The 57,671-nt window shown below is 54.6% G+C and carries 53 protein-coding genes (2 of these 53 running past the window's edge); 28 read left to right on the forward strand and 25 right to left on the reverse strand.

What is annotated here, in order from left to right:
- A protein-coding gene (gene hpt, locus ACMGG5_RS09640; RefSeq protein ID WP_008501948.1) for a hypoxanthine phosphoribosyltransferase crosses the window boundary here: on the forward strand, positions 1-118 show its 3' portion. Its footprint begins 419 nt before the window's first position; 118 of the gene's 537 nt are visible here — the last part of the coding sequence; the start codon falls outside the window, past its left edge; its stop codon occupies positions 116-118.
- 61 nt (positions 119-179) lie between these two features.
- Here hpt and can read toward each other — a convergent pair whose 3' ends face one another.
- Entirely contained in the window at positions 180-842 is a 663-nt protein-coding gene (can, locus tag ACMGG5_RS09645) for a carbonate dehydratase (RefSeq protein WP_008501947.1), read from the reverse strand.
- Between the two features lie 107 nt (positions 843-949).
- On the opposite strand from can, the gene ACMGG5_RS09650 reads away from it, so the two are divergent.
- From ACMGG5_RS09650 to ACMGG5_RS09665, 4 genes are all read left to right on the forward strand, one after another.
- A complete protein-coding gene (locus ACMGG5_RS09650) occupies positions 950-1,876 on the forward strand; it encodes an ABC transporter ATP-binding protein (RefSeq protein WP_008501946.1) in 927 nt (308 codons plus the stop codon).
- Complete coding sequence (locus ACMGG5_RS09655; protein ID WP_023334536.1) at positions 1,873-2,643, forward strand: ABC transporter permease; 771 nt, start codon at positions 1,873-1,875, stop codon at positions 2,641-2,643. Before ACMGG5_RS09650 ends, ACMGG5_RS09655 begins: the two co-directional genes overlap by 4 nt.
- Before the next feature lie 104 nt (positions 2,644-2,747).
- Positions 2,748-3,188, forward strand: a complete 441-nt coding sequence (locus ACMGG5_RS09660) for a PTS sugar transporter subunit IIA (protein WP_024907487.1) — start codon at positions 2,748-2,750, stop codon at positions 3,186-3,188.
- 65 nt (positions 3,189-3,253) lie between these two features.
- Positions 3,254-4,501 (forward strand): polysaccharide deacetylase family protein, encoded by a 1,248-nt coding sequence (locus ACMGG5_RS09665; protein ID WP_061715956.1) that lies wholly within the window; start codon positions 3,254-3,256, stop codon positions 4,499-4,501.
- A gap of 1 nt (position 4,502) precedes the next feature.
- Here the strand turns inward: ACMGG5_RS09665 and ACMGG5_RS09670 are convergent, their stop codons facing one another.
- From ACMGG5_RS09670 to thpR, 16 genes are all read right to left on the reverse strand, one after another.
- Positions 4,503-5,579, reverse strand: coding sequence for a fimbrial protein StkG (locus ACMGG5_RS09670; RefSeq protein WP_248272723.1), 1,077 nt, complete (start codon positions 5,577-5,579; stop codon positions 4,503-4,505).
- A gap of 8 nt (positions 5,580-5,587) precedes the next feature.
- Positions 5,588-6,196 (reverse strand): fimbrial-like protein, encoded by a 609-nt coding sequence (locus ACMGG5_RS09675; RefSeq protein WP_157188611.1) that lies wholly within the window; start codon positions 6,194-6,196, stop codon positions 5,588-5,590.
- Positions 6,197-6,210: 14 nt separating this feature from the next.
- The gene (locus tag ACMGG5_RS09680; RefSeq protein ID WP_157188612.1) at positions 6,211-6,774 is read right to left on the reverse strand and encodes a fimbrial protein; all 564 of its coding nucleotides are present in this window, start codon (positions 6,772-6,774) and stop codon (positions 6,211-6,213) included.
- A 26-nt stretch (positions 6,775-6,800) separates the two neighbouring features.
- Complete coding sequence (locus tag ACMGG5_RS09685; protein WP_157188613.1) at positions 6,801-7,370, reverse strand: fimbrial protein; 570 nt, start codon at positions 7,368-7,370, stop codon at positions 6,801-6,803.
- Positions 7,371-7,398: 28 nt separating this feature from the next.
- Entirely contained in the window at positions 7,399-9,990 is a 2,592-nt protein-coding gene (locus ACMGG5_RS09690; RefSeq protein ID WP_420277796.1) for an outer membrane usher protein, read from the reverse strand.
- Between the two features lie 83 nt (positions 9,991-10,073).
- The gene (locus ACMGG5_RS09695) at positions 10,074-10,817 is read right to left on the reverse strand and encodes a fimbrial chaperone (protein WP_420277797.1); all 744 of its coding nucleotides are present in this window, start codon (positions 10,815-10,817) and stop codon (positions 10,074-10,076) included.
- Positions 10,818-10,899: 82 nt separating this feature from the next.
- Positions 10,900-11,505 carry a fimbrial protein gene (locus ACMGG5_RS09700; RefSeq protein ID WP_232473037.1) on the reverse strand — a complete coding sequence of 202 codons (606 nt, stop codon included), beginning with the start codon at positions 11,503-11,505 and terminating at the stop codon, positions 10,900-10,902.
- 311 nt (positions 11,506-11,816) lie between these two features.
- Entirely contained in the window at positions 11,817-12,197 is a 381-nt protein-coding gene (panD, locus tag ACMGG5_RS09705; protein WP_003856284.1) for an aspartate 1-decarboxylase, read from the reverse strand.
- Between the two features lie 31 nt (positions 12,198-12,228).
- Positions 12,229-13,080, reverse strand: coding sequence for a pantoate--beta-alanine ligase (gene panC, locus ACMGG5_RS09710; protein ID WP_024907496.1), 852 nt, complete (start codon positions 13,078-13,080; stop codon positions 12,229-12,231).
- An 11-nt stretch (positions 13,081-13,091) separates the two neighbouring features.
- Positions 13,092-13,883 (reverse strand): 3-methyl-2-oxobutanoate hydroxymethyltransferase, encoded by a 792-nt coding sequence (gene panB, locus ACMGG5_RS09715; protein WP_008501941.1) that lies wholly within the window; start codon positions 13,881-13,883, stop codon positions 13,092-13,094.
- 123 nt (positions 13,884-14,006) lie between these two features.
- A complete protein-coding gene (gene folK, locus ACMGG5_RS09720) occupies positions 14,007-14,486 on the reverse strand; it encodes a 2-amino-4-hydroxy-6-hydroxymethyldihydropteridine diphosphokinase (RefSeq protein ID WP_420277798.1) in 480 nt (159 codons plus the stop codon).
- Entirely contained in the window at positions 14,483-15,880 is a 1,398-nt protein-coding gene (pcnB, locus tag ACMGG5_RS09725; protein WP_420278614.1) for a polynucleotide adenylyltransferase PcnB, read from the reverse strand. Before pcnB ends, folK begins: the two co-directional genes overlap by 4 nt.
- A 42-nt stretch (positions 15,881-15,922) precedes the next feature.
- Positions 15,923-16,813, reverse strand: a complete 891-nt coding sequence (gene gluQRS / locus ACMGG5_RS09730) for a tRNA glutamyl-Q(34) synthetase GluQRS (protein WP_370884236.1) — start codon at positions 16,811-16,813, stop codon at positions 15,923-15,925.
- Positions 16,814-16,872: 59 nt separating this feature from the next.
- Positions 16,873-17,328, reverse strand: coding sequence for an RNA polymerase-binding protein DksA (dksA, locus tag ACMGG5_RS09735; RefSeq protein ID WP_001155232.1), 456 nt, complete (start codon positions 17,326-17,328; stop codon positions 16,873-16,875).
- A gap of 176 nt (positions 17,329-17,504) precedes the next feature.
- Positions 17,505-18,209 (reverse strand): DNA/RNA nuclease SfsA, encoded by a 705-nt coding sequence (gene sfsA / locus ACMGG5_RS09740; RefSeq protein WP_157188619.1) that lies wholly within the window; start codon positions 18,207-18,209, stop codon positions 17,505-17,507.
- Complete coding sequence (thpR, locus tag ACMGG5_RS09745; RefSeq protein WP_032649754.1) at positions 18,199-18,753, reverse strand: RNA 2',3'-cyclic phosphodiesterase; 555 nt, start codon at positions 18,751-18,753, stop codon at positions 18,199-18,201. Before thpR ends, sfsA begins: the two co-directional genes overlap by 11 nt.
- A 73-nt stretch (positions 18,754-18,826) precedes the next feature.
- Between thpR and hrpB the strand changes: the two genes are divergently transcribed.
- The 10 genes from hrpB (at position 18,827) to fhuB (ending at position 35,249) form a co-directional block, all read left to right on the forward strand.
- Entirely contained in the window at positions 18,827-21,256 is a 2,430-nt protein-coding gene (gene hrpB, locus ACMGG5_RS09750; RefSeq protein ID WP_420277799.1) for an ATP-dependent helicase HrpB, read from the forward strand.
- Between the two features lie 144 nt (positions 21,257-21,400).
- A complete protein-coding gene (mrcB, locus tag ACMGG5_RS09755) occupies positions 21,401-23,926 on the forward strand; it encodes a bifunctional glycosyl transferase/transpeptidase (protein WP_248272715.1) in 2,526 nt (841 codons plus the stop codon).
- Positions 23,927-24,272: 346 nt separating this feature from the next.
- Positions 24,273-24,845 carry a fimbrial protein gene (locus ACMGG5_RS09760; protein WP_175557801.1) on the forward strand — a complete coding sequence of 191 codons (573 nt, stop codon included), beginning with the start codon at positions 24,273-24,275 and terminating at the stop codon, positions 24,843-24,845.
- Between the two features lie 42 nt (positions 24,846-24,887).
- Positions 24,888-25,601 (forward strand): molecular chaperone, encoded by a 714-nt coding sequence (locus ACMGG5_RS09765; RefSeq protein ID WP_048990247.1) that lies wholly within the window; start codon positions 24,888-24,890, stop codon positions 25,599-25,601.
- Between the two features lie 20 nt (positions 25,602-25,621).
- Entirely contained in the window at positions 25,622-28,099 is a 2,478-nt protein-coding gene (locus ACMGG5_RS09770; protein ID WP_420277800.1) for a fimbria/pilus outer membrane usher protein, read from the forward strand.
- Between the two features lie 12 nt (positions 28,100-28,111).
- Positions 28,112-29,116 (forward strand): fimbrial protein, encoded by a 1,005-nt coding sequence (locus ACMGG5_RS09775; RefSeq protein ID WP_420277801.1) that lies wholly within the window; start codon positions 28,112-28,114, stop codon positions 29,114-29,116.
- Between the two features lie 205 nt (positions 29,117-29,321).
- The gene (gene fhuA, locus ACMGG5_RS09780) at positions 29,322-31,532 is read left to right on the forward strand and encodes a ferrichrome porin FhuA (RefSeq protein WP_048990251.1); all 2,211 of its coding nucleotides are present in this window, start codon (positions 29,322-29,324) and stop codon (positions 31,530-31,532) included.
- Positions 31,533-31,582: 50 nt separating this feature from the next.
- On the forward strand, positions 31,583-32,380 hold the full coding sequence (gene fhuC / locus ACMGG5_RS09785; protein WP_024907509.1) for a Fe3+-hydroxamate ABC transporter ATP-binding protein FhuC: 798 nt from the start codon (positions 31,583-31,585) through the stop codon (positions 32,378-32,380).
- Positions 32,380-33,270 (forward strand): Fe(3+)-hydroxamate ABC transporter substrate-binding protein FhuD, encoded by an 891-nt coding sequence (gene fhuD / locus ACMGG5_RS09790; RefSeq protein ID WP_157188625.1) that lies wholly within the window; start codon positions 32,380-32,382, stop codon positions 33,268-33,270. The genes fhuC and fhuD overlap by 1 nt, the downstream gene beginning before the upstream one ends.
- Complete coding sequence (gene fhuB, locus ACMGG5_RS09795; protein ID WP_420277802.1) at positions 33,267-35,249, forward strand: Fe(3+)-hydroxamate ABC transporter permease FhuB; 1,983 nt, start codon at positions 33,267-33,269, stop codon at positions 35,247-35,249. Before fhuD ends, fhuB begins: the two co-directional genes overlap by 4 nt.
- Before the next feature lie 96 nt (positions 35,250-35,345).
- On the opposite strand, the gene hemL is transcribed toward fhuB, so the two are convergent.
- Complete coding sequence (gene hemL, locus ACMGG5_RS09800) at positions 35,346-36,626, reverse strand: glutamate-1-semialdehyde 2,1-aminomutase (protein ID WP_157188627.1); 1,281 nt, start codon at positions 36,624-36,626, stop codon at positions 35,346-35,348.
- Positions 36,627-36,803: 177 nt separating this feature from the next.
- On the opposite strand from hemL, the gene clcA reads away from it, so the two are divergent.
- Together clcA and erpA are read left to right on the forward strand one after the other, a co-directional pair.
- A complete protein-coding gene (gene clcA / locus ACMGG5_RS09805; protein WP_267217238.1) occupies positions 36,804-38,204 on the forward strand; it encodes a H(+)/Cl(-) exchange transporter ClcA in 1,401 nt (466 codons plus the stop codon).
- An 85-nt stretch (positions 38,205-38,289) separates the two neighbouring features.
- Entirely contained in the window at positions 38,290-38,634 is a 345-nt protein-coding gene (gene erpA, locus ACMGG5_RS09810) for an iron-sulfur cluster insertion protein ErpA (RefSeq protein WP_013095643.1), read from the forward strand.
- Between the two features lie 93 nt (positions 38,635-38,727).
- Here the strand turns inward: erpA and ACMGG5_RS09815 are convergent, their stop codons facing one another.
- The 3 genes from ACMGG5_RS09815 to mtnN are packed head-to-tail and all read right to left on the reverse strand — an operon-like array spanning position 38,728 to position 40,864.
- Complete coding sequence (locus ACMGG5_RS09815) at positions 38,728-39,345, reverse strand: TRIC cation channel family protein (protein WP_024907514.1); 618 nt, start codon at positions 39,343-39,345, stop codon at positions 38,728-38,730.
- A 27-nt stretch (positions 39,346-39,372) separates the two neighbouring features.
- Entirely contained in the window at positions 39,373-40,173 is an 801-nt protein-coding gene (gene btuF / locus ACMGG5_RS09820; protein WP_024907515.1) for a vitamin B12 ABC transporter substrate-binding protein BtuF, read from the reverse strand.
- The gene (mtnN, locus tag ACMGG5_RS09825) at positions 40,166-40,864 is read right to left on the reverse strand and encodes a 5'-methylthioadenosine/S-adenosylhomocysteine nucleosidase (protein ID WP_024907516.1); all 699 of its coding nucleotides are present in this window, start codon (positions 40,862-40,864) and stop codon (positions 40,166-40,168) included. Before mtnN ends, btuF begins: the two co-directional genes overlap by 8 nt.
- An 82-nt stretch (positions 40,865-40,946) precedes the next feature.
- Between mtnN and dgt the strand changes: the two genes are divergently transcribed.
- From dgt to cdaR, 3 genes are all read left to right on the forward strand, one after another.
- Entirely contained in the window at positions 40,947-42,461 is a 1,515-nt protein-coding gene (gene dgt, locus ACMGG5_RS09830; protein WP_420277803.1) for a dGTPase, read from the forward strand.
- A 131-nt stretch (positions 42,462-42,592) separates the two neighbouring features.
- Positions 42,593-44,029 (forward strand): serine endoprotease DegP, encoded by a 1,437-nt coding sequence (gene degP, locus ACMGG5_RS09835; protein ID WP_024907518.1) that lies wholly within the window; start codon positions 42,593-42,595, stop codon positions 44,027-44,029.
- A gap of 146 nt (positions 44,030-44,175) precedes the next feature.
- The gene (gene cdaR, locus ACMGG5_RS09840) at positions 44,176-45,333 is read left to right on the forward strand and encodes a DNA-binding transcriptional regulator CdaR (RefSeq protein WP_023334570.1); all 1,158 of its coding nucleotides are present in this window, start codon (positions 44,176-44,178) and stop codon (positions 45,331-45,333) included.
- A 59-nt stretch (positions 45,334-45,392) separates the two neighbouring features.
- Here cdaR and ACMGG5_RS09845 read toward each other — a convergent pair whose 3' ends face one another.
- The 4 genes from ACMGG5_RS09845 to map all read right to left on the reverse strand — a co-directional run bounded on the left by ACMGG5_RS09845 (position 45,393) and on the right by map (position 50,284).
- Positions 45,393-45,782: a DUF3461 family protein gene (locus ACMGG5_RS09845; RefSeq protein WP_008501916.1), complete on the reverse strand. Its 390-nt coding sequence runs from the start codon at positions 45,780-45,782 to the stop codon at positions 45,393-45,395.
- 111 nt (positions 45,783-45,893) lie between these two features.
- Positions 45,894-46,718: a 2,3,4,5-tetrahydropyridine-2,6-dicarboxylate N-succinyltransferase gene (dapD, locus tag ACMGG5_RS09850; protein WP_008501915.1), complete on the reverse strand. Its 825-nt coding sequence runs from the start codon at positions 46,716-46,718 to the stop codon at positions 45,894-45,896.
- Between the two features lie 32 nt (positions 46,719-46,750).
- Positions 46,751-49,426: a bifunctional uridylyltransferase/uridylyl-removing protein GlnD gene (gene glnD / locus ACMGG5_RS09855; protein WP_024907520.1), complete on the reverse strand. Its 2,676-nt coding sequence runs from the start codon at positions 49,424-49,426 to the stop codon at positions 46,751-46,753.
- A 63-nt stretch (positions 49,427-49,489) separates the two neighbouring features.
- Positions 49,490-50,284: a type I methionyl aminopeptidase gene (gene map, locus ACMGG5_RS09860; RefSeq protein WP_023310454.1), complete on the reverse strand. Its 795-nt coding sequence runs from the start codon at positions 50,282-50,284 to the stop codon at positions 49,490-49,492.
- 320 nt (positions 50,285-50,604) lie between these two features.
- On the opposite strand from map, the gene rpsB reads away from it, so the two are divergent.
- The 8 genes from rpsB to rseP all read left to right on the forward strand — a co-directional run.
- Complete coding sequence (rpsB, locus tag ACMGG5_RS09865; RefSeq protein ID WP_003856207.1) at positions 50,605-51,330, forward strand: 30S ribosomal protein S2; 726 nt, start codon at positions 50,605-50,607, stop codon at positions 51,328-51,330.
- Between the two features lie 117 nt (positions 51,331-51,447).
- Positions 51,448-52,299: a translation elongation factor Ts gene (tsf, locus tag ACMGG5_RS09870; RefSeq protein ID WP_014830708.1), complete on the forward strand. Its 852-nt coding sequence runs from the start codon at positions 51,448-51,450 to the stop codon at positions 52,297-52,299.
- A gap of 150 nt (positions 52,300-52,449) precedes the next feature.
- On the forward strand, positions 52,450-53,175 hold the full coding sequence (pyrH, locus tag ACMGG5_RS09875) for a UMP kinase (protein WP_008501910.1): 726 nt from the start codon (positions 52,450-52,452) through the stop codon (positions 53,173-53,175).
- Positions 53,176-53,342: 167 nt separating this feature from the next.
- The gene (frr, locus tag ACMGG5_RS09880; RefSeq protein ID WP_014882629.1) at positions 53,343-53,900 is read left to right on the forward strand and encodes a ribosome recycling factor; all 558 of its coding nucleotides are present in this window, start codon (positions 53,343-53,345) and stop codon (positions 53,898-53,900) included.
- A gap of 95 nt (positions 53,901-53,995) precedes the next feature.
- A complete protein-coding gene (gene ispC, locus ACMGG5_RS09885; protein WP_048990262.1) occupies positions 53,996-55,195 on the forward strand; it encodes a 1-deoxy-D-xylulose-5-phosphate reductoisomerase in 1,200 nt (399 codons plus the stop codon).
- A gap of 186 nt (positions 55,196-55,381) precedes the next feature.
- Positions 55,382-56,140, forward strand: coding sequence for a (2E,6E)-farnesyl-diphosphate-specific ditrans,polycis-undecaprenyl-diphosphate synthase (ispU, locus tag ACMGG5_RS09890; RefSeq protein ID WP_024907522.1), 759 nt, complete (start codon positions 55,382-55,384; stop codon positions 56,138-56,140).
- Between the two features lie 12 nt (positions 56,141-56,152).
- Entirely contained in the window at positions 56,153-57,010 is an 858-nt protein-coding gene (cdsA, locus tag ACMGG5_RS09895) for a phosphatidate cytidylyltransferase (RefSeq protein WP_420277804.1), read from the forward strand.
- 11 nt (positions 57,011-57,021) lie between these two features.
- On the forward strand, positions 57,022-57,671 hold the beginning of the coding sequence (gene rseP / locus ACMGG5_RS09900; protein ID WP_024907524.1) for a sigma E protease regulator RseP. The gene runs 703 nt beyond the window's last position; only the first 650 of its 1,353 coding nucleotides appear in the window; the start codon lies at positions 57,022-57,024; its stop codon lies off the right edge, out of view.

Below are 57,671 nucleotides of genomic sequence, written 5' to 3' on the forward strand. Positions count from 1 at the left end.
GGTAGAGTTTGTCGGTTTCTCTATCCCGGACGAGTTCGTCGTCGGTTACGGTATTGACTACGCGCAGCGCTATCGCCATCTGCCGTATGTTGGGAAAGTGGTATTGCTGGACGAGTAATTGCGGGCTGATGCCCTCACCCCGGCCCTCTCCCACAGGGAGAGGGAGAAAATCCCCGGCTTTATTTATGGTTCACATGCTTAAGCTGAAGGTTGGCAATTCCCGAACGGTAACGTTGCTCCAGCGTTTCCCGGTTGGTGGCAGTCACTTCCAGATTGCGCAGCAGACCGTCGTGAATGCCGTACGCCCAGCCGTGGATCGAGACCTTCTGCCCGCGTTTCCACGCCGATTGCATGATCGTTGAGTGGCCCAGGTTATACACCTGCTCCATCACGTTGAGTTCGCACAGGGTATCCATGCGACGCTCCTGCGGCATTTCGCCCAGCAGTGAGCTATGTTTGAACCAGATGTCGCGGATGTGCAGCAGCCAGTTATCAATGAGCCCCAGTTCCGTGTTTTCAACCGCCGCCTGCACGCCGCCGCAGCCGTAGTGGCCGCAAATGATGATGTGCTCGACTTGCAGAACATCCACGGCATACTGAACAACAGAAAGACAGTTGAGATCGGTGTGAATCACCAGGTTAGCCACGTTGCGGTGAACAAACAGTTCGCCGGGCTCGAGGCCGGTCAGGCGCTCCGCCGGTACGCGGCTGTCGGAGCATCCAATCCAGAGAAAGCGTGGGTTTTGCGCCTGCGCGAGTTTTCCAAAAAATCCGGGGTCTTCCTCCACCAGCATTTTTGACCATAGTGCATTGTTGCTGATGAGTGTATCTATGTTGTTCATGGAGGTTAGCGACCTGTAACCGAGTAATTGCGTTGCGCTACTATAGGGTAACCCGACTTTTAATGAAACCACACAACGTGTGTCAGAACGGAAGGTAAGTTAATTTCATGGCAATTGCACTGGAGCTTGAGCAGCTTAAAAAAACCTATCCGGGCGGCGTTCAGGCGCTGCGCGGAATAGATCTAAAAGTAGAGGCCGGTGATTTTTATGCGCTTCTGGGGCCGAACGGGGCGGGGAAATCGACCACCATTGGGATCATCAGTTCGCTGGTCAATAAAACCTCCGGCCGGGTGAGCGTCTTTGGTTATGACCTGCAAAAAGATGTGGTGAACGCCAAGCGCCAGCTGGGTCTGGTGCCGCAGGAGTTCAACTTCAATCCGTTTGAAACGGTGCAGCAGATCGTCGTTAACCAGGCGGGTTATTACGGCGTCGAGCGTAAAGAGGCTCTGGAGCGGAGCGAAAAATACCTTAAGCAGCTCGATCTGTGGGAAAAGCGTAACGAACGCGCGCGGATGTTGTCCGGCGGGATGAAGCGCCGCCTGATGATTGCCCGCGCGCTGATGCACGAGCCAAAGCTGCTGATCCTCGATGAGCCGACGGCGGGCGTCGATATTGAACTTCGTCGTTCCATGTGGGGCTTCCTGAAAGATCTCAACGACAAGGGAACCACCATTATTTTGACCACCCACTACCTTGAAGAGGCTGAAATGCTGTGCCGCAACATCGGCATCATTCAGCACGGCGAGCTGGTGGAAAACACCTCGATGAAAAACCTGCTCTCCAAGCTGAAATCAGAAACCTTCATTCTCGATCTGGCGGCAAAAAGTCCACTGCCGAAGCTGGAAGGGTATCAGTATCGTCTTGTCGATACCTCGACGCTGGAAGTGGAAGTGCTGCGCGAGCAGGGCATCAACAGCGTGTTCTCACAGCTGAGCGCGCAGGGTATTCAGGTCTTAAGTATGCGTAACAAAGCGAACCGACTGGAAGAGCTGTTTGTCTCTCTGGTGCAGGATAAACAAGGAGACAAGGCATGACGCATCTTTACTGGGTCGCGCTGAAAAGCATCTGGGCGAAAGAGATTAACCGCTTTATGCGCATCTGGGTGCAAACCCTGGTGCCGCCAGTCATTACGATGACTCTGTACTTCATTATTTTCGGTAACCTGATAGGTTCCCGGATTGGTGAGATGCACGGCTTTACCTATATGCAGTTTATCGTGCCGGGCCTGATTATGATGGCGGTGATCACCAACGCCTATGCCAACGTGGCGTCGTCATTCTTCAGCGCCAAGTTCCAGCGCAACATCGAAGAGCTGCTGGTCGCGCCGGTACCGACGCACGTTATTATCGCCGGCTATGTCGGCGGCGGCGTGGCGCGCGGGCTGTGCGTGGGGATCCTGGTCACGGCGATTTCGCTGTTCTTCGTGCCGTTCCAGGTGCACTCGTGGCTGTTTGTGGCTCTGACGCTGCTCCTGACGGCGATCCTGTTCTCGCTGGCCGGTCTGCTGAACGCCGTGTTCGCCAAAACGTTTGACGACATCAGCCTGATCCCGACCTTCGTGCTGACGCCGTTGACTTATCTTGGCGGGGTGTTCTACTCCCTGACGCTGCTGCCACCGTTCTGGCAGGCGCTGTCGCACCTGAATCCGATTGTCTACATGATCAGCGGCTTCCGTTTTGGCTTCCTCGGTATCACTGACGTGCCGCTGTTTACCACGGTGGCGGTGCTGGTGGTGTTCATCATCGCCTTCTACCTGCTGTGCTGGTATCTGATCCAGCGCGGGCGCGGTCTGCGCAGCTAATCTTTTGCCCGGCGACATTCTGTTTGCCGGGCACTTTCTTTGACAGTTATCACCGAAAGCTAACCTTCACTCCGCTAAACTACTTGCCTGCTAAGGAGAGAGTTATGCTGGGATGGGTTATCACCTGCCACGATGAACGGGCGCAGGACATGCTGGACAAGCTTGAAGCCAGATTTGGCCCGCTGGCGCAATGCCGGGCGGTAAATTACTGGCGCGGGTTGAGCACTAACATGCTGAGCCGCATGATGTGCGATGCCCTGCATGAAACGGACACCGGTGATGGCGTGATTTTTTTGACCGATAAATCGGGCGCGGCGCCTTACCGCGCAGCCGCTTTGCTGAGCCATAAGCATGATTGCTGTGAGGTGATCTCGGGCATCAGCCTTCCATTACTTGAAGCGATGTATCCGCAGCGTGAAACGTTAACCAGCGCCGGGTTCCGAAACGCTATCGTCGCGCAGGGTACACCGGACGTCAGCAGCTTGTGGCATCAGCAGCAAAAAAATCCTCCTTTCGTCCTGCTCCATGATCTGTATAAGAATTAAACGTTGGTATTGATGTCGCTTTTGCTACAATGGCATAAGTATTTCCGCTTCGAATAAGACCCCTCATGTTCACGCGTATTGTTTTTCTGTTGTTGATGTTCGTGTCCGGCACTTCTTCTGCCAGTTTATTAAGTCAGCAAAGAATGCCTGCTCAATATATGCAAACCACCGAAGATGCGGCGATTTGGGCGCAGGTCGGCAACAGCGTCATTAACGTCGGCAATGTGCGGGCAGGGCAGATCCTTGCGGTGGTACCTGCGGCGGCGGACTACTATGAATTCCGCTTCGGATTTGGCACGGGATTTATCGACAAGGGACACCTGGAGCCGGTGCAGGGTAAACAGCGCGTCGAGGATGGGCTGGGAGATCTAAATAAACCGCTGAGCAATCAAAACCTGATAACGTGGAAAGACACGCCCGTTTATAATGCCCCGAACAACGGTAGCGCACCCTTCGGCACCCTGAGCAGCAATCTGCGCTATCCGATCCTGAACAAGCTTAAAGACCGGCTGAATCAGACCTGGTTCCAGATCCGCATCGGCAACCGCCTGGCGTGGATCAGCAGCCTGGACGCGCAGGAAGATAATGGTATTCCGGTCATTACCTATCACCATATTTTGCGCGACGAGGAGAACACCCGTTTCCGCCATACCTCCACGACCACCAGCGTGCGGGCATTCAGCAACCAGATGACCTGGCTGCGCGATCAGGGCTATACCACACTGACGATGTACCAGCTGGAAGGGTATGTGCGTAACAAAATGAACCTGCCGGCGAAATCGGTGGTAATTACCTTCGACGACGGCCTGAAGTCCGTTAACCGCTATGCTTACCCGATCCTCAAAGCGTATGGCTTTAAGGCGACGGCGTTTATTATCTCCTCGCGCATCAAGCGCCATCCGCAAAAATGGGCGCCGAAATCCCTGCAGTTTATGAGCGTGTCGGAACTGGAGCAGATGCATGACGTTTTCGACTATCAGTCCCACACGCACTTCCTGCACCGCGTTGACGACAACCATCAGCCCATTCTACTGAGCCGCAGCTACCACAATATTTTATTTGATTTTAAGCGCTCGCGACGGGATCTGGCGCAGTTTAACCCGCACGTGCTTTACCTCTCGTATCCGTTCGGCGGCTACGACGATAAGGCGATTAAAGCCGCGAATGACGCCGGGTTTCATCTGGCGGTGACGACGGTACGCGGGAAGGTCAAACCGGGGGATAATCCGTTCTTACTGAAGCGACTGTATATCTTAAGAACGGATTCGCTGGAGACGATGTCGCGGCTGATCAGCAATCAGCCGCAGGGGTAGTTTACTCGTAGGTTATCTGGAAGGTAACAGAGGTACCGAAAGTCCCGACGGTCACAGGTTCGCTGCCGATTTTAACCAGTTGAGCCCAAAGGGTTCTGTCTACAAAATTCACAGGGTCCACTCCAATCACTTCGCCCACAGCAAGGGTTCGCGCATAGCTATCAGCTGGAACAGGATAGTTATCACCCTGATTATCGAGAATCCTGACGCCGACGCCTCCTGCCGCGGTTACTCCACTATTACCTTCAACGGCGTTAGTAAAATACTTTTTATCTGAGGTGGTATGAGTGGATGATAATGTATATTCAACCTTCACTGTATTTATACATGTCCCCGTAATCTGAAACCCGACTTTGGTGGTATTACCGTTTTCGACTTCTGCAGGATACCAGTCCCCCAGATTCACCGTTGTCGGGGCGCGTAATGCACACGTTGGACGGTTTAAGGGAATACTGAATGACATCTGGGACATATTCACCAGTGGACGTGGATGGTCATCTTTTGTTGTCCCATTAGGGTTACCAATAATAATTTGACCGATAGGGCCACTGCTCGCGGTCAGGAAATTCTCATCTGCGGGTACACCTGTGAACCCATTTGTCTGCCAAATTTCCATACGAACGTGCCAGTTTTTCTCATCAAGAAGCCCATAGTCATACCCGATGATACCTGTCCTATAAAATTCGTTCGCGTTTGGGGGGAACCATGCCGTTACGCCATTACCATCCGGGAAAAACGCCAGCGTGTAGTAAATCCCTGGGATGTTTGTACGAAAAGCGGCTTTGCCATCAATGCTCGTCTCCTCCATCGCATTATCGGTTAACTGATAAACATCTCCGCCGTCATCGCCGCCTGCGCAGTGCGATCTTAACGTCGGTGTTGTCTCCATAATGATCGTGGAGCTGATCTGCGTTGGGGCGGTTACCATGCCCACGGGCAGGGGGGTAATCACCGGTTGTGTACCCGGGGACATAATTAACACATCGTCATGCCCGTAAAACTTACATTCGTATGCATGCGTCGCGCCTGAAATCCCGAGCGTGATAAACGCTAATATAGTGAGTAGCTTCTTCATCATAAATCCCTTTATTCGTAGCTCACATTCACCAGCACGCTGCTCATCACTGCGCCGCTGGTGACGGTTCCCACATTCTGATAGCGTGCGTAAAATCCATAATCCTTTATATAGCTCTCACTGCTTCCAGCAGCGTCGTAAATAACGTTAGACGTACCGTCACTTTTCAAAACGTTCTTTTTGTATTTTTCAGAGAAAATAACGATACCCACATTTTCAGCTGCGCCGGCTATCACATCGTTTTTAAACACCTGGTTTTGGTTACTCCAGAAACCATTCTGCGGTGAAAAACTAAATTTCAATTGGTTAATATCTGCACCCTCTCCACCGCTCGCGTAGCAGTTATCTACGTGAATAGTAAAGGGTGTGCCTGCTTCATCATCGGTCGGCGTTAAACGGTCGCTCTTATCGCTGTTATAAAACCAGTCTCGCGCAACGGTAGGCAAATAGATCTCCCCGCCGTTTTCGACGCTGAGCTGGCATGTATTGTTAACAATATTTGCCGTCAGGTTGACATCAATACCTGAACCTGCCTGGCTTACGCCAGGCAGAGTGCTACCAGCCAGACCGATAAGCAACATCAGACCGGGCTGGTGTAAAGTAAACGGTGATTGTTGCATAGTGGTTCCTGGAATTATTGATAGGCGATGGTGAACGTGACCGGTGCAGTAACGGCACCTGTGCCAACATCAGCAATGGTTTGACCCTGGCCTACTACGATGCGGGAATTCATTGGAAATTCACCGATGCCATTAGAAATGGTGACTTCTTGTGCTGCCGGAGGGGTGTTGCAGCTCATGAGTAGCCCAGTATCGACAACGCCTGACCAGATTTCAAAGCCAGTTGCTAAGCCACCTGAGTAGGAGTCACCGTTCTTACCTGTGCCACTGCACTCTCCACCAGCGCCTTTTGCGGCTGCTACTGTTGCCTTCGTGACACCAGAACAGTTGGTGAAGGCAATCTTGAGTGGTTCAACGCGAGTTTTGTTAACCAGGTCAGATTTGAAAACATCACCAAAGCTGATTTCTGTCGTCTCAGTGCCAGCATTGTTAACTAATTTTGCTGTGCAGGTACCTGATGTAACGGTTGTCACAAAGGTCATTTCGACGCTGCCGGTTCCAGTAATTGCCGCGTTTGCCATTCCAGAGAAAAAAATGGCAGAAACGGACAGGGCGATAAAAGCTGAGTTAAATTTCATAATATTGCTCCGTTTTTCTGCGCAGATCATTCGTAAGTAAATTCAAAGGTACCAACGGTCTGGAATGCACCGATTGTCATCTCACCAGTGCTGGTTTCGCGCATTGTGGCGACAAGCTGCACTTCGCTGCTCGCTATTTCTTCTGGCGTCCAGACGAGGCGTTTTGCATCATCTGTTGAGTTGATCAGGAACGGTGCCTCTGGTGCAATTGCTCGTGCAATTTCTACACCTGACCAATTTGACCCCCCGCTAGGGATTAATTGGTTTGTAAGCGCAGTCTTTAACTTGGACGCCGGAGCGCCTTTAATTGTTGTTTTTAACGAACGTAAGGATGATGGACATTCAACAATAACAATTTTGAATTGGGCATTAGCAGTGCCAGCCCTGACATCGTCAAGACGCACCTGGCCATTTTTACCAATGGTCAGGGTTTGCTGTGTATCAGAACCCGTACCGCCAACCAGTTTCATATCACAAGTGGTTTCGCGAATATTGGCGGTGAAGTTCACATCCAGATTGGTGCCGTCGGCAAGCGCTGAACCTGATAACGCCAGCATCGTCATGGCAACGACCGACAGCTTAAGATTTTTTTTCATACTCACTCTCATCTATTTTCCTGAATAATTACATTTGGCACTGTTGGTTATTAAGTACCGTTGTAAGTCCTACTTTTTGAGCATTTTGTAAAACCTGATAACGGACGTCACATTTACTGTCCTTATCATTTCCCCAGACCACGTGCAGTACGCCTTGATCCTCTACGCCGCGGACAAAAGCCTGACCCGCCTGACCGACGGTGCCGACAGATTCATTTTTCTCATTTAATACATCGGCACCCAGAGGAATAAACCCTTTATCAGTTCGCTGGAGCTCTAATATCAGTGAACGACCTTCGTTCGTTTCAAAATTAACCAGCACCACAGAACCGCTACGAGGAACAGTAATTTCACTGGTGTTTGTTATTTCAACGTCGTTTTCCAGGGTGCTGATATCCAGATAAACACGGTTTTCACGATAAGCCGACATATAAGGTAAAATGCCGTAACCAGAATCACCAATTTCACTACTGCCGAAGCCAATACCTGCTCCTTTCGCCCCGCTGGCTTTTACCAGCGCCAGTGCATCGCTATCACCAATACTTCCCGGTGCGAATGCAATGCCTCCGGAATGCAATACCATGCCCCCGCTATAGGATGCGGAATATTGCTTGCTGTTGTCATCGCCGAATGAAGCCGATAACCCAAGAGGGCCGTATGCGCTATTTAATGAACCATAGCCGCTTATTTGATTCAGATTACCGTAATTACCGCTGTTAGAGGCGGCGCTGACGGAATAGCTGATCTTATTATCTTGCGTGTTGCCACCCGCAGAAGTGTTAACGCTCGTGCCACCTTTAAGATCGGAACGCAACCCCATATTAATGTTAGAGAAACCACCTGAACGCGAACCGTCATGTGAAAACACGTTTAGTGGAATACTCAGACTCAAATAAACGCTGTCATCTTTTTTCCCATACTGGTCATAGGTTCGTTGTAATGACAGACTGTAACTGCCATAGGTGAAGCTATTGTTATATCCAATGTTATAGTTGGACGTTGACCCGGTGGCATTCCAGTAATCCTGCCACGTACCGCTGACGTACAGAGAACCAAAGCTATTTTCACCCGAACTCAGGGGCTGATTAAGACTGATTTGCACCTGATTTTTGGTTCGCTGATAGTCGGCGTATAGCGCGTTGTTTGAGGCATAGCTGCGGTTAGAATATTTCTGTCGCTTGATACTGTCCTGGAGCTGTGCCGCATCGTTAAGACTGAGGTAATCCTCTGTCGAGAAACGATAGGCCGCCACGTTGAAGGACGTATCTGTCGCCTCAATCATTTTACTGAAGGTCAGGCGATAACTTTGACCGCTAAGCGTATTAAGGCCTTCAATATTCGCATGGGACTGGGTGGCATCAAGTGCGAACGCACCAATTGAGGTGTTCATCGCGAGGCCCAGAATACCCGAGTAAAAATCCATGTCGCTGTATTGCGCGCCAATATAGCCCGTGAAGGTATTATTCAGGCCATAGTAAAGTGTGCCATAACCGACTTTAGGTGCGTCAATCAGGGAATCGTCGTTTAATTCACCAAGACCCACGTCCCAGCGCGTCGCCCCCGGGCGAAGCATTTGGGTAACGGATGAAAAAGGTACGGTAAAGGAGCGTTTGCTGCCATCCGCCTCTTCAATAGTGACCAGTAAATCATTACCATAGCCCGTTGTGCTAAGGTCATTAATTTCAAATGCCCCTGGTGGCACAGAGGTTTCATAGATCTTATTTCCGCTCTGCGTGACGCTTACCTTCGCGTTACTGTTTGCTGTCCCGCGGATCACCGGCGCATAGCCTGTAGAGCCCATCGGCAGCATGCGGTCATCGCTGTATATTCGGGTACCGCGTAGGCTTATTGAGTCAAACGCGTCACCGCGAGTATAGGAGTCACCTACGACGAATTGCGCGCTGAGTGGCGTAATATCCCGCTGTAAATAGATGTCCTGGCTGGAATACTTGGTGCCGTTATCTTTGTCCCAGTTAAGATTACCGCGAGAACGTAATCGCCACGGGCCCATATTAAGCCCGTAGCGTAAACCCATATAGGCACTTTCTGATGTACTGCCATTGCTCTCGCTATGCCATGCGTTCATATCATAAGAGAGCAGGGCGGCAGGAATACCGTTTTCCCAAAGAGACGGATCGACATAACCTGCCGGGCGTTTCAGGACATAGACCTGCGGGAAATTAAGATCCAGCGCCTGTTTACCGCTGTCATAACTTACCGTTGCGCCGGGGAAGGACTTTTTAATATCTATGCATGACGCATCATCTTCCTGTACTTTATCCAGCGTCTTGGTATCTATACCTGATTGTGTCAACAGCAGTTTCGTCAGGCATGGCGTCGCGCGCGGAGTTCCGTTATCTTTAAACGTTACATCCACTGTAGATTTTAATTTACCGTTAAGGTTAATCTTTGTGCGATAAGTACCCGGTAATACCGGGTTGCCATGTGCAAAACGGTTAATATCAATATTTGAGCTGCCATTTAAAAGAAACTGATCGTTAAATTCAATCGCTTCTTCATCATCAGGCTGCGTATCTGCTGATGCGATATTTTCTGCACAAGCATAAAAGGGTAATGCTGCGCTTATAGCAAGGCATAAAAGAGAACGTTTAAATAACATGGCAGACCCGCTTGATCAGTGCAGAGAGCGACTGCTCTGCAGAACTAATGCTATCAATTATTCTATGAATTAGAACTTTCTATTTATTTAAGCCCGATTTCGTAATGGTCTGTTCCACCATAGTCATTAATGGCGTCATACTCTACGCTGCCATTTGTCACGGAAGCTAAACCCTTTATCGCCATCACAGCATCGCTGAAAGGTGCCACTGCCTGATGAATGACCTCATACGTTTTTGGCCCGGTTTTAAAGGTCACCGTTGAAACAGAGATGTTGTATGGTGAGCTATTGTGTGCGACGAGTTTAATTGCATTTCCTTCTTTCTTCTGCGTCCAGGTTAAACCTTTAGCAGCATCACCTGGAGTGCCTTTTAATCCATCTGGACGGAAGAAGAATTTAATACGCGTTCTGAATGCCAGCTGAAGCTGGTTAAGGTTTTCTTTATCCACATTTTTGGATTTTGGCGGAATTTCCAGAACGTTGAACCAGAACAGCGATTCACGATCCTGAGGTAACGGTGTACCCGTGTAGGTAATTCGCACGGACTGCCCTTTTTTCGGATCAATACGTGATACTGGCGGGGTAATGATAAATGGGAGCTTAAGCTCTTGCGGGTTTACACCATCGCGACCATCGTCAAGCCAGGTCTGAACCAGAAGGGGTTTAGTGCCATGGTTATCGAGATTTACCACGACATCTTTGGAGGACTGCGTGTATACAATACGCGTGCCGGATATAACGATATCCGCCTTGGCATTTGATGCGCACAAAAAAGCGGTTGCGAGTAATGTGGCCTTCAGACCTTTACCGAATACTAAACGAGACATTTTCCACTTCCTTTTGGAATTACAGAAACAATCCCTCATTAATAATGAGGGATTGTTGAATTATTTATAATTTACGAATTTCTTATTCGTAAATCATAGTGAAGGCAACCTGTGCCTGCACGGTACCCGCAGATACTGGGTTAGACGTTGCATCCCAACCCTGGCCCTGGGTGTAAGCTACGCGGTAATACAGGTTACCTGCGCCAGTAGTAGAATCGATTGTTGCTTTCTGGGTATTGTTAGTCTGGTCAATCATAATTTGATCGGTAGCGGAGTTACCGTCGTTTGACAGAACCAGGTTGACGTTCTTAGCCGCGCCCTGAGCGTTGCTTGGTGGAACCAGCAGACCGCCTTCGGTAGAAGAAGAACCAGCCCATGAAGCGAATTGTGCAGACGCTTTCTTCGCAGTAGCAGTATCACAACCCGTCAGTGACAGGGTGAATTTCTTTTCACCCAGGGTGCTGGTGGTACCCAGTGGGTTAGCGAAGTCACGCACAAATACGGTGTCCAGGTTCACGTCAAAATCGTTACCGTTCTGATCGATCTTCTGGTCAAGAGAAACCTGGCAGGTGTTGTTAGAAACCATACCGTGGAAGGTAATGGTACCTGTATCATTAGCTGCCATTGCTGAACCAGCGCTCAGAACCATTGCTACGACCGTTGCCAGACCTAATTTATTAAGAGCCATTTTTATATCCATATTATAAATGCTAAAGAATTAAACATATGTGAATCTTATGTTCGTTCCGAATTAATGTTTCGGGAGTCGCATTCTATGCGATGGCAGGGGATAGTGAGAAGCTATTTGCCATTAAGTATTCTTAATTGTCTTTTAAGTAATATTACTGGCTTCAGATTGATAATGATTGTGATGTTTTTTACAGGAGGGAAATAAAGATGGGTGAATTAAAAAATGCTTTTATTGAAATGATTTGATTGTATTGTTTTTTTTAATATTAATCACCCGACAAATTCGTCGGGTGATTAATAATGAAAGTCTTATGCAACCTGAACCGGAATCGCCTTTGCGGTGCGCTTCATTTCATTGTCGCCTTCGAAGTAGGCCACTTTAGGCTGCCAGCGACGGGCTTCTTCGTCAGACATCATCACGAAGCTGGCGATAATCACAATGTCGCCCACGTCTGCACAGTGCGCGGCTGCGCCGTTAACGGAGATGATTTTAGAACCGCGCTCGGCGGCAATCGCGTAGGTAGAGAAGCGTTTACCGTTATTCACGTTCCAGATATCAATGGCTTCGTTTTCAAGGATGCCCGCAGCATCGAGGAAATCCTGGTCAATGGCGCAGGAGCCTTCATAGTGCAGGTCGGCCTGGGTGACTTTCACACGGTGAAGCTTACCTTGCAGCATTTTGCGAATCATTACGTTTACCTTTAATTATCAAGGGCGAGAACTACGCCAGCTCAACCACTTTATTATCAATCAGACGAGCCTGGCCAAGCCATGCCGCTACCAGGATCACCGCACGTTTGCTGGTTTCCGTAAATTCCAGCAGCGTATCAGCATCACGAATTTGTACGTCGTCAGCGCGAAGACCTTTATCGTTCAGCGCCTGTTCGGCGAGGGCGACGATCTCTTCGACGGTCAACTCTTTTGCCAGAACCTGCTCCGCCATGGTGTTCATGACCTTGCTTAAGCCCGGCGCGATTTTACGCTGTTCAGCGGTCAGGTAGCCATTTCGCGAACTGAGCGCCAGACCGTCTTTGGCACGTACAATCGGTACGCCGACAATCTCGATATCGTAACCCATATCCGCGACCATTTTGCGGATCAGCGCCAGCTGCTGGAAATCTTTCTCACCGAAGCAGGCAACGTCCGGCTGTACCAGGTTGAACAGCTTGCTGACGATGGTGGAAACGCCACGGAAATGGCCCGGGCGGCTGGCACCTTCGAGCATGGTGGAAATCCCCGGGACGTCAACGTAGGTTGCCTCTTCAGTACCCTGCGGGTAAACATCCGCCGGTGCAGGTGAGAAAACGATATCCGCATGGCGTTTTTTGAGCTTCTCGCAATCTTCCTGCAGGGTGCGCGGATAGCGCGCCAGATCGTCCGCGCGGTCAAACTGCATGGGGTTCACGAAGATACTGACCACCACGATATCTGCCCGCGCGCGGGCTTCGTCGACGAGCTTCATGTGGCCGTCATGCAGATTGCCCATGGTTGGGACCAGTGCGATACGTTTACCTTCCTGACGCGCGCGGCGGATATGCTGGCGCAGCAGCGGCAGGGTTTCAATGATTAGCACAACGAGACTCCTTAATGGAAACTGTGTTCTTCACCCGGGTAAACACCGGATTCAACGTCGGCAATATACTGCCTGACCGCAGCGCGCATGTCGCCCGCTTCGGCGAGGAAATTTTTAGCAAATTTCGGGATGTGTCCGCCGGTGATACCGAAGGCGTCGTGCATCACCAGAATCTGACCATCGGTGACGTTGCCAGCACCAATACCAATCACCGGAATGGACAGCGCGTCGGTGATGCGTTTCGCCAGCTCAACCGGCACGCACTCCAGCACCAGCAGCTGGGCACCTGCGGCTTCCAGCGCCAGGGCATCATCCAGCAGCGTCTGGGCTGCATCGCCGCGGCCCTGCACCTTATAGCCGCCGAAGATATTCACGGACTGCGGCGTCAGGCCTAAATGGCCGCAGACCGGCACGGCGCGCTCGGTGAGCATCTTCACCGTATCAACCAGCCAGGCGCCGCCTTCAATTTTGACCATATTGGCACCTGCGCGCATCACTGCCGCCGCGTTTTCGAATGCCTGTTCCGGCGTGGCATAGGCCATAAACGGCAGATCGGAAAGCAGCAGGCAGGCTGGGGCGCCACGGCGCACGGCGCGGGTATGGTAAGCGATATCCTCAACCGTCACCGGCAGGGTGGAATCATGTCCTTGTACCGTCATCCCTAACGAATCTCCGACCAGCATGACGTTGATCCCCTCTTCGGCAAACAGTTTGGCGAAGCTGTAGTCATACGCGGTGATGGTGGCGAAGCGTTTTTTTTCCTGTTTGCATTTCTGCAGTAAGGAGATGGTGGTTGGTTTCATACTGTTTCCTGATAGCCCAAAAGCGAATCTTTGCGCATTCTAACAGTAACATTCGAGGGAACAATGATTTTAGGTAAACGATTAGCCACAATTATTTTGAGGCTAACTGACAGGGGAACCCGATCACCAGCGAGCGGGTTTTTCCGCTTTGAGGTTGTCCAGAATGGACTTAAGTGAGGTGCCATCCGGGAAGATGAGATTGGGGTCGACTTCAAACAGCGGCCAGAGCATAAACCCGCGATTTTTCATATCGTAATGCGGAACGGTGAGACGTTCAGTGTTAATCGTCTCGTGACCAAACAGCATAATGTCGAGGTCCAGCGTGCGCGGTCCCCAGCGTTCGGCTTTGCGTACGCGGCCCTGCTGCAGTTCGATGCGCTGGGTATTGTCCAGCAGTGTTTCGGCATCAAGGGCAGTTTCAAGTACCACGGCGGCGTTGAGGTAATCGGGCTGATCCTGCGGCCCCAGCGGCGGTGTGCGGTAGAACGAGGAGACCGCCACGATCTTGCTTTGCGGAATCTCGCCCAGCGCCTGTACGGCAGCATTCACCTGCTCCAGCGGAGAGGCTAAATTGCTGCCGATGGCGATATACGCGAGGGTCATGCTGTCCCTTCACGACGCGGCGCGCGTTTGCGCGGACGACGATGACGGCGACGCGGTTCCGGCTCTTCATCCAGCCCGGTAAGCATATCTTTCTGCTCCGGCGGGGCGGAGACCTGGAATTCAGCCCACCACAGCGCCAGACGCTGCAGCTCCTGGTTGCGTTCAATTTCCGCACGCAGCGACAGGAGATCGAAGGCAGCGCGGAATTTAGGATGCTCCATCAGCTTCCAGGCGCGTTTGCCCTGACGACGGGACATGCGCAGCTGAAGCTGCCAGATGTCGCGCACCAGGGTGGTAATACGTTTCGGAATGGCGAGTGTGCGGCAGCCTTCGTCCAGCACGTCGTTGGCAGCCAGCGCGAACGCATCGTAATAGGCGAGCCCGCTCTCCTGGGTAATACGCTGTGCCGTTTCCAGCAGCGGATACCAGAACATCGCGGCAAACAGGAACGCCGGGTTCACGCGCATGTCGTTGCGGATACGGGTATCGGTATTTTTCAGCACCTGCGCAATCATCCGCTCCATTGGGCTGTCACCGTTTTCGGTGAAGTAGCGGGTAATGGTCGGGAACAGCGGCTGGAACAGGTTGTATTCGCGCAGCAGATTATAGGTTTCAAAGCCGTGGCCGGCCTGCAGCAGCTTCAGCGCCTCTTCAAACAGGCGGGCAGGCGGCACGTCGTTAATCAGCGTCGCCAGACGCGGGATCGGCTCTGCCGTTTCCGGGCTGATGCGCATATCAAGCTTGGCGGCGAAACGAACGGCGCGCAGCATACGCACGGGATCTTCACGGTAGCGCGTTTCCGGCGTGCCGATCAGACGGATCAGACCTTCTTTCAGGTCCTGCATGCCGCCGACGTAATCGCGCACGGTGAAATCCGCCACGCTGTAATAAAGGCTATTGATGGTGAAGTCGCGACGCTGGGCATCTTCTTCGATAGAGCCGAAGATATTGTCGCGCAGCAGCATACCGTTCTGGCCGCGCTGTGACGTGGTGCGATCGGACGCGCCCGCTTCGTGGTGGCCGCGGAAGGTCGCCACTTCGATAATTTCCGGCCCAAACATCACGTGAGCCAGACGGAAACGGCGGCCAACGAGACGGCAGTTACGGAATAATTTGCGCACCTGCTCAGGCGTGGCGCTGGTCGTCACGTCGAAATCTTTTGGTTTTTTGCCCAGCAGTAAATCACGCACTCCACCGCCCACGAGATAGGCCTCGTAGCCCGCTTTATTCAGTCGATAGAGCACCTTGAGGGCATTTTCACTGATATCTTTGCGGGAAATAGTGTGCTGCTCACGCGGAATAACCGACATGTGTGGCTGTGCAATAGCATCGTTCGCCATGCTCTCTTCGCGGCTTAGCACTTTACGGCAAAAATTAGCGACTCGGGTAAAAATGGTACACCTCGTAGTGTGTTTTGTTATGAAAAAAGCGGCTAATCATAGCTCAGCGCAACGCATTTGAGAATGCTGGATTTTTGGCACTGCCGCGAGCGTCCAATTGGCAACGGCCATTTTCAGCAGTTCGTCAATACGCAGATCCTGCCATTCGTTGGTTACATTCTGGTTGAGAAATCGCAGCGCGTCGATCAAAACAGGACGCGGATCGCCGTCTGGCAGGGCCGGGGCGTGGTTCTGCTTTGACAATTTAAAGCCTTGCGCATTGACCGCCAGCGGCAGATGAATGTAGTCCGGCGCCGTCCAGCCAAACTGGTGATAAAGCGAGATTTGTCGAACGGTCGGCTCGACCAGATCCGCCCCGCGCACAATTTCCGTCACGCCCTGGAAATGATCGTCCACCACCACGGCCAGGTTATAGGCGAACAGGCCATCGCGACGGTGAATAATAAAATCCTCACGCGCCAGACGTTCATCGGCATGAATCTCACCGGAGAGTAAATCGGTAAAGCGCGTCACCGGGGAGCGCTGATTGATACGCACGGCGGCATTTTCCGGAGGGAGATTAAGCGTGCGGCAGTGGCCGTCATAGACGCCGCCTGCGCTCTGGATACGCGCGCGGGTGCAGGTGCAGTTATAGGAAAGTCCCTGTGCGCGAAGCCAGGCCAGACGTTCCCGATACGCCTCGTGACGTTTTGACTGCCACAGCACCTCGTCATCCCAGTGAAGACCGTAATGTTCCAGCTGACGCAGAATCGTCTCTGCAGCACCGGGAACTTCACGCGGAGGGTCAATATCTTCAATGCGGACGAGCCATTTTCCCTGGCGGGCGTGAGCCTGCAGGTAGCTGCCGAGCGCGGCAATTAATGAGCCGAAGTGTAATTCACCGGAAGGAGATGGCGCGAAGCGCCCAATATAGTGTGATTCAGACATATCAACAGTAACAAGGCGGGAGAGACTCCCGCCTTTAGAGTGTGTAAACAGCGCTGGTATTAACCGGCCATCTGTTTTTCGCGGATTTCGGCCAGCGTTTTACAGTCGATGCACAGATCGGCGGTTGGACGCGCTTCCAGGCGACGAATACCGATTTCAACACCGCAGGATTCGCAGTAGCCAAAATCTTCGTCTTCGACTTTTTTCAGCGTTTTCTCGATCTTTTTGATCAGTTTGCGTTCGCGGTCACGGTTACGCAGTTCGAGGCTGAACTCTTCTTCCTGAGCGGCACGGTCTACCGGATCCGGGAAGTTAGCAGCTTCATCCTGCATATGAGTAACGGTGCGATCGACTTCATCCCTGAGTTGATTACGCCATGCTTCAAGAATACGCTTGAAGTGCGACAGCTGGGCTTCGTTCATATACTCTTCGCCCGGCTTCTCTTGATACGGCTCCACCCCAGCGATGGCGAGAATACTCAGGGACGATGTTTTACGGTTTTGCCCTTCTTGCATGTTGCTTCTCCTTAACACGCACTATCGATCCCCGTGTTGGGGGAAAAATCAGGTCGCTATAAATAGCAGATGCTTTTCCGGATGGCAATTATCTAAACGTAACACTTGACAAGCCTGTGAGGAAAAGCGTATTTGCGCACGCGGCCAGAACACTTAATCGTCAATCGTCTAATCCCTTATAAGACAATGGGAAGAGAGGATCTCAGAGTCATATTATCGGCAGAAAGTTCCGCTTTATAAGCGAAAACCTCTACCCCCTGCTTTTGTGCCTCATTCAACAATTGCGCGTATTTAGGATCAATATGGCGGGCAGGGGAGAAACGCTCAATGGCTGAATGCAACACCGCAAACAGCAATACGGCGCGTTTGCCCGCCGCCGCAACACTCATTAGCTCTCGCAGATGCTTCTGACCACGTAGCGTTACCGCATCCGGGAAGTAGCCATTTTCCTGCTCCGCTAACGTCACTGATTTCACTTCAATATAGCACTCCGGCCTGTCTTCCGCCTGTAACATGAAGTCAATTCTGCTGCTTTCATCGCCATATTTCACTTCACTTTTATGCGTACCATAACCGACCAGTTCAGGAATGATGCCATGGGTCAGCGCTTCCTTAACCAGTTGATTTGCGCGCAGGGTGTTAACGCAAATAAATGCCCCATTTTGGGTTTCGGTCATTTCCCAGGTATGGGCATATTTGCGTTTAGTATTTTCTGATGTGGAATACCAGACCCTGTCACCCGGCGTCGCACAGCCCGTCATGGCACCGGTATTGGGACAGTGCAGGGTGAGCTGTATCCCTTCAGGGGTGATCACGTCGGCGAGGAAGCGTTTGTAGCGTTGGATAAGCGTAGCGTGCTGCAGGGGAGGACTAAACTTCATCAGAATTCCTTTCGGTGTTGCCCAGCGTCCAGCGCTGTAGCGGCGTATAGCGGGTGCGTCCCTGTGCAAAGACGGATTCGTAAAGCGCGAATCCGTTGACCGGAAAAGCCCAGTGAAAACCCGGCGGCGGGATGGCAACGGCCTGACCGGCATCGCGCAGCAGCGTGATATGTGGATGAAACGGCTGCGGGCTCTGATAACAGCCGCTGCGCGCCGCCTGCGCGCGCAGCATGTTCGCAAGCTGCAATAATCCGCGCGGTGGCTGGCGCGTGCCCAGCCAGACCACGCGCGAACGCAGCCACTGACCCGCATCGTCGAGGTGCAGCGTAAATTCCGGCTGGGCAATACGCCCGGCCATTGCGGCTAACGCCCGCTGCTTTTCGGCACTGACGTCGCCCAAAAAGGCCAGCGTCAGGTGCAGGTTAGCCGCCGCGACAGGGCGACCGGCTTCCGGCGGGAAGCGATCGGCGCGCCAGCGAACAATTTGACGCTGTATCGCGGTGGGCAATTCAATGGCAAAAAACAGCCGTTTCGACTCAGGCATACGGAGGACTCGGTAATGATATGCGCCGATGCTACAATGTACGCCGACTAATGTTAACCCTCTGGAGCTGTTAGTGTCCTCATTGCCGGTCGCCGTCGTTCTTCCTGACCTTCTCGCTGCCTTACATCATGCCCCGCAGGTTTTGCTGAATGCCCCGACGGGTGCGGGGAAGTCCACCTGGCTGCCGCTGCAGATTCTGAAAGACGGGAACATCAGCGGAAAAATTATCCTGCTGGAGCCGCGCAGGCTTGCCGCGCGCAACGTGGCGCAGCGTCTGGCGGAACTGCTGAATGAAAAACCGGGCGAAACGGTAGGTTACCGGATGCGCGCCGAGACCTGCGTGGGGCCGAGCACGCGCCTCGAAGTGGTCACCGAGGGTATTCTCACCCGCATGCTGCAAAACGATCCGGAGCTCACCGGCGTCGGGCTGGTGATCCTGGATGAATTCCACGAGCGTAGCCTGCAGGCGGATCTGGCCCTCGCGCTGTTGCTGGACGTTCAGCAAGGACTGCGTGACGATCTCCGGCTGCTGATTATGTCGGCCACGCTGGATAACGAGCGGCTACGGCAGGCGCTACCCGATGCACCGGTCATCAGCTCTGAAGGGCGGGCGTTTCCGGTAGAACGCCGCTATCAACCGCTTCCCTCCCACCAGCGTTTTGACGAGGCGGTCGCCATTGCTACCGCTGAGCTGCTGCGCCAGGAGCCCGGTTCCCTGCTGCTGTTTTTGCCGGGTGTCGGTGAGATCCAGCGCGTGCAGGAGCAGCTTTCTACACGCGTAGGCGGTGATGTGCTGCTTTGCCCGCTCTACGGCGCGCTGTCGCTCCAGGATCAGCGTAAAGCCATCCTTCCGGCCCCGGTGGGGCAGCGCAAGGTGGTGCTGGCAACCAACATTGCTGAAACCAGTTTGACCATTGAAGGGATTCGCCTGGTGGTGGATAGCGCCCAGGAGAGGGTGGCAAGCTTTGACCCGCGCACCGGGCTGACTAAACTTCTGACGCAGCGCATTAGCCAGGCGTCGATGGTGCAGCGCGCGGGCCGCGCGGGGCGTCTTGAACCGGGTATCTGCCTGCATTTGACCAGCGCGGAACAGGCTGAACGCGCTGCACAGCAAAGCACGCCGGAAATTTTACAAAGTGATTTGTCGGGCCTGGTGATGGATCTGCTTCAGTGGGGCTGTCCGGATCCTGGGCAGCTTACCTGGCTTGATTCTCCGCCTGCCGTGAATCTCGCCGCTGCGCGCAATCTGCTGACCCAGCTTGGCGCGCTGGAAGGCGAACGTCTGACGGCGCGCGGCCAGAAAATGTCGGCACTGGGCAACGATCCGCGTCTGGCCGCAATGCTGGTGGCCGCGCTGGGGGACGATGAAATTGCCACGGCGGCTAAACTGGCGGCTATTCTTGAGGAGCCGCCGCGAGGAGGCAGCAGCGATCTGGGGCAGGCGTTTTCGCGCAGTCAGGGGAACTGGCAGCAGCGGGTGCAGCAGCTCGGTAAACGGCTTAACAGCCGCGGCGGCGTACCAGACAGTGAGCGTATTCCCCGGCTGCTGGCACAGGCCTTCCCGGACAGGATTGCGCGTCGGCGCGGGCTGGACGGTCGCTACCAGCTGGCAAACGGCATGGGGGCGATGCTGGACAGCGATGATGCGCTGACGCGTCACGAGTGGCTGATTGCGCCGCTCCTGCTGCAGGGGAGTCACTCCCCGGATGCGCGTATCCTGCAGGCGATTGCCATAGATATTGACGCCCTGACCCGTACCTGTCCGCAGCTGCTTCAGCAATCGGACATCGTCGAGTGGGATGATGCCCAGGGCACGCTGAAGGCGTTTCGTCGTAGCCAGATTGGGAAACTGACGCTCGGGACGAAGCCGCTGGCGAAGCCGTCGGAAGAAGAGCTTCATCAGGCTATGCTGAACGGCATTCGGGAAAAAGGATTAGGCGTGCTGAACTGGTCACCAGAGGCTGAACAGTATCGTCTTCGCCTGCATTGTGCTGCACGTTGGCTGCCGGAGTATGACTGGCCCGCAGTCGATGATGAGACATTGCTGGGCTCTCTGGAGCGCTGGCTGCTGCCGCAAATGCACGGTGTTCACTCGCTTCGGGCGCTGAAAGCCCTTGATGTTAAGGTCGCGTTACAGAATTTACTGGACTGGTCATTACGTCAACGTCTGGATAGTGAACTGCCAGGGCATTACACTGTGCCCACCGGAAGCCGGATTGCCATCCGTTATCATGAGGATAATCCGCCGGCGCTGGCGGTTCGGATGCAGGAGATGTTTGGTGAGGCCACCACGCCGTCCATTGCGGAAGGGCGTGTGCCGTTAGTGCTTGAGCTGCTGTCGCCTGCGCATCGTCCATTACAAATCACCCGAGATTTGGGGGCGTTCTGGGCGGGAAGCTACCGTGAAGTGCAAAAAGAGATGAAGGGGCGATACCCCAAACATGTCTGGCCGGACGATCCGGCGAATACGGCGCCGACGAGGCGGACGAAGAAGTATTCCTGAAAGGGATGTGCGGCCTGATGCCCTCACCCCAGCCCTCTTCCACAGGGAGAGGGAGAAAACAAATTTTGAGAGATTTCTTCTTTCACAGGCCTGTGAAAGAAAAGAAAATCTGGCCTTTGCGCCTGAAAGTTGCGGAGAAAAAGCATGGCGGGGAATGACCGCGAGCCAATAGGACGTAAGGGAAAACCAACGCGTCCGGCGAAAGAAAAGGTAAGCCGTCGTCGCCTCAGAGATGAGGACTATGACGATGACTATGAAGACGATTATGAGGATGAAGAACCGATGCCGCGTAATGGAAAAGGCAAAGGGCGTAAGCCTCGGGGCAAGCGCGGTTGGTTCTGGCTGCTGCTGAAGCTGTTCATTGTTTTTGTCGTGCTGATGGCGATTTACGGCGTGTATCTGGATCAGAAGATCCGCAGCCGTATCGACGGTAAAGTCTGGCAGTTACCTGCGGCAGTATATGGCCGTATGGTGAACCTTGAGCCAGATATGTCCATCACGAAGAACGAGATGGTTAAACTGCTCGAAGCCACCCAGTATCGTCAGGTGTCAAAAATGACGCGGCCTGGCGAATTTACCGTGCAGTCCAACAGCATTGAGATGATCCGTCGTCCGTTTGATTTCCCGGACAGCAAAGAGGGGCAGGTGCGCGCGCGTCTGACCTTTGACGGCGATCGTCTGGATACCATCGAGAACATGGATAACAACCGTCAGTTTGGTTTCTTCCGTCTCGATCCGCGTCTGATCACCATGCTTTCGTCAGCAAACGGCGAGCAGCGCCTGTTCGTGGCGCGTAACGGCTTCCCGGATCTGCTGGTCGATACCCTGCTGGCAACCGAAGACCGCCATTTCTACGAGCATGATGGCATCAGCCTTTATTCGATTGGTCGTGCGGTGCTGGCTAACCTGACTGCCGGCCGTACCGTACAGGGCGCGAGTACGCTGACCCAGCAACTGGTGAAGAACCTGTTCCTCTCCAGCGAACGCTCTTACTGGCGTAAAGCGAACGAAGCCTACATGGCTGTGCTGATGGATGCGCGCTACAGCAAGGATCGCATCCTTGAGCTGTACATGAACGAGGTGTACCTCGGTCAGAGCGGCGATAACGAAATCCGCGGCTTCCCGCTGGCGAGCCTGTACTACTTTGGTCGTCCGGTGGAGGAGCTGAGCCTGGATCAGCAGGCGCTGCTGGTGGGCATGGTGAAAGGCGCGTCCATTTATAACCCGTGGCGTAACCCGAAACTGGCGCTGGAGCGTCGTAACCTGGTGCTGCGTCTGCTGCAACAACAGCAGGTGATTGACCAGGAGCTGTACGACATGCTGAGCGCACGTCCGCTTGGCGTTCAGCCGCGCGGCGGTGTGATTTCGCCTCAGCCTGCGTTTATGCAACTGGTGCGTCAGGAGCTGCAAAGCAAGCTTGGCGATAAGGTCAAAGATCTCTCCGGCGTGAAGATCTTCACCACCTTTGACTCCGTGGCGCAGGATGCGGCAGAAAAAGCGGCGGTGGAAGGCATTCCGGCGCTGAAGAAACAGCGTAAGCTCTCCGATCTTGAAACCGCGATGGTAGTGGTTGATCGCAACTCCGGCGAAGTGCGTGCGATGGTGGGCGGTGCCGAGCCGCAGTTTGCAGGCTACAACCGTGCCATGCAGGCGCGTCGCTCGATCGGTTCTCTGGCAAAACCGGCGACCTATCTCACTGCCCTGAGTCAGCCAAACCAGTATCGTCTGAATACCTGGATTGCGGATGCGCCTATCTCCCTGCGCCAGCCTAACGGCCAGGTGTGGTCACCACAGAACGATGATAAACAGTTCAGCGGTCAGGTGATGCTGGTGGATGCATTAACGCGTTCCATGAACGTACCAACCGTTAACCTGGGCATGTCGCTGGGACTGCCAGCGATTGTCGACACCTGGCAAAAACTGGGCGTATCGAAAGATCAGCTGCACCCGGTGCCGGCAATGATCCTCGGCGCGCTTAACCTGACGCCGATCGAAGTCGCCCAGGCGTTCCAGACCATTGCCAGCGGGGGTAACCGCGCACCGCTGTCTGCCCTGCGTTCGGTGATTGCCGAAGATGGCTCCGTGCTGTATCAGAGCTTCCCGCAGGCAGAGCGTGCCGTTCCTGCTCAGGCCGCCTACATGACGCTGTGGACCATGCAGCAGGTGGTGCAGCGTGGTACCGGGCGTCAGCTGGGGGCGAAGTATCCGGGTCTGCATCTGGCGGGTAAAACCGGGACCACCAACAACAACGTTGATACCTGGTTTGCCGGTATTGATGGCCGCGAAGTGGTGATCACCTGGGTAGGCCGCGATAACAACCAGCCGACCAAACTGTACGGGGCGAGCGGGGCGATGTCGATTTACCAGCGCTACCTGGCCAATCAGTCACCGGTGCCGCTGAACCTCGTTGCACCGGAAGATATCGTGGATATGGGCGTGGACAGCTCCGGTAACTTTGTCTGCGGTGGCGGAATGCGTACCCTGCCGGTCTGGACAACCAACCCGGATTCCCTGTGCCAGCAGAACCAGCCTGAACAGCCGACCGGCAACCCGTTCGATCAGTCTTCTCAGCCACAGCAGCCGCAGCAGCAACAGCCGCAGCAGCAGAATGAGAAGAAAGACAGCGATGGCGTAGCCGGCTGGATTAAGGACATGTTTGGCGGAAACTGATTAGTTTCCTGAATAAAAAAGCCGCTTAGTGATAAGCGGCTTTTTTTGTCTTAACATTTATTCTTATTTTAATTTTAGTAAATGTCTAATTAAGAATTATTAATGCGTGATTTTTCTTATTTTAATCAGTGCGTTGGTATCACTTTAAACTATTTTATTCGCCATCCTGCTGGACACGGTAAAGATTAATCTGATGTAATTAAGTTCGTGAATTTCACTTTCCTCATGGGATGTTATTATTAATGGTTTTTCGGGGCTAAGTGACGTCCAATTTTAAATGGCATTCTGGCGAAAAGTATTTTTCCCAGGAATGGATTCCATTATAAACATATATAAGGATGTTGTTATGAATAAGATAATTATTTCTTCTTTATTGGCCGGAAGCATTATGGCGGCTTTGTCGCTGCCGGTCTTTGCAGCGAATGATTCAGGTACGGTAAATTTCGCCGGAAAAATTGTGGCGGATACCTGCGAGATTAATGTTGATGGTACGGGGACCAATGAATCCACCGTCACATTCGCAGATACTTATCCTTCAGATTTTGGCATCGACGGTCAGGTCGGGACGTCTAAAGCTTTTAAGATTGAAGTAAAAAAATGTGACCCGCTGGTCGCCAAACTGAACCTCAAGTTCAGCGGCACAACGACAGACGCGGCGTACAAGCGTTTGAAGAACGATCTCTCCGGCGCAGGCAACGCCACTAACGTTGGCATCATTGTCAGCAACGACAACGGCTCCAAAGGCGATGTGGTCTTCGACGGTTCAGTACCGGATGCGGGCACCGACGTGGCTAACGATCCGACCGGCGCAGCGGCTTCTGTCTTTAACTACACCGCGAAAGTGATTCAGGTCGGTGATGCCGCGCCAACCGCGGGTCATTACTCCTCCTCAGCCACATTTGAGGTTGTCTATCGCTAAGCAATTATTGGCAGCCTGAACGGCTGCCTCCTGGAACGCTGTATGAAGACGTTATTTAAATTGTTATGTGGTTGTTTAATTATCTCTTGCTTTTCAGTGCAGGCAAGCGTTGTTCTCGGTGGTACGCGAATTATTTATCCATCGAATAAATCTGAAGTGCAAATCGCACTTAAAAATAAAGATCCTCATACGCGTTATCTGGTGCAAAGCTGGGTCAGTTATCCCAATGATGCAAAGGCTCCCTTTATTATTACGCCGCCTGTCTATAAGTTGCAGGAAAATCGTCAGACGCTATTACACGTTATTTTTACCGGCGATAAAAACAGCCTGCCGGCAGACCGCGAATCACTTTTTCTGGCGAATGTGAAATCCGTCTCTGCTCTGTCGCCCGATCTGAAAGAGAAAAACACGCTGCAGTTCGCGATGAAAACGCGCCTGAAGCTTTTCTGGCGTCCTGCTCAACTGAAGGAAACCGATGCCCTGGGAGCCTATGAAAAAATCACGTTCCATCGTCAGGGTGAGACGCTAATTGCAAACAACCCCACCCCTTTTTACGTCTCTTTTGGCGAACTGGCCGTTGGCGGGAAAAGTGTACCGGTGAAAGAGACCAAAACCACGCCGGGTGCCATTTCAATGATGGTTGCACCGTTTAGCAAGCAGAGTTTCGCGCTACCAAAAGCGGCAAATGGCGCGGTGACCTGGACGGCTATTAATGATTTCGGCGCCCAGACTCCTCTACGCAAGCAGGCTCTTTAAATCGATCATGTTGGTAAGTTATGTCGTCATCTTTACTTCACAAACAGGTACTGTCCGGGATCGCGCTGGCGCTGCTCGCCGCGATCCAGCCTGCAAGTGCGGATGACGAATTCAACCTGCGGATCCTTGAACTGGATACCCCTCTCGAAAATACCTCCACGCTCAAAAAATTCATCAATGATAATGGCTTACTTGCGGGGAGCTACCCCACGACGATTATGTGGGATCGGGACGTGCTGGATACACGTACGCTCACCTATGTGCTTTCTGACGACAAACAGCATCTGCTGCCGGAGCTGACCAAAGCGGACCTGCGCGAATACGGCGTGAAAGTTGACACGATCCCTGACTTAAAGGGTCTGGACGACGAGGCTTACGTTCGGGACATCTCTCATTTCATTGAAAATGCACGCTACGATTACGATCAGGATAACCAGACCCTGAAGCTGGTCATTCCGCAGATCTATCGCGATCGCGCCGCCGCCGGAGCGATTAACCCGAAATTCTGGGATGACGGCGCGCCTGCCGCCTGGACAAGCTATCAGCTCAGCGGCTCTCAGCAACACTATAGTTCGGGCAAAGCCTCTTCAACCTGGCTGGGTCTGGAGTCGGGGATGAATCTTGGCGCGTGGCGACTGCGTAATAACAGCACCTGGAGCGATGCTTCCGGCTGGGAGGCTATCGCCAGCACTTTACAGCGTGACATCAAAGCGTTGAAAAGCCAGCTTGAGATGGGGCAGACGTATACCAATGGCGAGCTTTTTGACAGCGTCCAGATGACCGGCGTGAAGCTGGAAACGGACACCGCTATGCTGCCCGTCAGCCAGCAAGGCTTTGCGCCCGTTGTGCGAGGTATTGCGAATAGCGACGCGAAAGTCACCATCAAGCAAAACGGCTATACCATCTATCAGACAAACGTCTCGCCAGGGCCTTTTGAGATCCGCGACTTGAGCCAGGTGACTTCCGGAGCCGATCTGGAAGTGACCGTCGAAGAGGCGGATGGCAGCGAGCATAGCTTCATTCAGGCCAGCGCGTCGGTGCCGGTGTTACAGCGAGAAGGTGGTTTTAAGTACTCGCTGGCAGCAGGGCGCTATCGCGGTAATGAAGGTGAAGATGAACCCATCTTTGCGCAAGGTACGGCTATCTATGGTCTGCCTTACGGCGTCACGGCCTATACCGGCGCGCTGGGGGCGTCACTGTATCATGCGCTGCTGCTGGGGCTTGGTGCCGACCTGAGGCACTTCGGCTCCGCATCTGTCGACTTCACCGCCGCGCGTACCGCGTTTGATGACGGGCTTGACGATGCCAGCGGTTTATCGTGGCGGGCCCAGTACTCCAAAGATATCCCTGACACGGATACGACCGTCACGCTTGCCAGCTACCGCTACTCTACCTCGGGGTTTTATACCTTTCAGGAAGCTATCGATCGGCGTGACGGCGAGATCGATGACGGCATTTATACCTATCGCAGAACCAACAACCGCCGTAGCCGCATGCAGCTAAACCTTTCCCAGCGTATTTCAGACTGGGGCTCGGCTTATCTCAACGGCTATCAGCAGGATTACTGGGATATGGACGGCCATGAGCGCAGCGTCAGCGCGGGGCTGAGCTCCAGCTGGCGCGATATCACCTGGTCGATAAGCTACAACCTGACCCGCACGCCGGACGCCAATACCGACCGGCAGATGGCGTTGACGGTCAACATTCCGTTCTCAAAGTGGCTGCCTGACTCCTGGGCAACCTATAGCGCTAACACCGCCAGCGGTGGGTTTGTTTCGCATCAGGTCGGGCTCGGCGGCACCGCGTTGGAGGACAATAAGCTGAGCTACAACCTCCAGCAGAGCTATGCCAATCAGAATACCGGCTACGGCGGCAGCCTGTCCGGGCGTTACCGTGGCGCTTCCGGTGAGGTCGGGATGGGCTACAGCTACAGCGGTGATAATAGACAGTGGAACTACAGCGCGCAGGGGTCGATCGTTGCCCACGAGCATGGCGTGACGCTGGGGCAACCCGTACGCGACGCTTTTGCCATTGTGCACATTAAGGATGGCGATAACGTCAAAGTGCAAAACGGGCGCGGCATCTCTACAGACCGTTTTGGTAACGCCATAGTGCCCTCTATGACGGCCTATCGGCACAACGTCATCACCGTAAATACCCAGGATCGGGAAGATATTGATATCGATGCGGCAACGCTCGATCTCGTGCCGACGAAAGGGGCGGCTCTGCACGCGACCTTCGATGCTCGCGTTGGACGACGCGCGCTGGTGACCTTGCTCTACGCAGGTAAGCCCGTTCCGTTTGGGGCTGTGGTAGCGCTGGAGAGTACCACCGCCATCGTCGGGGATGACGGTGAGGTTTACCTCACGGGGCTGTCCGGCAAAACAACGTTTAGCGTGCAGTGGGGGGAAGAAAACGTTCATCAGTGTCATGGAGAGCTGGATCTTCCCTCCCAGGGCTCAGCAGGGATCGTGAAAGCCACGGTCAACTGTCATTAAAAGAGGTATTTCATGAATCTACACTGTTCCATGAAAACGTTTTTCTTACCCGTGCTGATGTTGCTGGCGACCGCCTTTTTCCATTCAGCTCGAGCAGACTGTACTTTTAACGGCAGCTCTGGCGTGGATGCTGTGGTGACGTTTCAACTTCCGCCGGTGATTATTGTTGCTCCTGATACCCCGAAAGGCACAATCATTTACGATGACAGCGTTGAAAGTAAAGAAGTGGCCATAGACTGCATCGGTGAAGCGCAAATACGGCGAGGCTATCTCTCCTTGACGGAAAGCGATGCGCGTGAAGATGTTATGCCTGGCGTTTATCAAACTAATGTCCCGGGGATTGGAATTCGGGCCGCTTCCTCGAATGAGCAGTTACCAAACTATAATGACGAGGATCTTGTCAGGCCAATGCACTATATTGGCTCAACACATGGCTATTCGCATGGAGTATCTACCTTTCGCGCCACTGCGCAACTGGTGGTAACGGGCGATATTCAGGAAGGATATCTCGATACCTCACGATTAACCTCAATGGATATCCTGGGGAACGCGGTGATCGGTGAAATGCGGTTTTCGCCCACCAGCGTTCGCATTACAACCAACACCTGTAACCTGGTCGACCGTAACATTTATGTGCCTCTTAAAACGGTCAACGTTCAGGATTTTGACGGGCAATACTCAGAGATAGTTACCGACAGCAGTTTTAAGATTGAAATCATCGACTGTTCTGCGGGGACAAAGATCGATTATCAGTTCACCAGCGCGGGCTCAACGGGCGTGAAGAACGGCAATATCCTCGGCATCGCTGCCGGAGATTCCGCCGCCGCGGGTGTCGGCATCCAAATTCTTGATAAGAATAATACGGTGCTGCAGTTTGATCAGAACTACACGGCGATAACCAGTACGCAGGACAAGATCCCCGTTGAAATCCCTCTCAAGGCGCGCTACATCAAAACGGGGGAGGTTAAAGCGGGCAAAGTCGATTCCGTCGCCACGTTCGAGGTATTTTACCGTTAACCCTATCTGCCCGTTTTGGCGGGCTTTAGCGATCATTTCGCTATCCTTATTAACCCACTCTTTTCATCTGGTTAATTCTTAAACCCTTAAATCTTGTAGGGCTGCTTACTGCTTGCTATGCAACCCGCGTTTCGCATATTATTCTGGCGCTCATAATAATAATTCTCGTTTACGTTATCATTCACTTTTCCATCAGAGAAACATCATGGCGCTTTCCAATACTGCTCAGCCAATGAACACGTCGCTGCGTAAACTCGCGGTCGTCGTCGCCACAGCGGTTGCCGGCGTGTCCGCGTATGCTCATGCGGCAGAAACCCCGAAAAAAGAAGAAACTATCACGGTAACCGCAGCACCTGCGGCACAGGAAAGTGCCTGGGGACCGGCACCCACGATTGCGGCTAAACGCACCGCCACCGCGACCAAGACCGATACCCCGATTGAGAAAACCCCGCAGTCTATTTCTGTCGTCACCCGTGAAGAGATGGACATGAAGCAGCCGGGGACGGTTAAACAGGCGCTGGCCTATACGCCGAGCGTGTTCGCAACACGCGGTGCTTCAACAACGTATGATGTTGTTTCTATTCGTGGGTTCACCACCTCCAGTACTGTGAATACCAACCAGTATCTGGACGGGATGAAGCTGCAGGGTGATAACTATTCTGAAGCGTCCATGGATCCGTATTTCCTTGAGCGCGTCGAGCTGCTGCGCGGCCCTACGTCCGTTTTGTACGGTAAAAGTCACCCGGGCGGCGTGGTCAGCATGGTCAGCAAGCGGCCAACCACCGAGCCACTGAAAGAAATTCAGTTCAAAATGGGTACCGATAACCTGTGGCAGACCGGGTTTGATTTCAGCGATGCGATTGATGATGACGGCGTGTGGTCATACCGTCTGACCGGTCTGGGGCGCAGCGAAAATGCGCAGCAGGAAATGGTTAAGTCCACCCGCTACGCCATTGCGCCTGCTTTCAGCTGGCGTCCTGACGATAAAACCGATTTTACTTTCCTGAGCAACTTCCAGAGCGATCCGGATGCAGGCTATTACGGCTGGCTGCCGCGGGAAGGTACCGTTGTGCCTTACTACGACGCCAACGGCAACGCGCACAAGCTGCCGACCGATTTCAACGAAGGTGACGAAGACAACAAGATCTCCCGTCGCCAGAAAATGGTGGGCTACAGCTTCTCCCATCAGTTTGATGACACCTTTACCGTGCGTCAAAACCTGCGCTACACCAAAATCAATACGCTTTACCGTTCCGTTTACGGTAACGGCTATATTGCACCGGCTCAGATCAGCCGCGCGTACGTGCGCTCTGATGAGGACCTCAACTCGTTCACGGTCGATACCCAGCTGCAGTCCAAATTTGCGACCGGTGCAGTGGATCATACTCTGTTAACGGGCGTCGATTACCTGCGCATGCGTAACGATATTGATGCAGATTACGGCAGCGCTGACCCTATCAGCATGACGAATCCGCAGCACAACAATGCCAATATCAACGTGAACTTCCCGTATGCCGTGCTCAATCGTCAGGAGCAAACGGGCCTGTACGCGCAGGATCAGGCTGAGTGGGATAAGTGGGTACTGACCCTGGGTGGACGCTATGATTTTGCCAAAACGTCCACACTGACGCGTTCCTCCGACACGACGGCTGAAATCAACGATCGGGCGTTCACCTGGCGCGGCGGGATCAACTACCTGTTTGATAACGGTATTACGCCGTACTTCAGCTATAGCGAATCCTTCGAGCCTATTTCCGGCGCAACCCAGGGCGGCAAACCGTTCGATCCGGCTCGCGGCAAGCAGTATGAAGCGGGCGTGAAGTATGTACCGAAAGATCTGCCTGTTGTGGTCACCGCTGCTGTGTATCAGCTGACCAAAAACAACAACCTGACGGCCGATCCTGCGAACCCGACCAGCGGCTTTAGCGTACAGGGCGGTGAAATTCGCTCTCGCGGTTTCGAACTGGAAGCGAAAGCGGCAGTGTCTGCCAACGTGAACGTGACGGCGTCCTATAGCTTTACTGATGCGGAATACACGCACGATACTTGGTATGAAGGCCGTCGTCCGGCGGAAGTGCCGCGTAACATGGCGTCTCTGTGGGCAGATTACACCTTCCACGAGACGGCGTTGAGCGGTCTGACGGTAGGGGCTGGCACCCGTTACATCGGTAACACCGTGTCCTACTACTCTGCCTCGTCGCCAAAAGCCTACCAGTCGTTCAACGTCGCGGGCTACGCACTGGCTGACGCGACCGTGAAATACGACCTGGCACGCTTTGGACTGCCGGGCTCGTCTGTCGGCGTCAACGTGAACAACATCTTCGATCGTGAATACGTCTCCAGCTGCTACAGCGAATATGCATGCTACTGGGGCGCAGGACGTCAGGTTGTTGCTACCGCGACCTTCCGCTTCTAATCTCTGTCCGGGCACGGTTCGCCGTGCCCTTTTTATTTAAGTTGGCTGATATGCAGGATAATCAAACGCAACCCGATACCACCTTCACGCTCAACCATCTCTCCTTTCGCGTACCCGGGCGCACCTTGCTGCATCCGCTCTCTTTGACGTTCCCCGCAGGTAAAGTCACTGGCCTGATTGGTCACAACGGTTCCGGTAAGTCCACGCTGCTCAAGATGCTGGGGCGCCATCAGCCGCCTTCAGAAGGCGATATTCTGCTGGATGACCAACCGCTGGAGAGCTGGAGCAGTAAAGCCTTTGCGCGCAAAGTGGCCTATCTGCCGCAGCAGCTGCCGCAGGCGGAAGGAATGACGGTGCGTGAGCTGGTGGCGATTGGGCGTTATCCGTGGCACGGGGCGCTTGGACGATTTGGCGTGGCCGACAGAGAGAAGGTGGAAGAGGCGATTGCGCTGGTCGGGCTAAAACCGCTGGCGCACCGTCTGGTGGATAGCCTGTCCGGAGGCGAACGTCAGCGCGCGTGGATTGCGATGCTGGTGGCGCAGGACAGCCGCTGCCTGCTGCTGGATGAACCGACCTCTGCGCTGGATATTGCGCATCAGGTCGACGTCCTGGCGCTGGTGCATCGCTTGAGCCAGCAGCGCGGTCTGACGGTCATTGCGGTTCTGCACGATATCAACATGGCCGCGCGTTATTGTGACTACCTCGTCGCGCTGCGCGGGGGCGAGATGATTGCCCAGGGTACACCCGCAGAGCTGATGCGCAGCGAAACGCTGGAACATATTTACGGTATTCCAATGGGTATTCTGCCTCACCCGGCCGGGGCTGCACCGGTGAGCTTTGTCTACTGATGCTCGATAACACACGCATTAGCCGCCGTCGCCTGCTGACGGCGATGGCGCTCTCACCGCTGCTGTTAAAAATGAATACGGCGCGTGCTGCCGCCGTCGATCCGCACCGCATTGTCGCTCTGGAGTGGCTGCCGGTCGAGCTGATGATGGCGCTCGGCGTCACGCCCTACGGCGTGGCGGACATTCCTAACTATAACCTCTGGGTGAACGAGCCGAAGCTGCCGGACTCGGTGATCGACATCGGCCTGCGGACGGAGCCAAACCTCGAGCTGCTCACCCAGATGAAACCCTCGTTCATGTTCTGGTCAGCGGGTTACGGTCCGTCAGAGGAGACCATGGCGCGCATCGCGCCCGGACGTGGATTCGCCTTCAGTGACGGTAAAAAACCGCTGGCCATGGCGAAAAACTCGGTTAACGAGATGGCGCGTTTCCTCAACCGCGAGGTCGAGGCCAAAAAACATCTCGACGAATTTGATACCCTGATTGACTCCCTGAAGCCCCGCTTTGCTCACCGGGGCGATCGTCCGCTGCTGATGGTGACGCTGCTGGATGCCCGCCATATGCTGGTTTTCGGTAAAAACTGCCTCTTCCAGGAAGTGCTCGACAGCTTCGGCATTCGTAATGCCTGGGAAGGGGAGATGACGTTCTGGGGCAGTACCGCCGTGGGTATCGATCGTCTCGCGGCGTTTCGCGACGTGGATGTACTGTGCTTCGATCACGGCAACGAGCGCGCCATGCAGACCCTGATGGCTACGCCGCTCTGGCAGGCGATGCCGTTTGTGCGTGAGCAGCGCTTCCAGCGCGCCCCGGCGGTCTGGTTCTACGGCGCGACGCTGTCGGCCATGCATTTTGCCCGCGTGCTGGATAACGCGCTGGGAGGTAAAGCATGAGTACGCGTATCGCCCGCTTCCCGGCGCTGCTGCTATCCCTGCTTTTTCTGGTTGCGCTGGTATTAACCGGGTTCAACCTCTCGACGGCGTTACCCCGCACGCAGTGGGGGGCCGCGCTGGCCTCGCCGGATATCGATAATATTCAGCAGATGCTGTTCCACTACAGCCTGCTGCCGCGTCTGGCGATCTCCCTGTTAGTCGGCGCCGGTTTAGGGCTGGTGGGCGTGCTGTTCCAGCAGGTTTTGCGTAACCCGCTGGCAGAGCCAACCACGCTCGGCGTCGCGACCGGCGCACAGCTTGGGATCACCATTACCACGCTGTGGGCGCTGCCGGGTGCGTTAACCTCGCAGTTTGCGGCACTCGCGGGGGCGTGCGTAGTGGGTGCGCTGGTTTTTGGCGTGGCCTGGGGCAAGCGCCTTTCGCCGGTAACGCTTATCCTGGCCGGGCTGGTGGTGAGCCTCTACTGTGGGGCGATCAACCAACTGCTGGTACTGTTCCACCACGATCAACTGCAAAGCATGTTCCTGTGGAGCACCGGCACGCTGACCCAGACCGACTGGAGCGTGGTGCAGCGCCTGTGGCCGCAGCTGGCTGGCGGTGTTGTGCTGACGCTGCTGCTCCTGCGTCCTCTTACGCTGATGGGACTGGATGACGGCGTGGCGCGCAACCTGGGGCTGGCGCTGTCGCTGGCTCGCCTGGCGGCGCTGACGCTGGCAATTGTATTGAGCGCCCTGCTGGTGAACGCGGTCGGCATCATCGGGTTTATCGGCCTGTTTGCGCCGCTGCTGGCGAAAATGCTTGGGGCGCGTCGTTTACTGACGCGTCTGATGCTGGCGCCGCTGATTGGGGCGCTGATCCTCTGGCTTTCCGATCAGCTTATTCTCTGGCTGGCGCAGGTCTGGCGGGAAGTCTCCACCGGCTCTGTGACCGCGCTTATCGGGGCGCCGCTGCTGCTGTGGCTGCTCCCGCGGCTGCGCAGCATGAGTGCACCGGCGATGGACGCGGGCGATAAAGTCTGCGCTGAACGTCGGTCGGTGCTGTGGTTTAGCCTTGCCGGTCTGGCGGTGCTGATTATCGCTTCGTTCGCGGCGCTCTCATTTGGACGCGATGCCGCGGGCTGGCACTGGGCAACGGGTGATTTGCTCAATGAACTGCTACAGTGGCGCTGGCCGCGTATCGTCGCTGCGCTGATCGCCGGGGTGATGCTGGCGGTGGCGGGGTGCATCATTCAGCGTCTGACCGGCAACCCGATGGCGAGCCCGGAAGTGCTTGGGATCAGCTCTGGCGCCGCCTTTGGCGTGGTGCTGATGCTCTTCTTTGTGCCGGGCAATGCGTTTGGCTGGCTGATGCCTGCCGGCAGTATCGGCGCGGCAGCCACGCTGATGATTATCCTGATAGCCGCCGGTCGCGGCGGGTTTTCGCCGCACCGCATGCTGCTGGCCGGGATGGCGCTCAGCACCGCGTTTACGATGCTGCTGATGATGCTGCAGGCAAGCGGCGATCCGCGTATGGCGAAGATACTGACCTGGATTTCCGGCTCGACCTACAACGCCACCGGCAGCCAGGTGGTCTGGTCCGGGATGGTGATGCTCGTGCTGCTGGCGATGGTGCCGTTGTGCCGCCGCTGGATGACCATTCTGCCGCTCGGCGGCGAAACCGCACGTGCGGTGGGAATGGCGCTGACCCCAGCGCGTGTCGCGCTGCTGCTGCTGGCGGCGTGCCTGACGGCGACGGCAACCCTGACGATTGGACCGCTGAGTTTTGTGGGGTTAATGGCGCCGCACATTGCCAGAATGATGGGCTTCCGCAGGACGATGCCGCATATCGTCATGTCGGCCCTGACGGGTGGGGTGATGCTGGTGTTCGCGGACTGGTGCGGAAGAATGGTGCTGTTCCCGTATCAGATCCCGGCGGGCCTGCTGTCGACCTTTATCGGTGCGCCGTACTTTATTTATCTGTTGAGAAAGCAGAGTCGGTAGTCAGGTGCGGCCTGATGCCCTCACCCCAGCCCTCTCCCACAGGGAGAGGGAGAACATCGTAGGCCGGGTAAGCGTTAGCGTCACCCGGCAATGACCTTAGAGCTTCGCAAACACCTTACGCGCCGCGTCGATGGTGTTATTGATATCTTCTTCGCTGTGCGCCACGGACATAAAGCCCGCTTCGAACGCGGACGGTGCCAGGTACACGCCTTCTTCCAGCATCAGGTGGAAGAAGCGCTTGAAGCGCTCAACGTCGCACTTCACCACGTCCTGATAGCAGGTCACGGTTTTCGCATCGGTGAAGAAGATCCCGAACATGCCGCCCACGTGGTTAACGACCAGCGGAATACCGGCTTCCTCTGCCGCTTCAAGCAGCCCGCTTGCCAGCTGCGTCGTCAGGTCGGTCAGGGTTTCGTGAATGCCTGGCTGGGCCACTTCGGTCAGGCAGGCAAAGCCCGCGGCCATGGCGATGGGGTTACCCGAGAGCGTTCCCGCCTGGTAAACCGGGCCGGTTGGCGCCAGGGCTTCCATCACGTCCTTACGACCACCGAATGCGCCGACCGGCATGCCGCCGCCGATGATTTTACCGAGGCAGGTCAGGTCCGGCTCAACGCCGTAGTAAGACTGGGCACCCGCCAGCGCTACGCGGAAGCCGGTCATGACTTCATCGATGATCAGCAGCGCGCCGAACTCGTCGCACAGGGCGCGCAGGCCCGGCAGGAACTCAGGCTGCGGTGGGATGCAGTTCATGTTGCCTGCAACCGGCTCAACGATGATGCAGGCGATCTCCTGCGGATACTGCTCGAACGCCGCGCGAACGGTGTCCAGATCGTTGTAGGTGCAGGTCAGGGTGTGCTTCGCGAAATCTGCTGGTACGCCAGGTGAGTTTGGCTGGCCGAGCGTCAGCGCGCCGGAACCGGCTTTCACCAGCAGGCAGTCCGCATGGCCGTGGTAGCAGCCTTCGAATTTGATGATTTTATCGCGACCGGTAAAACCGCGCGCCAGGCGGATGGCGCTCATGGTGGCTTCGGTACCGGAGTTCACCATACGCACCATGTCCATGGTAGGCACCAGTTCGGTCACCAGCTCTGCCATTTTCACTTCCATTTCGGTTGGCGCGCCGAAACTCAGGCCGCGCTGAGCGGCTTCAATCACCGCATTACGAATGGCCGGGTGGTTGTGCCCCAGCACCATCGGGCCCCAGGAGCCGACATAATCGATATAGGCTTTGCCATCGACATCATACAGATACGCGCCGTCAGCACGTTCGATAAACAGCGGCGTACCGCCCACGCCGGTGAAGGCGCGCACAGGTGAGTTCACGCCACCCGGAATAAGCTCGCGGGCTGCACTGTAGAGGTTTTCAGACTTGCTCATGGCGTCGTTCCTGGTTCGTATAAAATGATTAAGCCCACTATTCTAAGTGATTCGGGGAAGGTTATGAAATTTTTAGCCGGGTAATGCTTTAAGATTTGTTAAGTAATTTTCAGGAGACGGTGGGGCAGTCTCTGGTAAAATCCTCGAGGCTTTTTGTATGACGAATAAGAACAGGACATGAAATCAGATTCTCCGTCTTTTGAAGAACAACAGTTTACGCGCGCCCGGCACAGGGTCAGTATTCGGCGGCTGCTCAATCGCGATAAAACGCCGCTGGCGATCCTGCTGGCCGCTGCCGTGGTGGGGACTCTCGCGGGGCTGATTGGCGTGGCGTTTGAAAAAGCGGTTAATGCTGTACTCAACTGGCGAGTGGGCACCGTGGCCGGTTTCGCCGATAGCGAATGGCTGGTCTGGGTTTGGGCATTCGGGCTGTCTGCGCTGTTTGCCATGGTGGGGTATTTTCTGGTGCGTAAATTCGCGCCGGAGGCGGGCGGGTCGGGCATCCCGGAAATTGAAGGTGCGCTGGAGGAGCTGCGTCCGGTGCGCTGGTGGCGGGTGATTCCGGTTAAATTCATCGGCGGCATGGGTACGCTGGGCGCAGGCATGGTACTTGGCCGGGAAGGGCCCACGGTACAGCTGGGGGGGAACGTCGGCCGCATGGTGGGCGATCTGTTTCGGATGCGCAGCGCCGAAGCGCGCCATACGCTGCTGGCTACCGGTGCGGCGGCGGGGTTGTCGGCGGCGTTTAACGCGCCGCTGGCTGGCATTTTGTTCATTATCGAAGAGATGCGCGCGCAGTTTCGCTACAACCTGATCTCCATTAAAGCGGTGTTTACCGGCGTCATTATGTCGAGCATCGTCTTTCGCCTCTTTAACGGCGAAGGGGCGGTCATTGAGGTGGGTAAACTGACCAACGCACCGGTCAACACTCTGTGGCTTTACCTGATCCTCGGCATGATTTTTGGCGTGGTGGGGCCGCTGTTTAACACCTTTATCCTGCGCGCTCAGGATATGTTCCAGCGCATTCACGGCGGGAACACCACGAAATGGGTGCTGATGGGCGGCCTGCTGGGTGGAATGTGTGGCGTGCTCGGGTTTATCGAACCGAATGCCGCAGGCGGCGGGTTCGGGCTGATCCCCATTGCGGCGGCGGGGAATTTCAGCGTGGGTCTGCTGCTGTTTATGTTTATCTCCCGCGTCATCACGACGGTGCTCTGTTTTTCCTCCGGCGCGCCCGGCGGGATATTTGCCCCGATGCTGGCGCTGGGGACCTTGCTGGGCACCGCGTTTGGTATGGCGGCTGAAGTGGGTTTTCCCGCCTATCATCTTGACGCCGGGACCTTTGCCATCGCCGGAATGGGAGCGCTGCTGGCCGCATCCCTGCGTGCGCCGTTGACCGGGATCGTGCTGGTGCTGGAGATGACGGACAATTACCAGCTCATTTTGCCAATGATCATTACCTGTCTCGGCGCGACACTATTAGCCCAGTTCCTGGGTGGAAAGCCGCTATACTCCACCATCCTTGCGCGTACTCTGGCAAAACAAGAGGCTGAACGGGCCGCAGTGCAGAATACTTGAATGAATTACCAGGGTATTAGATAATGACACAAAGAATTGGGTGAATTTTACCCAATCGCAGTAGCAGTATTCATGGGAGCATATGATGAGTGATGATGTAGCGTTGCCGCTGGAATTTACCGAAGCAGCAGCCAACAAAGTGAAAACCCTGATTGCAGACGAAGACAATCCGGATCTGAAACTGCGCGTCTATATTACCGGTGGCGGCTGCAGCGGCTTCCAGTATGGTTTTACCTTTGACGATCAGGTTAACGATGGCGATATGACTATTGAGAAACAGGGCGTCGCGCTGGTGGTTGACCCGATGAGCCTGCAATATCTGGTGGGCGGTTCGGTGGATTACACCGAAGGTCTAGAAGGTTCGCGCTTTGTGGTGACCAACCCGAACGCAACAAGCACCTGCGGGTGTGGTTCTTCGTTCAGTATTTAAGAGGGTGCGGGCTGTTGCCCTCACCCCGGCCCTCTCCCACAGGGAGAGGGAGAAAAGACTAAAAACGGTAACCGTCAGGTTACCGTTTTGCTTTTACCGGTCATCCAGCGCAAACGTCGGCAGCTTCAGGTGCCAGCGTATCGCCGCTAAACGTATCACCAGCGTCACGACCATCCCCAGCATCGCGGCGTTTTCCAGCGGAAGTGCAAACGTGTAGTACGCGGTCGCGTGGACAATGCCCCCCGCGATACAGGCCGTCGCGTAAATTTCAGTACGCAGGATCATCGGTACTTCACGCGCCAGAATGTCGCGAATGATCCCACCGCCCACGCCGGTTAATACGCCCATACAGATTGCCACCATTGGACCAGTACCCGCATTAAACGCCTTATTGACGCCAATACCGACAAACACGGCCAGACCGACGGCATCCAGTACCGGCAATATCCATTTGGGTAATCTGCGGGGCTGGCGAACCAGCACAATGGTTAACAGACAGGTGACCATCGCGACCACCAGATCGGTAGGATCTTTCACCCAAAACACCGGGCCATTCGCCAGCGCCATATCGCGGATAGTCCCGCCGCCGACGGCGGTCACGACCCCAAGCACCAGCACGCCAAACGGATCCATGCGTAGTTTTCCGGCGAGCAGGACGCCGGAGATAGCAAAAACGGCTGTGCCAAGAATATCCAGCCAATAAACGAGCATCGTTAAATCCTCGAAAAGGGTCTTATGTTAGTGACTCTCTGCCAGCGCGGCACAGAGCTGTTTTGCGGCGAGGATAATACGCGGGCTGGCGCGTTCAAACCAGTCGCTGTTAAGGGGAATTACCGGTATTTTTAGCTGCCGTTGCCAGAATTGTTCAATTTTGGGAATTTCGCTCGCATTTCCGACCACGACGATAGCCTGCGGCTGGCGCGCCAGGACCTGTTCACGGCTAACCTGGGGCCACGGCACCCGGCTGGCTGCAAAGATGTTTTCACCGCCACAGACTTCCAGCACCTGGTTCTGAATCGACCCTTTTCCGGTGGTGAACAGCGGTTGGCTGCCAAACTGCAGGAAGATGCGCTTTTTAACAGGGGTATCGTATCGGGATTTCAGCGCGGCATAGTCGCTCAGCATCTGTTTCGCCGCCGCCTCGGCTTTTTTGGGCGTAGGGCTATAGGGTGCCAGGGCGCGTAGCGCCTGAGCGACTTGCTCAATGCTGACGGCATCAATCCACATCACTTTTATGCCAAGTGAGGTGAGCTGGTTGACCTGCCGCTCGGCGTTACCGCCGCGCCAGGCCAGCACGAGATCCGGTTTAAGCGCCACGATGCGCTCAAGGTTCATCCCTTGCCAGGTGGCGACTTGTTCAATTCCCGCGGCCTGCGGCGGATAATCCGAATAGCTACTCACGCCAACGGGCGTGATCCCGGCGGCAAACGCCAGTTCCGTATTTGCGGGAGAGAGTGTAATCACGCGCGGTACAGCATAGAGCCACAGCGGTGCGAGAAGAAGCAGGGCGGCCAGCGCCCTGACGGTATGTTTAGCCACGTGCCAGATTCTGCACCAGGCGTTCCACCATCACGGTGGACTGTTTTGCCGCAACGGTGAGGAACTCGTCGAAGCTGATGTGGGACTGCTGGTCTGCCACGTCAGAGATGGCGCGAACCACCACGAACGGTACGCTGAAGTTATGGCAAACGTGCGCAATCGCGGTCGCTTCCATCTCAACGGCAACCGCCTGAGGGAAGTTATGACGGATTTTCGCCAGCCCAACGGAGCCGTTGATAAACGCATCACCGCTGACAATCAGACCGCGTACCGCGTTGAGGTTGAGTTCTGCGATGCAGGTCTCCGCCGCCGCAATCAGTTTGTCGTCAGCTTTAAAAGCAGCAGGGCAGCCCGGGAGCTGACCGTACTCGTAACCGAACGCGGTGACGTCAGCATCGTGGTAACGCGCTTCGTCGGAGACAACGATATCACCCACCTTCAGCGTCGGCGCCAGGCCGCCCGCAGAGCCGGTATTCACGATCACATCCGGCTTGCAGCGCTCAAGCAGCAGGGTTGCACCCAGCGCAGCTGCCACTTTACCGATGCCTGATTTCAGCAGAGCCACGTCAACACCGTTCAGCTGGCCGGTGTAGATCTCACAACCACCAAGAGAGAGGGTCTGACGGTTCTCAATTTTGTCACGCAGCAGCGTAACTTCTTCTTCCATTGCACCAATAATGCCGATTTTCATAGATTTACTCGCGATGTGCCTTGTTAAGATGCATAGTCTATCATGCGGTTAAGGGGAAACGCATTCTCACGCGGGGGAGCACATGGCACCAATCGATTTTCGCACCAAAATTAACTGGCACCGACGTTTCCGTTCGCCGCAGGGCGACAAGAGCGAACATGAGATCCTGCGTATCTTCGAAAGCGATCGCGGGCGGATCATTAACTCGCCAGCCATCCGCCGTCTGCAGCAAAAGACCCAGGTCTTTCCGCTTGAGCGTAACGCCGCGGTGCGCACGCGCTTAACCCACTCCATGGAGGTGCAGCAGGTCGGGCGCTACATTGCCAAAGAGATTTTGAGCCGCCTCAAAGAGCAGCGCTTACTGGAAACCTATGGTCTGGACGAGCTGACGGGGCCTTTTGAGAGCATCGTTGAGATGGCCTGCCTGATGCATGACATCGGCAACCCGCCTTTCGGCCACTTTGGTGAGGCGGCGATCAATGACTGGTTTAAACAACGGCTTTACCCTTCGGATGCGGTAAGCCAGCCGCTGAGCGACGACCGCTGTATCGTACGCGATTTACGCCTGCGTGAAGGCGAAGAGGGGCTGAACGATCTGCGACGCAAAGTGCGCCAGGATTTGTGTCACTTTGAGGGCAACGCGCAGGGGATCCGGCTGGTCCACTCCCTGATGCGCATGAACCTGACCTGGGCACAGGTCGGCTGCATTCTGAAATATACCCGCCCCGCGTGGTGGATGGGAGATACGCCCGCGTCCCACAGCTATTTAATGAAAAAACCGGGCTATTACCTTTCCGAAGAGGCCTATATTGAACGGCTACGTAAAGAACTTTCATTGACGCCAAACGGCCGCTTTCCATTGACCTGGATTATGGAAGCCGCCGATGATATTTCCTATTGCGTGGCCGATCTGGAAGATGCCGTTGAGAAAAGAATCTTCAGCGTTGAGGAGCTTTATCAGCATCTTTATGCGACCTGGGGTACCCATGAAAAAGGCTCGCTGTTTGCGCAGGTTGTCGAAAATGCCTGGGAAAAATCGCGCTCAAATACATTAAGCCGTAGTACAGAAGACCAGTTCTTTATGTATTTGCGGGTCAATACATTAAATAAACTGGTGCCGTATGCGGCGTCGCGCTTTATTGATAATTTACCGCTTATCTTCAGCGGGGAATTCAACCACGCGCTGCTGGAAGATGACAGCAGTTTCAGTCAACTCCTTGAGCTTTATAAACATGTGGCGATGCGGCATGTATTTAGCCATCCGGATGTCGAGCAGTTAGAGCTGCAGGGTTATCGGGTAATCAGTGGGTTACTGGAAATTTATTCCCCGTTGCTCCAGCTGTCGGTCGACGAGTTCAGCGAGCTGGTGGAACACGAGCGCGTGCGCAGAATACCTATCGAATCGCGGCTTTATCAGAAACTCTCTACCCGGCATCGTCTGGCGTATGTCGAAGCGATTGGCAAGCTGGATCGCCACTCTTCCCAATGGCCGGTGATGGAATATTATTATCGCAGCCGTCTAATCCAGGACTATATCAGCGGCATGACCGATTTGTATGCCTGGGATGAATACCGCAAGCTGATGGCGGTGGAATAACGCCGGAGTTTTGTAAAGACGGCCAATAAATTTTTACCTTTTCCATAAACTTATCGCCGGAACTAAGCGGTATAAAACGAATCTGAGTTACACAGCAATTTTGCGTTACCTGTAAATCGAGATTGAGAAACATGAAAAAAACCACATTAGCAATGAGTGCACTGGCTCTGAGTTTAGGTTTAGCGCTGTCTCCTCTGACTGCTACTGCAGCCGAGACCGCGTCGTCGGCAGCAACCGCGCAGCAGATGCCAAGCCTGGCACCGATGCTCGAAAAAGTGATGCCATCGGTGGTGAGTATTAACGTTGAGGGCAGTACGACCGTCAATACGCCGCGTATGCCGCGTAACTTCCAGCAGTTCTTCGGTGACAACTCACCGTTCTGCCAGGACGGTTCGCCATTCCAGAGCTCTCCGTTCTGTCAGGGCGGTGGTGCCGGGGATGACAGCCAGGGCGGCGGCCAGCAGCAGAAATTCATGGCGCTTGGCTCGGGGGTAATCATTGATGCAGCGAAAGGCTATGTCGTCACAAACAACCACGTTGTTGATAACGCGAACAGCATTAAGGTTCAGCTGAGCGATGGCCGTAAGTTCGACGCCAAAGTGGTGGGTAAAGACCCGCGCTCCGATATCGCGCTGATCCAGATCCAGGATCCGAAAAACCTGACGGCGATTAAAATTGCCGACTCCGACGCGCTGCGCGTGGGCGACTATACCGTGGCGATCGGTAACCCGTTCGGCCTGGGTGAAACCGTGACCTCGGGTATCGTCTCTGCGCTGGGCCGTAGCGGCCTCAATGCCGAGAACTATGAAAACTTCATCCAGACGGATGCGGCGATCAACCGCGGTAACTCCGGCGGTGCGCTGGTGAACCTGAACGGTGAGCTGATCGGTATCAACACCGCGATCCTGGCACCGGACGGCGGCAACATTGGGATCGGCTTTGCTATCCCAAGTAACATGGTGAAAAACCTGACCGCGCAGATGGTGCAGTATGGCCAGGTGAAACGCGGCGAGCTGGGTATCCTCGGGACTGAGCTGAACTCCGAACTGGCTAAGGCGATGAAAGTTGACGCCCAGCGCGGGGCATTCGTCAGCCAGGTGATGCCGAACTCCTCCGCGGCGAAAGCGGGTATTAAAGCGGGTGATGTCATCACCTCCCTGAACGGTAAGCCGATCAGCAGCTTTGCCGCCCTGCGTGCCGAAGTGGGCTCTATGCCGATTGGCAGCAAAGTGACCCTGGGCCTGCTGCGCGACGGTAAGCCGGTTAACGTGAGCCTGGAGCTGCAGCAGAGCAGCCAGAATCAGGTGGATTCCAGCACGATCTTCAGCGGCATTGAAGGTGCCGAGATGAGCAATAAAGGCGCAGACAAAGGCGTGGTGGTGAACAACGTGAAAGCGAATTCACCGGCAGCCCGTATCGGCCTCAAAAAAGGCGATGTGATCATGGGCGCTAACCAGCAGCCGGTGAAAAATATCGCTGAACTGCGCAAGATCCTCGACAGCAAGCCTTCCGTGCTGGCGCTGAATATCCAGCGTGGTGATACTTCGCTTTATCTGCTGATGCAGTAATCCTTTGAAGCCCCTGTTCGCAGGGGCTTTTTCGTTTCTGTGATTCTTGCCACAACTCCATACATCTCCCTTTCTCTTTGTGCATTCGCACAATGCAGCCGTCGCTGAACTTCCCTATGCTTGAGCTCTGCTCACGGGAGGGTTCTATGGCTGGCTGGCATCTTGATACCAAAATGGCGCAGGATATCGTGGCGCGCACCATGCGCATCATTGATACCAATATCAACGTGATGGATGCCCGCGGGCGCATTATTGGCAGCGGCGATCGCGAGCGTATTGGGGAATTGCACGAAGGCGCGCTGCTGGTGCTTTCCCAGGGGCGGGTCGTGGATATCGATGATGCGGTAGCGAAACACCTGCACGGCGTCCGTCAGGGCATCAATTTACCGCTGCGTCTTGAAGGCGAGATTGTGGGGGTCATCGGCCTGACCGGCGAGCCCGAGTCACTGCGAAAATACGGTGAGCTGGTCTGTATGACGGCAGAGATGATGCTGGAGCAGTCGCGCCTGATGCACCTGCTTGCCCAGGACAGCCGCCTGCGTGAAGAGCTGGTGATGAACCTTATTCAGGCGGAAGAGCACACGCCCGCGCTCAGCGAATGGGCGCAGCGTCTGGGGATCGATCTGAACCAGCCGCGCGTGGTGGCGGTGATTGAGGTCGATAGCGGCCAGCTGGGCGTAGACAGCGCGATGGCCGAGCTGCAGCAGCTGCAAAATGCGCTGGCGACGCCGGAGCGCGACAACCTGGTGGCGATCGTTTCTCTGACGGAAATGGTGGTACTCAAACCGGCTCTCAATGCGTTCGGCCGCTGGGATGCGGAAGATCATCGTCGTCGCGTGGAGCTGCTGATCTCCCGGATGAAGGAGAATGGTCAGCTGCGTTTTCGCGTTGCGCTGGGCAACTACTTTACCGGGCCGGGCAGCATCGCCCGCTCCTGGCGTACCGCGCGCACCACCATGATGGTGGGCAAGCAGCGGATGCCGGAGAGCCGCAGTTATTTCTATCAGGATTTGATGCTGCCGGTGCTGCTCGACAGCCTGCGCGGGGGCTGGCAGGCCAATGAGCTGGCGCGACCATTAGCGCGTCTGAAAGCCATGGACAATAACGGTCTGCTGCGCCGGACGCTGCAGGCGTGGTTCCGTCATAACGTGCAGCCGCTGGCGACGTCAAAAGCGCTGTTTATTCACCGCAATACCCTGGAGTATCGGTTGAACCGAATTTCAGAGCTGACGGGGCTGGATCTGGGGAATTTCGACGACAGGCTGCTGCTGTATGTGGCGCTGCAGCTGGATGAACAGCGATAAGGGTTTCACCCTCTCCCTGTGGGAGAGGGCCGGGGTGAGGGCATCAGGCCGCACTCAACTTATTTGTTGCGGGTTAACTTCTCAAGATCCGCTTCAATCTCGCTGATCTTATTCGTTACAACGCTTTCAAGGTGACGCAGATCGTCAAGGATCTTACGCTTGAGATCGACTTCGGTGCGGTCGCGCTGGCAGATCTGATCGAGTTCATCGATCACATAGCGCAGGTTAGGGCTGATTTCCTGTACTTCTTTGTATCCCTGTCCTACACCGTCAGCAACAACGGTCTTACGCTGGCGTGGATATTTAAACTTCACGCTTTTGGCGAAAAATTCTCCTTTGTCCTTGTGAAAATAGATTTTCAGAATATCGTTATTGGCTTCCTGACGGAGGCTGTAACGATCAATTTCATCAGGATTGGTAATGCCCAGACTTTTCAGATTATCGTACATAGCGGTACCCTTGATCTCAACATAACCTTTGAATAATTAACGAAAAAATCTATTTTCGCCACTCTCAGATACAAAAAAAGCGGGGTTGCCCCCGCTTTTTGTTATACCCGATTAATCGATGGTGCGCAGCAACTCGTTGATGCCCACTTTACCGCGCGTTTTCGCATCCACTTTCTTCACGATAACCGCACAGTACAGGCTGTATTTACCATCTTTTGACGGCAGGTTGCCGGAAACCACCACGGAGCCCGCCGGAACGCGACCGTAGTGAACTTCGCCGGTTTCACGGTCATAAATACGGGTGCTCTGACCAATGTAAACGCCCATGGAGATCACGGAACCTTCTTCAACGATCACGCCTTCAACCACTTCAGAGCGCGCGCCGATGAAGCAGTTGTCTTCGATGATGGTCGGGTTAGCCTGCAGTGGCTCCAGAACACCACCGATGCCCACGCCGCCGGACAGGTGAACGTTTTTACCGATCTGCGCGCATGAGCCGACCGTCGCCCAGGTGTCAACCATGGTGCCTTCGTCAACGTAGGCACCGATGTTCACGTAGGATGGCATCAGCACGGTATTACGTGCGATGAAAGCGCCCTGACGCACTGCCGCAGGTGGCACCACGCGGAAGCCTTCTTTCTGGAAACGCGCTTCGTCGTAGTCAGCGAATTTCATAGGGACTTTATCGAAGTAGCGGCTTTCAGCTCCGTCGATAACCTGGTTATCGTTGATACGGAAAGAGAGCAGCACGGCTTTCTTCAGCCATTGATGAGTGACCCACTGACCGTCGATTTTTTCTGCCACGCGCAGCGCGCCGGAATCCAGCAGGGAAATCACCTGGTTTACCGCTTCACGGGTCACGGTATCCACATTTGCCGGGGTAATCTCGGCGCGACGCTCAAAAGCGGACTCAATAACGTTCTGTAACTGCTGCATTGTTTACTCTTTCCATTTCACTAAAAAACATATCACCCTTTATCGTTTGGATTGAGGGCTGCTGTCAACCGTTGTTGCACTTCAAGCTGCAGGTCATTATTAAGGGCACGCCGGTCCGCTGTCGCGATTATAAATAAATCTTCTACTCGCTCGCCAATCGTTGTAATTCGGGCGCCATGGAGCGAAATTCCCAGATCGGCAAAAACCTGGCCGACGCGGGCGAGCAGCCCCGGCTGGTCGAGCGCGATCAGCTCCAGGAACGATTTACGGTCGGTGTGGGTCGGCAGGAAATTGACCTCGGTATCGACGGTAAAGTGGCGCAATTTAGCCGGCTGGCGACGCGGCTGCGGGGGCTGCCAGCTGCGCTGGGTAATCGCCTGTTCCAGACCAAAACGTATCCCTTCATGCCTGTCCGACGACAGCGGGCTGCCGTCCGGCTCCAGCACGATAAAGGTGTCCATTGCCATGCCGTCGCGGGTGGTGAAAATCTGCGCGTCGTGAACGCTCAGGTTTCGCCTGTCCAGCTCGGCGCAGACCGCAGCAAACAGATAAGGTCGGTCCGGGCTCCAGATAAAAATCTCCGTTCCGCCTCGGGTAGCCTGAGGGCTCAGCAGAATCATTGGCTGGGACAGGTCGTGCTTCAGCAGGTGCCGCGCGTGCCACGCAAGCTGGTTTGGGCTGTGGCGGACAAAATAGTTGGCACGGCAGCGGGCCCATATCTGGTGTAGCGCCTCTTCATCAATGTTATCCATCCGCAGCAGCGCCAGCGCCTGCAGCTGGTGATGGCGCACGCGCTCGCGCATGTCCGGGGTGTTTTGCATCCCGCGACGCAGCTGTTTTTCGGTAGCGAAGTACAGCTCGCGCAGCAGGCTCTGCTTCCAGCTGTTCCACAGCGTTTCGTTGGTGGCGCAGATATCGGCCACCGTCAGGCAGACCAGATAGCGCAGACGGTTTTCCGTCTGAACCGCTTCCGCGAACTGCTTGATCACCTCAGGATCCTGAATGTCACGACGCTGCGCGGTAACCGACATCAGAAGATGATGGCGTACCAGCCAGGCCACCAGCTGCGTTTCACGTGAGTTCAGGCCGTGCAGCTCGGCAAATTTTAGTACGTCCTGTGCGCCCAGCACCGAATGATCGCCGCCGCGACCTTTGGCGATATCGTGGAACAGGGCAGCAATAAGGATCAGTTCCGGGTGGGTCAGGCGCGGCCATAGCTCCACGCACAGCGGATGGCGGGAGCGCGTCTCTTCTTTTGCAAAGCTTTCCAGCTTGAGCATCACGCGGATCGTGTGTTCATCCACCGTGTAGGCGTGGAACAGATCGAACTGCATCTGTCCGACAATGTGCGACCACTGCGGCATATAGGCCCACAGCACGCTGTGGCGGTGCATCGGCAGCAGCCCACGGCTGACGGCGCCCGGGTGGCGGAGCATGCTCAGGAACAGCGAGCGCGCTTCCGGGATATAGCACAGCGGCTCCGTCAGATGACGGCGCGCATGGCGCAGATGGCGCAGGGTGGTGGAGTAGATCCCGGTGATGGTGCTGTTGCGCACCATGGTATAGAACATCCGCAGAATCGCTTCCGGCTCGCGGATGAACAGCGTTTCGTCGCGCAGATCGATAAGCGTGCCGCGCAGCTGGAATTCGTCATCAATCGGGCGCGGTTTTTCGTCCGCCGTCAGTGCCAGAATGGCCTCGTCGAACAGCTGCAGCAGCATCTGGTTCAGCTCGGTCACCCGGCGGGTGACGCGGAAGAAATCCTTCATCATGTGCTCAACCGGCTCGTTGCCTTCGCCCTGATAATTCAGGCGCTGCGCCACGCTGAGCTGGCGGTCAAACAGCAGACGGTTATCGTAGCGGGTGACTTCCAGATGCAGGGCAAATCGAATACGCCACAGCAGGTGCAGGCACTCGTTCAGCTCGTTACGCTCTGCCTCGGTTAAGAAGCCGAAGCCGACCATCTCGTCCATCGAGGTGGCGCCAAAATGGCGGCGAGCGACCCACTGCAGGGTATGGATGTCGCGCAGGCCGCCGGGGCTACTTTTAATATCGGGTTCAAGGTTATAGCTGGTGCCGTGGTAGCGCTGGTGGCGCTGGTTTTGCTCCTCGACCTTCGCGGCGAAGAACTTTTCTGACGGCCAGAAGCCGTCGCTGAAGATGTGCTTTTGCAGCTCCAGAAACAGCGCGACGTCGCCAATCAGCAGGCGGGTTTCAATCAGGTTGGTGGCGACGGTCAAGTCCGATAACCCTTCCAGCAGACACTCTTCCAGGGTGCGCACGCTGTGGCCGACTTCCAGCTTCACGTCCCAGAGGAGCGTCAGCAGTTCGCCAATTTTTTGCGCCTGTTCGTCCGGCAGCTTTTTGCGGCTTAAGATCAGGAGATCGATATCGGAAAGCGGATGCAGCTCACCGCGGCCATAGCCCCCGACGGCAACCAGAGCAACATCACTGATTTGCCCAAACCCGTAATCGATCCACAGGCGCTGCAGAAGCTGGTCGATAAATTCGGTGCGCGCTTCAATGAGCTGCTCGGCCGACACGCCTGCGTCGAACGCGCTGCCCAGCCAGCGATGGAAAACATCCATATGGGCTTTAATATGCGCGCAGGTCAGCTCGTGCGACGGCCAGACGCCCGGGTTATCGGGCTGGTCGGGAAGGGTGGGAAGTGCTGTGTTAGCATACTGTTCGGGTAAAAGATTACTCATCGTGCGCCACCCATAAGAAAAAGCTATAGCCATTAAAAAAGCCGGCATTTGCCGGCTTTTTTATCATTCGTCGTGCGTCAGTATCGCCGGGATGGTGTCATCCTTGCGCAACGTCATAATTTCGCAGCCGTTGTCTGTTACCACAATAGTATGCTCGTACTGCGCAGACAAGCTTCTGTCTTTGGTTTTCACCGTCCAGCCGTCTTTCATGGTACGGATGCGGTAGTCACCCGCGTTGACCATCGGCTCAATGGTAAAGGTCATGCCTTTTTGCAGCACCACGCCGCCGTCATCTGCATCATAGTGCAGAACCTGCGGTTCTTCATGGAAGACGCGACCAATGCCGTGACCGCAGTACTCGCGCACCACGGAGAAACCTTCTGCTTCCACAAACTTCTGGATTGCCGCACCGATGGTACGCAGGCGAATACCCGGTTTAACCATTTTCAGCGCCAGGTAGAGGCTCTCTTGCGTCACTTTGCACAGACGCTCGCCAAGAATAGTCGGCTTGCCAACGATGAACATTTTTGAGGTGTCACCGTGGTACTCGTCTTTAATGACGGTCACGTCAATGTTGACGATGTCGCCATCTTTCAGCAGTTTTTCATCGTCAGGAATGCCGTGACATACCACTTCATTAATAGAGATGCAGACGGATTTCGGGAAACCGTGGTAGCCGAGGCAGGCGGAAACCGCGTGCTGCTCGTTCACGATATAGTCGTTACAGATACGGTCCAGTTCACCGGTGCTGACGCCCGGCTTCACGAACGGCTCGATCATTTCCAGCACTTCCGCGGCCAGACGACCGGCGACGCGCATCTTTTCAATTTCTTCAGGTGTCTTAATAGAGATAGCCATGTAATCTGTCCATCGGTGTCGATTTTTCGACAATACTAGTCTAAGTGTCGTCAATGGTATCAGTCAGGCACACCCTGTGCCAAATTGAGAATCATTAACAGCACACTCCGCCAACAACTGTTGGTTTCTGGTCGTGTTTTGTGGTATAAAGCGCGCCGGACTTCCGATCCATCTCAGATACACAGGCTGGACGGAAGCGACAAATCTCACTTTGTGTAACAACACACACGTATCGGCACATATTCCGGGGTGCCCTTTGGGGTCGGTAATATGGGATACGTGGAGGCATAACCCCAACTTTCAATATAGAGGTTTTAAACATGGCAACTGTTTCCATGCGCGACATGCTCAAGGCTGGTGTTCACTTTGGTCACCAGACCCGTTACTGGAACCCGAAAATGAAGCCTTTCATCTTCGGCGCGCGTAACAAAGTTCACATCATCAACCTTGAGAAAACTGTACCAATGTTCAACGAAGCCCTGGCTGAGCTGAACAAGATCTCTTCCCGTAAAGGTAAGATTCTGTTCGTTGGTACTAAGCGCGCTGCAAGCGAAGCTGTGAAAGATGCTGCTAACAGCTGCGACCAGTTCTTCGTGAACCATCGCTGGTTGGGCGGCATGCTGACCAACTGGAAAACTGTTCGTCAGTCCATCAAACGCCTGAAAGATCTGGAAACCCAGTCTCAGGACGGTACTTTCGACAAGCTGACTAAGAAAGAAGCGCTGATGCGCACTCGTGAACTGGACAAGCTGGAAAACAGCCTGGGCGGTATCAAAGATATGGGCGGCCTGCCAGACGCGCTGTTCGTAATCGATGCAGACCACGAGCACATCGCAATCAAAGAAGCTAACAACCTGGGTATCCCGGTATTCGCTATCGTTGATACCAACTCCGATCCGGACGGTGTTGACTTCGTTATCCCGGGTAACGACGACGCAATCCGTGCTGTTAGCCTGTACCTGAGCGCTGTAGCTGCTACCGTTCGTGAAGGCCGTTCCCAGGATCTGGCTTCTCAGGCGGAAGAAAGCTTCGTAGAAGCTGAATAATAAGGTTTTACCCCTTATTAGTACCGTGTATGAATAGGGGCCCATTACCGGCCCCTTTTTTCAATTTACACTGTTTGGCCCCCGGCCGGGCAGTTCACATCTCCCGAGGATTTAAGAATGGCTGAAATTACCGCATCCCTGGTAAAAGAGCTGCGCGAGCGTACTGGCGCAGGCATGATGGATTGCAAAAAAGCGCTGACTGAAGCGAACGGCGACATCGAGCTGGCAATCGAAAACATGCGTAAATCCGGTGCGATCAAAGCAGCTAAAAAAGCAGGCAACGTTGCTGCTGACGGCGTGATCATCACTAAAATCGACGGCACCTACGGCATCATTCTGGAAGTTAACTGCCAGACTGACTTCGTTGCTAAAGATGGTGGTTTCCAGGCATTTGCTAACAAAGTTCTGGACGCAGCTGTTGCTGGCAAAATCACTGACGTTGAAGTTCTGAAAGCACAGTTCGAAGAAGAACGTGTTGCGCTGGTTGCTAAAATCGGTGAGAACATCAACATCCGTCGCGTTGCTTCTCTGGAAGGCGACGTTCTGGGCTCTTACCAGCACGGTGCACGTATCGGTGTTCTGGTTGCGGCTAAAGGCGCTGACGAAGAGCTGGTTAAACAGCTGGCTATGCACATCGCTGCAAGCAAGCCAGAATTCGTTAAGCCAGAAGACGTGTCTGCTGAAGTGGTAGAGAAAGAGTACCAGGTTCAGCTGGACATCGCGATGCAGTCTGGTAAACCAAAAGAAATCGCAGAGAAAATGGTTGAAGGCCGCATGAAGAAATTCACCGGCGAAGTTTCTCTGACTGGCCAGCCATTCGTTATGGATCCAAGCAAGTCTGTTGCTCAGCTGCTGAAAGAGCACAACGCTGACGTAACTGGCTTCATCCGCTTCGAAGTGGGCGAAGGCATCGAGAAAGTTGAGACTGACTTCGCAGCAGAAGTTGCTGCAATGTCCAAGCAGTCTTAATGATTGAAAAGGAGCCGCCTGAGGGCGGCTTCTTTTTGTCACCCGTCACAGGAAATCAGACAGGCTCCAGTATCGCTGTGCTGATTTGCGGCATATCATGTCGCCAGAATTAACCCCCATCTTAATCGTTGACAGTCTCAGGAAAGAAACATGGCTACCAATGCAAAACCCGTGTACAAACGCATTCTGCTTAAGCTGAGTGGCGAAGCGCTGCAGGGATCGGAAGGCTTCGGTATTGACGCAAGCATCCTTGATCGCATGGCACAGGAAATCAAAGAACTGGTCGAACTGGGTATCCAGGTTGGCGTGGTCATTGGCGGTGGCAACCTTTTCCGTGGTGCTGGTCTGGCGAAAGCGGGGATGAACCGCGTAGTGGGTGACCACATGGGTATGCTGGCAACCGTGATGAATGGCCTGGCAATGCGTGATGCGCTCCATCGCGCCTATGTGAATGCCCGCCTGATGTCCGCGATTCCCCTGAATGGCGTTTGCGATAATTACAGCTGGGCAGAAGCTATCAGCCTGCTGCGCAATAACCGCGTGGTGATCCTCTCCGCCGGTACGGGTAACCCGTTCTTTACAACCGATTCCGCTGCCTGCCTGCGCGGTATCGAGATCGAAGCCGATGTGGTACTGAAAGCGACCAAAGTAGACGGCGTGTTTACTGCCGACCCGGCAAAAGATCCTTCTGCCACCATGTACGATCAGCTGAGCTACAGCGAAGTGCTGGATAAAGAGCTGAAAGTGATGGATCTTGCCGCCTTCACGCTGGCTCGCGACCACAAACTGCCGATCCGTGTCTTCAACATGAACAAGCCTGGCGCACTGCGTCGCGTGGTCATGGGTGAAAAAGAAGGCACTTTGATCACGGAATAATTTCCGTTGACGATAAATACAGGTAAGATTCCGCTTTATTTTGTAGTGGTATCTTACCCGGGCGCGCCTTTGGCGTTGTCATGAATTAAACGCGACTATACTTAGCACACCTGTAGCGCTGTGCTGGCGGATAGTCTGCCTGAGACAAGTTTTCAAGGATTCGTAACGTGATTAACGACATCAGAAAAGATGCTGAAGTACGCATGGAAAAATGCGTAGAAGCGTTCAAAACCCAAATCAGCAAAATCCGTACTGGCCGTGCTTCCCCAAGCCTGCTGGATGGCATCATCGTAGAATACTACGGTACGCCAACCCCTCTGCGTCAGCTGGCGAGCGTAACGGTAGAAGATACCCGTACGCTGAAAATCAACGTGTTCGATCGTTCTATGAGCCCGGCCGTTGAGAAAGCGATCATGGCCTCTGACCTCGGACTGAACCCAAGCTCTGCGGGTTCTGACATCCGCGTTCCACTGCCTCCACTGACGGAAGAGCGTCGTAAAGATCTGATCAAAGTGGTTCGTGGCGAAGCTGAGCAGGGTCGTGTATCCGTGCGTAACGTCCGTCGCGATGCGAACGATAAAGTAAAAGCGCTGCTGAAAGAAAAAGAGATCAGTGAAGATGACGATCGTCGTTCTCAGGACGACATTCAGAAAATGACCGACGCTGCCATCAAGAAAATTGATGCGGCGCTGGCAGATAAAGAAGCGGAACTGATGCAGTTCTGATTTCTGTCGTACACTGATAAACGCCGTTCAGAGGGACTTTGGGTCTTGCTGGCGGCGTTTTGCTTTTATCTGGTCTAACTTTTTTCGGGCATCTCATGAAGCATTTAACACTCCTTGGCTCAACCGGCTCTATCGGTTGCAGCACTCTCGACGTCGTTCGCCATAATCCTGAACTCTACACCGTGACAGCGCTGGTGGCCGGTAAGAATGTGCAGCGAATGGTCGAGCAGTGCCTGGAGTTTGCGCCCCGCTATGCGGTGATGGATGACGAAGAGAGCGCGCGTCTGCTGAAAGCACAGCTGCTTGAACAGGGCTGTCGAACCGAGGTGCTGAGTGGCCAACAGGCGGCCTGCGAGATGGCGGCGCTGGATGAGGTGGATCAGGTGATGGCGGCCATCGTCGGGGCGGCAGGGTTATTGCCCACGCTTGCCGCGATTGATGCCGGGAAGGATGTTCTGCTGGCCAATAAAGAGTCGCTGGTCACCTGTGGACGCCTGTTTATGGATGCGGTGAAGCAGCGCGGCGCGCGTCTTTTGCCGGTCGACAGCGAGCACAACGCGATTTTTCAGAGTTTACCGCAACCTTTTCAACAGAACCTGGGGTACGCTGACCTGGAGCAGAATGGCGTGGTGTCTATTCTGCTTACCGGGTCTGGTGGCCCGTTCCGTGAAACGCCACTGTCTGAACTGCGCGCCATGACGCCGGATCAGGCGTGCCGTCATCCGAACTGGTCGATGGGGCGTAAAATCTCCGTTGACTCTGCCACCATGATGAACAAAGGTCTGGAATACATTGAAGCGCGCTGGCTGTTTAATGCGTCAGCGAAACAGATGGAAGTACTGATTCACCCGCAATCGGTGATTCACTCGATGGTGCGTTATCAGGATGGCAGCGTGCTGGCACAGCTGGGCGAGCCGGACATGCGTACGCCGATTGCCCATTCCATGGCGTGGCCAAATCGAGTGAAATCCGGCGTGAAGCCGCTTGATTTCTGCAAGCTAAGTTCCCTGACGTTCAGTGAACCGGACTATGACCGCTATCCTTGTCTGAAGCTTGCGATGACTGCCTTTGACCAGGGGCAGGCGGCGACGACGGCACTTAATGCAGCCAATGAAATTACCGTTGAGGCATTTCTGAATCAGCAAATTCGTTTTACCGATATCGCGTCGTTAAATTTATCGGTACTGGAGATGATGGATTTGCGCGAACCACAAAGCGTGGAAGAGGTGCTGGCGGTGGATGCAGCTGCGCGTAATATTGCGCGTCAACAGGTGACACGTCTCGCAAGCTGGTGATAAAGCAACCACTAGTCGTCGTGCTATTTGTTAGCGTTGGGCTTCAGTGATATAGTCTGCGCCACCTGATCGCAGGTATTTGACTTAATGTGGTCAGGTGAGCCGTGGTTTGACACGGCTTTTTTATGTATAGGCTTCAGTATTCCTGAGTACCGTTAAATCCTTTTCAGGGACAAAAAACGCGTTATGTTGTCTGCGAATCAACCAATAAGCGAAAATTTGCCAGCTCATGGCTGCCGTCATGTAGCAATCATTATGGATGGCAATGGCCGCTGGGCGAAAAGACAAGGGAAGATACGAGCCTTTGGGCATAAAGCGGGGGCGAAATCCGTTCGTCGTGCCGTTTCTTTTGCCGCCAACAACGGCATTGATGCGTTAACGCTCTATGCTTTTAGCAGTGAAAACTGGAATCGACCTCTGCAGGAAGTGACTGCGTTGATGGAATTGTTTGTGTGGGCGCTAGACAGCGAAGTAAAAAGCCTGCACCGCCACAACGTCCGCCTGCGTATCATTGGCGATACCAGTCGTTTTAACTCACGTTTGCAGGAACGGATTCGTAAAGCAGAAGCGCTGACGGAAAATAATACCGGTCTGACGCTGAATATTGCGGCGAATTACGGCGGACGCTGGGATATTATCCAGGGCGTTCGGCATCTGGCCGAACAGGTTCAGGAAGGGCTGTTGAGACCCGACCAAATTGATGAAGAGGCGCTGAGCAAGCAAATCTGCATGAATGAACAGGCGCCTGTGGATTTGGTAATTAGGACAGGGGGGGAACATCGCATAAGTAACTTTTTGATATGGCAAATTGCCTATGCCGAACTTTACTTTACGGATGTTCTTTGGCCCGATTTTGATGAACAAGACTTTGAAGGTGCGCTGCATGCCTTTGCCAATCGAGAGCGTCGTTTCGGCGGCACCGAGCCTGGTGGCGACAAAGCCTGATGGGGGTAGCTTTTGCTGAAGTATCGCCTGATTTCCGCTTTTGTATTAATACCCATTGTCATTGCGGCGCTGTTTTTACTGCCCCCGGTGGGATTCGCTATTGTCACGCTGGTGGTGTGCATGCTCGCCGCGTGGGAATGGGGACAGTTTAGCGGCTTTACCTCGCGCACTCAGCGGGTATGGCTCGCGGTACTTTGTGGCTTTATCCTGGCCATAATGCTGTTTACGTTGCCTGAATATCACCATGATATTCATCAGCCCCTGGTTGCCGGCTCCTTGTGGATATCGTTGGTCTGGTGGGTTGCCGCGCTGTTGCTGGTCCTTTTTTATCCAGGTTCCGCGGCATTATGGCGTAATTCAAAAGTGCTACGACTGATTTTTGGTTTGCTCACCATTATTCCTTTTTTCTGGGGTATGGTTGCGCTGCGCGCCTGGCACTACGACGAAAACCACTACAGCGGCGCGATCTGGCTGCTTTATGTAATGATTCTGGTCTGGGGGGCTGACTCCGGGGCCTATATGTTTGGTAAACTGTTTGGCAAACATAAGCTGGCACCGAAGGTCTCCCCGGGTAAAACCTGGCAAGGATTAATCGGCGGCCTGTTTACGGCAGCGATCATCTCCTGGGGCTACGGCGTCTGGGCGAATCTTGAAGTGGCACCGTCAATACTGCTGGTGTGCTCGATTTTTGCTGCGCTTGCCTCCGTGCTCGGTGATTTAACCGAAAGTATGTTTAAGCGTGAAGCAGGGATTAAGGACAGCGGACACCTGATTCCAGGGCATGGCGGTATACTGGATCGCATTGATAGCCTGACAGCGGCTGTTCCAGTGTTTGCATGTTTGCTTTTACTGGTATTCGGGACGATTTAACGGAAGGTTTTATGCTGAGCATTCTCTGGAATCTGGCGGCGTTCATTGTTGCACTGGGTGTACTGATTACCGTGCATGAATTTGGCCATTTCTGGGTTGCTCGCCGCTGTGGCGTGCGCGTAGAGCGGTTTTCCATCGGTTTTGGCAAATCACTCTGGACGCGCACCGACCGCCACGGCACGGAATTTGTCATCGCCCTTATCCCGCTGGGCGGCTACGTCAAAATGCTCGACGAACGCGTCGAGCCTGTCGCACCTGAGCTGCGACACAGCGCTTTCAACAATAAAACCGTTGGACAACGCGCCGCCATCATTGCTGCCGGACCGGTAGCCAACTTCATTTTTGCGATTTTCGCTTACTGGCTGGTGTTTATCATCGGCGTCCCGGGCGTGCGTCCGGTGGTGGGAGAAATTGCTCCCAACTCCATCGCGGCGAGTGCGCAAATTACATCCGGGATGGAACTTAAAGCGATTGATGGCATCGAAACCCCTGATTGGGATGCCGTGCGACTGCAGCTGGTTGCCAAAATTGGCGATCCGCAGACCACCATCAGCGTATCGCCGTTTGGTTCCGATGCGCGTCAGGACAAAGTGCTCGATTTACGTCACTGGCGTTTCGAGCCAGACAAAGAAGATCCCGTCGCTGCGCTGGGTATTCGTCC

It is taken from the genome of Enterobacter sp. BNK-34, assembly GCF_048684445.1.
Classification (GTDB): Bacteria; Pseudomonadota; Gammaproteobacteria; order Enterobacterales; family Enterobacteriaceae; genus Enterobacter; species Enterobacter pseudoroggenkampii.

Bases quoted from the DNA above. Each gene is read 5' to 3' on its own strand.
- can (WP_008501947.1), bottom strand. From the start codon at position 842: ATGAACAACATAGATACACTCATCAGCAACAATGCACTATGGTCAAAA.
- ACMGG5_RS09650 (WP_008501946.1), top strand. From the start codon at position 950: ATGGCAATTGCACTGGAGCTTGAGCAGCTTAAAAAAACCTATCCGGGC.
- ACMGG5_RS09655 (WP_023334536.1), top strand. From the start codon at position 1,873: ATGACGCATCTTTACTGGGTCGCGCTGAAAAGCATCTGGGCGAAAGAG.
- ACMGG5_RS09660 (WP_024907487.1), top strand. From the start codon at position 2,748: ATGCTGGGATGGGTTATCACCTGCCACGATGAACGGGCGCAGGACATG.
- ACMGG5_RS09665 (WP_061715956.1), top strand. From the start codon at position 3,254: ATGTTCACGCGTATTGTTTTTCTGTTGTTGATGTTCGTGTCCGGCACT.
- ACMGG5_RS09670 (WP_248272723.1), bottom strand. From the start codon at position 5,579: ATGATGAAGAAGCTACTCACTATATTAGCGTTTATCACGCTCGGGATT.
- ACMGG5_RS09675 (WP_157188611.1), bottom strand. From the start codon at position 6,196: ATGCAACAATCACCGTTTACTTTACACCAGCCCGGTCTGATGTTGCTT.
- ACMGG5_RS09680 (WP_157188612.1), bottom strand. From the start codon at position 6,774: ATGAAATTTAACTCAGCTTTTATCGCCCTGTCCGTTTCTGCCATTTTT.
- ACMGG5_RS09685 (WP_157188613.1), bottom strand. From the start codon at position 7,370: ATGAAAAAAAATCTTAAGCTGTCGGTCGTTGCCATGACGATGCTGGCG.
- ACMGG5_RS09690 (WP_420277796.1), bottom strand. From the start codon at position 9,990: ATGTTATTTAAACGTTCTCTTTTATGCCTTGCTATAAGCGCAGCATTA.
- ACMGG5_RS09695 (WP_420277797.1), bottom strand. From the start codon at position 10,817: ATGTCTCGTTTAGTATTCGGTAAAGGTCTGAAGGCCACATTACTCGCA.
- ACMGG5_RS09700 (WP_232473037.1), bottom strand. From the start codon at position 11,505: ATGGCTCTTAATAAATTAGGTCTGGCAACGGTCGTAGCAATGGTTCTG.
- panD (WP_003856284.1), bottom strand. From the start codon at position 12,197: ATGATTCGCAAAATGCTGCAAGGTAAGCTTCACCGTGTGAAAGTCACC.
- panB (WP_008501941.1), bottom strand. From the start codon at position 13,883: ATGAAACCAACCACCATCTCCTTACTGCAGAAATGCAAACAGGAAAAA.
- folK (WP_420277798.1), bottom strand. From the start codon at position 14,486: ATGACCCTCGCGTATATCGCCATCGGCAGCAATTTAGCCTCTCCGCTG.
- gluQRS (WP_370884236.1), bottom strand. From the start codon at position 16,813: ATGTCTGAATCACACTATATTGGGCGCTTCGCGCCATCTCCTTCCGGT.
- dksA (WP_001155232.1), bottom strand. From the start codon at position 17,328: ATGCAAGAAGGGCAAAACCGTAAAACATCGTCCCTGAGTATTCTCGCC.
- sfsA (WP_157188619.1), bottom strand. From the start codon at position 18,209: ATGAAGTTTAGTCCTCCCCTGCAGCACGCTACGCTTATCCAACGCTAC.
- thpR (WP_032649754.1), bottom strand. From the start codon at position 18,753: ATGCCTGAGTCGAAACGGCTGTTTTTTGCCATTGAATTGCCCACCGCG.
- mrcB (WP_248272715.1), top strand. From the start codon at position 21,401: ATGGCGGGGAATGACCGCGAGCCAATAGGACGTAAGGGAAAACCAACG.
- ACMGG5_RS09760 (WP_175557801.1), top strand. From the start codon at position 24,273: ATGAATAAGATAATTATTTCTTCTTTATTGGCCGGAAGCATTATGGCG.
- ACMGG5_RS09765 (WP_048990247.1), top strand. From the start codon at position 24,888: ATGAAGACGTTATTTAAATTGTTATGTGGTTGTTTAATTATCTCTTGC.
- ACMGG5_RS09770 (WP_420277800.1), top strand. From the start codon at position 25,622: ATGTCGTCATCTTTACTTCACAAACAGGTACTGTCCGGGATCGCGCTG.
- ACMGG5_RS09775 (WP_420277801.1), top strand. From the start codon at position 28,112: ATGAATCTACACTGTTCCATGAAAACGTTTTTCTTACCCGTGCTGATG.
- fhuA (WP_048990251.1), top strand. From the start codon at position 29,322: ATGGCGCTTTCCAATACTGCTCAGCCAATGAACACGTCGCTGCGTAAA.
- fhuC (WP_024907509.1), top strand. From the start codon at position 31,583: ATGCAGGATAATCAAACGCAACCCGATACCACCTTCACGCTCAACCAT.
- fhuD (WP_157188625.1), top strand. From the start codon at position 32,380: ATGCTCGATAACACACGCATTAGCCGCCGTCGCCTGCTGACGGCGATG.
- fhuB (WP_420277802.1), top strand. From the start codon at position 33,267: ATGAGTACGCGTATCGCCCGCTTCCCGGCGCTGCTGCTATCCCTGCTT.
- hemL (WP_157188627.1), bottom strand. From the start codon at position 36,626: ATGAGCAAGTCTGAAAACCTCTACAGTGCAGCCCGCGAGCTTATTCCG.
- clcA (WP_267217238.1), top strand. From the start codon at position 36,804: ATGAAATCAGATTCTCCGTCTTTTGAAGAACAACAGTTTACGCGCGCC.
- erpA (WP_013095643.1), top strand. From the start codon at position 38,290: ATGAGTGATGATGTAGCGTTGCCGCTGGAATTTACCGAAGCAGCAGCC.
- ACMGG5_RS09815 (WP_024907514.1), bottom strand. From the start codon at position 39,345: ATGCTCGTTTATTGGCTGGATATTCTTGGCACAGCCGTTTTTGCTATC.
- mtnN (WP_024907516.1), bottom strand. From the start codon at position 40,864: ATGAAAATCGGCATTATTGGTGCAATGGAAGAAGAAGTTACGCTGCTG.
- dgt (WP_420277803.1), top strand. From the start codon at position 40,947: ATGGCACCAATCGATTTTCGCACCAAAATTAACTGGCACCGACGTTTC.
- degP (WP_024907518.1), top strand. From the start codon at position 42,593: ATGAAAAAAACCACATTAGCAATGAGTGCACTGGCTCTGAGTTTAGGT.
- cdaR (WP_023334570.1), top strand. From the start codon at position 44,176: ATGGCTGGCTGGCATCTTGATACCAAAATGGCGCAGGATATCGTGGCG.
- ACMGG5_RS09845 (WP_008501916.1), bottom strand. From the start codon at position 45,782: ATGTACGATAATCTGAAAAGTCTGGGCATTACCAATCCTGATGAAATT.
- dapD (WP_008501915.1), bottom strand. From the start codon at position 46,718: ATGCAGCAGTTACAGAACGTTATTGAGTCCGCTTTTGAGCGTCGCGCC.
- glnD (WP_024907520.1), bottom strand. From the start codon at position 49,426: ATGAGTAATCTTTTACCCGAACAGTATGCTAACACAGCACTTCCCACC.
- map (WP_023310454.1), bottom strand. From the start codon at position 50,284: ATGGCTATCTCTATTAAGACACCTGAAGAAATTGAAAAGATGCGCGTC.
- rpsB (WP_003856207.1), top strand. From the start codon at position 50,605: ATGGCAACTGTTTCCATGCGCGACATGCTCAAGGCTGGTGTTCACTTT.
- tsf (WP_014830708.1), top strand. From the start codon at position 51,448: ATGGCTGAAATTACCGCATCCCTGGTAAAAGAGCTGCGCGAGCGTACT.
- pyrH (WP_008501910.1), top strand. From the start codon at position 52,450: ATGGCTACCAATGCAAAACCCGTGTACAAACGCATTCTGCTTAAGCTG.
- ispC (WP_048990262.1), top strand. From the start codon at position 53,996: ATGAAGCATTTAACACTCCTTGGCTCAACCGGCTCTATCGGTTGCAGC.
- ispU (WP_024907522.1), top strand. From the start codon at position 55,382: ATGTTGTCTGCGAATCAACCAATAAGCGAAAATTTGCCAGCTCATGGC.